Below are 57,671 nucleotides of genomic sequence, written 5' to 3'. Positions count from 1 at the left end.
AACAGGAAGCCAGTTTACTGAATGCTCATAAAGCCAATTTTCAAAAACACAATCAGACAGCTACAGTTTTTGTAAAAGATATTCCCTGGAAGGCAGGAGATCTTTTAGTACAAAAAGAACTGGCCGAAACTTTAAAATTAATTCAGAAATCCGGGGCAAAAGGATTTTATGAAGGAAAAACTGCAGAACTTCTCGTTTCTGAAATGAAAAGAGGCAACGGAATAATTACAGCCGAAGATCTGAAGAATTATAAAGTTGCAGAAAGAAAAGCATTGGAGTTTGAGTATAAAGGTAATACCATCGTATCTATGCCATTACCTTCAAGCAGCGGAATTTTACTGGCTCAAATGCTGAAAATGTCAGGCTTTGAAAATCTCGAAAAATATCAGCAAAATTCCACACAGGCTGTTCAGATCATGACAGAAGCAGAAAGAAGAGCTTTTGCTGACAGAGCTGAATATATGGGTGATCCGGATTTTATTCAGGATAAAACCTCTTATTTAATTTCTGATGAATATCTAAAAAACAGATGGAAAAGTTTCAGCTTCAATAAAGCGACACCAAGCTCTGAAGTAGGAAAAATCATAAAACAACCCAAAGAATCTACGGAAACCACACATATTTCTGTTATTGACAAAGAAGGAAACACAGCTGCTGTTACCACTACTCTGAACGGTTTATACGGAAGCAAAGTCGTAGTTTCGGGAGCAGGATTTTTCCTGAATAATGAAATGGACGATTTTTCCATAAAACCCGGTGTTCCCAATATGTTCGGTGCGGTAGGCGGAGAAGCCAATGCTATCCAGCCGAACAAAAGAATGCTTTCTTCCATGACTCCAACGATTATCCTTAAAAATGGAAAACCTTACATGGTTGTCGGAACTCCAGGCGGAACGACCATTCCAACTTCTGTTTTTCAGTCGATTGTTAATGTTATTGATTTTAAATTAAATGCCAATATTTCAGTAAATGCTCCGAAATTTCATCATCAGTGGCTTCCTGAAACAGTGGCTTTTGAAAAAAACTTTCCTGAAACTACTATTAAAGACCTGGAAAAATTAGGTTACAAAACCGAAAAATGGAACCAGATCGGAAGAACGGAAATAATCCTGATTGATGAGAACGGAAATATTCATGCAGTTGCGGACGGTCGTGGTGATGATTCTGTAGGAGTTGAATAATTGATTTTCCAATCATTCTTATTTATTCAAAATTTCTACAAAATTGGATTAATACATTAGCAGCATGAAAATTTTAATTATTGAAGACGAGATAGAATTATCAAAAAGTATTGCTGAATATCTTTCTGAGAAAAGTTATTTGTGTGAGTTTGCGTCTACATTTCATGAAGCGATAAGCAAAATAGAGGCTTTTGATTATGCCTGTATCGTCCTGGATATTATGCTTCCCGACGGAAATGGTCTTGCTATTCTGGAAGCTTTAAAGAAAGAAAACAAGCAAGACGGGGTAATTATTGTTTCTGCTAAAAATGCATTGGATGATAAGATAACTGGCCTACAGATGGGAGCCGATGATTACCTCACCAAACCTTTTCATCTTTCTGAATTAATGGCAAGAATCTACTCTATTATCCGCAGAAAGCAGTTTAACAATTCTAATATTATCATTCAGAACGAGTTACAAATTGATCTTTTAGCTAAAAGTGTTTCTATCAATCATCAGCATATTGATCTTACCAAAAAAGAATTTGATCTTCTCATTTACTTCATCGGAAATAAAAATAAGGTCATTTCAAAAAGTACTTTGGCTGAACATTTATCGGGCGACTTTGCTGATATGCTGGATAATCATGATTTTGTGTATGCTCATATAAAAAATCTAAAGAAAAAACTTTATGATGCGGGCTGCAACCATTACCTGAAAACAGTGTATGGAACCGGTTACAAATGGACCACATAAGCAACATTAAAAATATTTTCCAAATAATTGTAACTTATACCTATTGTGAAACCTTTATTAAGCAAAGCAACAAAACCTTTTATTATTTATGTCCTTATCGTTCTCACGATAAGTATTCCGATTTATTATCTGGTAATCAATACCGTTTGGGAAAATGAACTTGATGAGCATAATAGAACTGTCGCCGAAAAAACCGCTTATGAATTTAATCTTCTAAAGCTTTCTGACACTGAATTATATGAAAACATCAGGCTTTGGAATCGTATTCAACCAGAAACGAATATAGAAAGTATTCCTGTGGGTATTTCGCATAAAGATTTATATTTCACAATAGAAAAGCATAAAAACTTTGCGGGTAAAAACGAAATAGAAAATTACAGATGTTTAAAAAAAACAGTCTATATTAATAATAAGCCATTTCTGTTTACAGTACATACCAATATTGAAGAATCTCAGGAAACCATTGGCGTGATTGCACTGACTACTGTTTTCTTCTTTCTCGTTATTGCTTCCGGTTTATTATTTTTAAACCGAAGATTGTCTTTCATTATCTGGAAACCATTCAGAAATACTTTAGAAAAACTCAAAAAATTCAATTTAAATAATCAAAATCAAATTGAGTTTGAAAAAACAGACACTGTAGAATTTGAAGAGCTTCATGAGTCACTGAATAGACTGATTGAACATAATGTTTCTGTATACCAGGCTCAAAAAGAGTTTACAGAAAATGCTTCCCATGAACTGCAGACACCTTTAACGATCATCAAGCATAAAATAGATATTCTGCTTCAAAATAAAAACTTAACGGAAGAACAATATCTGATTGCAGAAGATATCAATAAAGCGTTAACACGAAGTTCAAGAATCAATAAAAATCTGTTGCTTCTTGCCAAAATAGGCAACAGTCAATTTAACAATTCAGAGAAGATTGAATTTGATGTTTTGGTAAAACAGAGTCTGGAAATATTTGAAGAACATTTTGATCAAAAGAATCTTTCAGTACACTCATCCGTTCATACCCAAATTGAAGTCCTTGGAAATAGCGTATTGTGTGAAATTCTCATTAATAATTTACTGATTAATGCCATCCGTCATACTCTCCAGAATGGGTCAGTTTCTGTAGTTTTAACTGAATCCTTTTTTGAAATTTCGAATTCGGGAACTGAAAAACTCAATACAGAATCATTATTTAAAAGATTTTCAAAATCTTCTTCTCATTATAACGGAAGTGGTTTAGGATTGGCTATCATCAGCGAAATTTGCAGGTTTCACAAGTGGGAAATCGGCTATAAATTTGAAAATAATCATCATATTTTTTCTGTAAAGTTCTAAAATTCAAAGTTTCTTCCAAATTGGGTTGCAATTTTGTGCTAATAATTCATCTTAAAGACATACATCCAATGAAAGGTTTATTATCAGATATACTCATCGTTCTTATATGCTTTCAGAACGTTTATGCACAAGACAGCTTGGAAATCAAGAGTACTCAAGATACTGTCATATCAAAATTTAATTCAGAAGATACCACCCATCAGTTAAGCTATAAAAAACTAATTGTACCTACAGCTTTAATCTCTTATGGGATAGCAAGTCTGAGTATAAAAGATTTGAAACAGCTTAATTTTTCCACTCAATATGAGATCAGCGAACATAAACCCGACCATATAAGACTTGATAATTATACCCAATATGCTCCGGGAGTCTTGGTGTATGGTTTAAATGCCTTAGGAGTAAAAGGAAAGCATAATTTTAAAGACAGAACTATTATTTATGGTACCTCTTTAATGATTACCACTGCGTTCATTCTTCCTCTTAAGCATACCGTAAAAGAGGAAAGACCCGATTTTTCCAATAATTTATCTTTTCCATCCGGTCATACTGCCATGGCTTTTGCTTCTGCTCAGTTCATGTTCAGAGAATATAAGGACACCAATTTTATATTAGGAATTTCCGGATATTCTCTTGCCGTTTTTACTGGAATATACAGAATGCTGAATAACAAACATTGGTTTGGTGACGTTGTTGGAGGCGCCGGTTTCGGTATTCTATCTACAGAATTAGCTTATTGGCTGCATCCGAAAATCAATAATCTTTTAGGCGGAAAAAAGGAGAAAAGCCAGACGATGATTATGCCTTACTATCAGAAAGGAAATGCAGGAATTGGATTTGTAAAGAATTTTTAATTTTTTTTGAAATGACTTTAAATATCATCCTTCTGTTTTTAGGAACAATAATAGCTTTTTGGATAAGCGCAATCTGTGGTGGCGGAGCGAGCCTGATTTTAATTCCTATTCTCAATTTTACTTTTACCAAGTTCAGTCGTTCCTTTCTCATTAACCATAGGTAGCTTCACAAGTTCTGTATCAAGAATTTCTGTTTTTAAAAAACATATCAAGTGGCAAATTTTCTTTTGGTTTGTGCCTTTTTCAATTCCGGCTGTTTTATTAGGAGCATATCTTATTAAATATATTAATCCCAATTACCTTCAATTAATTGTTGCTTTTTTCCTTATTGCCAATCTGCCGGAATTATTTAAAACAAATAAAATAAAACAGGAAAATCAAAAACCATATTCTAAGTTCTTATTAGCTGCTATAGGTTTTTTTGCGGGGTTTATCTCGGGTATTACAGGTGCAATCGGTTTGTTATTCAATCGTTTTTATTTGAGATTCGGGCTTAAAAAAGAAGAAATTGTTGCGACAAGAGCAGCAAATGAGGTTTTTCTCCATTTAATTAAACTGATTATTTATATTTCTCTTGGTCTATATTCATCAACTGCCTTATGGCTGGGAATGACAATAGCCGCAGCAACCATTCTATCATCTTATACCGTAAAATATATTCTGCCCTATTTAAGTGAATTTTTGTTCAAAAAAATAGGATACGGAGCCATGGTATTCTCGGGTATTCTCTTATTCATAGGAACCTCTGATAAAATAATTCAACAGGATAAAATTTCTTTATCTAGCAGCCATAAAACGTCTGAATCAGAATCTGTCATTTCCTGGAGAAATACCGATTTTATTATAGAATTTGCCTTTGATGACGGTTTTGAAGTGGAGCGACCGATACAATCTGATGAGCTGCCCAACATTCTCAAAGAAAAATACAACAGTCTGAAAAACCAGTATGACGCAATACATATCGAAAAAGTTTTCTCATTTGGCCAGCAACCAACCTATGAATTTTACTGCTATAGGAAGAATCTGATGATTAGAAAGCTGGAAATATAATACTTTTTAAGATTAAATAAAGTCTTATTCTTTAGAACTTAATACTTTCGGCGGGGCTTCCAGCCCCGCCGAAACTTTTCATGACTTTTGTCATATTTACAAATAAAAATCCTTAATTTTCGCCCTTCAAAATACAAAAACAGCCCTCTTGAAAGCAAAAAAAATCTATCAGCAGCTTTATTTTCAAGTTATTATAGCCATTGTTGCAGGAATTCTTTTAGGGAAATTTTATCCAGAATTGGGTGAAAAAATGAAGCCTTTAGGAGATGGCTTTATCAAATTGGTAAAAATGATCATTGCTCCCGTAATTTTCATTACCCTTACTCTGGGAATCGCCCATATGACTGATCTGAAAAAAGTGGGGAGAATTGCTGTGAAAGCTATGATTTATTTTGTTACTTTTTCAACATTAGCATTAATTATTGGACTCATTGTAGGAAATATTTTACAGCCTGGCCATGGTTTAAACATTGATCCTTCTACCCTTTCAGGTGATGTTTCACAATATCAGCAAAAAGCTCATGAAACTACATTGACAGGATTTATCATGAATATTATCCCAGAAACATTATTTAGTCCATTGGTAGGAGATAATATTTTACAAGTACTTCTGGTTGCTATTTTAATGGGAGTTGCCCTGGTTCTGACAAAAGAAAAGAGCCAGAAAGTAACTGATTTTTTACAAGATCTTTCCACTCCGGTTTTCAAAATTGTTCATATGCTGATGAAGCTGGCTCCTATCGGAGCTTTTGGGGCAATGGCTTTTACCATAGGAAAATACGGACTTCATTCGGTACTGAACTTACTATTTTTAGTAGGCACATTTTATATTACCTCCGTTCTTTTTATTGTGCTCGTTTTAGGTTCCGTTGCGTGGTATAATGGCTTTAATATTTTTAAACTGATGTATTATTTAAAAGAAGAACTTCTATTGGTATTGGGAACAAGTTCTTCCGAATCTGCACTTCCGGGAATTATGGAAAAACTGGAAAAAGCAGGCTGTTCAAGAGCTATCGTGGGACTGGTAGTTCCTACCGGATATTCCTTTAATCTCGACGGAACCAATATTTATATGACATTAGCTTCATTATTTATTGCCCAAGCTTTAAATATTCATCTTCCTATCGAAAAACAAATCATGCTGCTTTTGGTGGCAATGCTAAGTTCTAAAGGAGCAGCAGGAGTAACCGGAGCCGGCTTTGTAACATTAGCGGCCACATTAGCCGTAGTTCCTGAAATCCCGATTGCAGGAATGACTTTGATTTTAGGAATTGACAAATTTATGAGCGAATGTCGGGCTTTGACGAATGTGATCGGAAATTCGGTAGCGACTGTAGTTGTTGCCAACTGGGAAAAGCAATTAGATAAAGAACAATTGCATCTTGCCTTAGATCATCCAAGTGAAGTCGAAAAAAAGCTTGAAATTTAACCTTCACTAAAAAATCACATTTTTAAATTTTAATGATTTCAAATTATTTTTTTTGAATTTTACAACATTACACCATAAAGTTTATTAATTTTACCTTTGTACCTCATCATGATTATCAATATAATGATACCTGAAGACCTTTAGAGTCAGGTTACTTCATCATTAATTGAAAGGAGCTGCAAATTGCCAATAGATTTAGCGATTCAACTTAATTACCAAAGTAAAACTTTCGGAAAGTATTCTTTTATATAAAGCTGGAAATTTTCTCCTTGAAGTTGTATGCTGAAGACTTAAAAAAACAAACATCATCACTTTTAAATATATAATAACCACATGAAAAAAATCTTTACCTTTTTATTATCATTAACCCCTGGAACAGCTGTGTTTGCGCAATTAACAGTGATCCATGACTGGGCTGTCTTAACTTATTTTGATAAACCTACCGAAATGGCTATTGATACTTCAGGTAATCTGTATACAGCTAATTATGGCAGCTCTACTGTAAGTAAAATAGATCCAAATGGCACCGTAACGCAGGTTACTTTGGGGAATAATTCAATTCCCCGCGATATCGTCATAGATGCATCAGGAAATGTTTATACGGCAAATTTCGGAAATGATACTGTAAGTAAAATCACTCCGGCAGGCAGCGTTACTCAAGCCTGGATTACTCTACCAAGCGGCACTACCCCTTTCGCTATTGCCTTAGATGCCGCAAACAATATTTATACCGCAAACAATAATAAGACAGTCAGTAAGATATTGGCAAATGGTACAGCAATTACACAAGATTGGGCCTATTTAGCAACTGATGCGTATCCCAAGGATATTATTGTAGACAATTCAGGGAATGTCTATACCATTAATCAAAATAATACTGTTAGTAAAATAACACCAACAGGTATCGTAACAAATGCATGGGTTACTTTAGCAAATAATGCCAACCCACAAAACATTGTAATGGATACATCTGGTAATCTTTATGTAGCTAACCTTGGCAATAATACGGTTAGTAAAATAACTCCGGCCGGCAACGTGACTCATGCTTGGACTACATTAACGAATAATCCGGGACCTCTTTGTCTGAGCATAGATGCATCGGGTAATCTCTACACAGGTAATAACAACAGTACAGTGAGCAAAATATCTCCGACAGGTATTGTAACACAGGCTTGGGCTACTTTAGCCAGTGGTGGAACATACCCGCAAGGTATTGTAAAAAATGAAATAACAGGAGATGTTTATACCTGCAATTTTGGGGTGAGTACAATCAGTAAGATCACAGCTTCTCTGGCTACAAGTGAAATCAGCACCAACAGCAAAAATCTGATAATCTATCCAAATCCTGTAAAATCTATTCTTTACTTTTCGGAAGAGCTTTCGGAAATCAGCCTATTGGATATGAGCGGAAGAAAAATTTTGGAGAAAAGTGAAAAAACAGGAAAAATTGCTGTAGAAAATCTTCCAAAAGGTAATTATTTACTCACAGGTAAAGATAAAAACGGAAAAGAATATTCGGAAAAGCTGATAAAAGAATAATAGATTTAAAATTTTAAAACAAAAAAGCTACAAGAGACTTCTGTCTAATGTGGCTTTTTTTATTTAAAAGCCTATACCAGAATATTCAGACTTGAAGGCTGAACTTTGATATGAATAGGAGATTTTATTTTATTAAATTCTCCATCAAGGTGCCAATTCTTAGTATTTACCTTAAATTCAATTTCTGAAACAGGAAGATACGTTACATAATCATCGTCTTTCAGTTTTTTCGTAAACATTCTGTACGCAAATAATGCAGAATAGGTTAAAGGAAACTTTTTCACCAAAACAATATCGACTAAACCATCACTTTTACTGGCTTTTGGCGCGATGTAAGCGTTGTTTCCGAATTGACGGGTGTTGGCAATATTCAGCATCAGATATTTTCCGTTATATTGCTGATACTGCTCATCAAAAAACTTAACCTTAATCGGCTTATAATTAAAAAACGTTTTCAACGAAACTTTAATATAATTTTTAAATCCGCGGCTGGTTTTCTCAAACTCTTTTACCACCTTTCCGTCAAAACCGGTTCCAGAAACGTTTATTGACAGTTTATCATTAACGGTGAACGTATCTATTTTCCTGGATTTTTTGGCCTTAATTTTTTCCAAAAGCTCATCCAGATTTTTTCTGAAGTTGGTTTCATTGGAAAACCCATTTCCTGAACCTGCCGGAAAAATAGCTAAAATCTTTGGGGTATTAATAAGGTTTCTGGCAATGGTAGAAATTGTACCGTCTCCTCCTATGGCTACAAAAATATCTATATTCTGAAAGTTATCCTGAATAAAATCATCGGTTCCCTGAATAGATTCCGAAATATAATATAAAGGGTTCTCCACCTTTTTCTTTAGCTCTTCAAGAAAAGGCTGATAGTTTTTTTTTGCAGAAAAAGGGTTAATAATAAATGCTACACTTTCCATTGAAGCAAAAATAAAAAAATGCTTCCTTATAGAGAAGCATTTTAAAATTATTTAATTTTCATTCGTTCTTTAAACTGTGGAGTCAGTGTTCCGGCCAGCTCCTGCCAGGAAACAGGAATCGTAATATCGCCGGCTGCAAAAGCCGTTATTTCGTAAGGACTATAATGGAAATACAGATTTTTATCATCAAAATAAAAGTTTTCAGTAGCTGGAATGACTTCAACCAACAGCATATCAGAATTATTGATTTCACCCTTATCATCGGAAGCACCTCCATTCATTTTATTAACATTTTTCATCAGCAAAGCTTCCAGTTTATCTTTAGGCATTGAAGTGATATCTTTTAATTCTACTTTTTTATTATTCTTTACATCAAAAACTCTTTCGGAAAAACCATAATTATCGTGAGCACCTCCTTCATAAGAAGCCCAGCTATACTGTATATGAAGATAATCATTACTATTTGATTTCAGATCCATTCCAAGATCTGAATACCATTCCTGCGCAAATTTCATATCGGAGATCCACTCTTTTGAGTCTTTTTTAATACTGTTAAAATATTCATTCTTATTTTTTTCCAAAAGTGACTGAATTCCATTCTTAGAAAAATCCTGAACATTTTTATCTCCAAAATAAATACTATCTAAGAATTTTTTATCCTTAATACTCGGAAAAACCAACATTTTGGAAGAATATTTTATGGTCAGTGAGTCATTAAGCTTGATAGAATCATTCACCTTAACTGAATCGACAGAAAATTGTTCAGTTTGTGCTTCCTCGTTTGTTGTCAGGTTTGTCGTTTCAGATTTCTTACAGGCAGAAAAAGTGAAAAAGGCAGAAAGTGCCAAAACAGCAATTGTGTTTTTCATAGTTTTGATTTTGAATTTGATTTTCCTTTTTGCATGCAAAAACCATTCAAAAGATGAATGGTTTTAGAATTATTTTGAAAATTTCACTGTTTTTTATTTTTTCACAAGACTAATCACCTGATTTTCCTGTTTGGAAGCCACTCCCCAAATCTGCCTAAAAGCCGGATAATACTCTTTCGGATAATCTGCACTTGCCACTTTGGTCGTGGAAACAATTTCTAACTTATTTCCTTTTTGTTCTATGATGTAGTTGTATTCTATTTCTTTATCCTCAGTTACAATTTTTTTACTCTTTGGCATTTCTTCAATTGCATATCCTTCTGGGATTTCCAATACGACTTTTTTCACCCTTGTGTATGGAGAAATAAAATCAATAGGATATTTACGTTCTTCTGTCTGATCAAATTCATTGGACGTTTTATTCAAAAAAAGCATTGGATTGATAATGATTTTTTTACCTACTTTATCAATCATATTCTCAGAAGAAAATTTCATCGTGCTTTCAAAATCTCCATTTTCAAGAACTTTTGAATCGATATTGGTAAAATCTACAGAAAAATTCTCTTTATATTGTTTTTTATACTTATCGGCATTATCATCATAACTTTCTTTAGCAAACATGGCATAGGCACCTGTATCTTTATCTGAATAACTTCCTGAAACGCTCCCATCATCATTAATTTTAGCGTCTACGGTCAAATAAGTGAAACTTGGTTTTGCATTTACCATAGTTAATTGTTGAACTTTTTCCTTTGCCATCAGAATCCCGAACTGATTCCAGTCTCTTGGTGGCAACTGATCTATTGAAGACTGTTTTGATGTTGCATCATATAGATGGAAGCCATCTTTTGTCTGAATTGCAGCAATTACAAAGTTCATGTTTGAAACATTGGGTGAAGCAATATTGATTAAACCATGATTTATTGTAGAAATTGTCAATGGATCCGCTTTAATTCCGGCTTCACGAAGCATCATCACCAAAAAAAGATTAATTTCTGCTGCATTTCCCGTTTTAGTTTCAAGCATTTTTTTGATTCCATCTTCTACATAAATTCCCCTGTCCTGATTCCATGTAAAAGTATTTTTCACATAATCGAAAACAGCATTTGCTTTTTCTAATTCATTAGAAATTCCTGCAATATTGGTTGGCATATTTTCCTTTGCCAACTTTGTTTTTTTTAATTCCCCTCCAAAATCTTCATTTTCATAAAGCCTTTGCTTGATCTGCTCCCAGGATGAGGAAAACAATTTTAACTCTCTAAAATTCGTGGAATGAATTTCTGCACTTACTTTTGTTCTGTAATTTCTATCATTACTTACAAATTTTTCAGTTTTAAAACCTTTTACATTTTCATAACCAAATCTATAAGTTCTGTAGTTGGTACCGTATAATGTTCTTTCATCGACTTCTCTGTATTTTGGACTTAAAAACCCTGTATAATTTACATTATACGAAATATTTGAAGGACTATCCAGAACATATTCTGTATATAAAGATGGAGTATCTGTCTCAATTAGAATTTCCGGAATACTAAATAGGAACGGTGAAGTAACCTCATATTGATATTCAATAACAGAACCGTTTTTTACATTTGGAAATGCAAATTTTGTAATAGAAACATTTTTACTCTCTTTGCTTTTATATTTTGAGCTTTTGTCAACTTTCGTTGCAACCGAACTTCCATTTTCAAGATTATAGGTAAAAGCTTTCATTTTAGTAAGTGTTTCCTGATCACTTCCATTTTGATAAAGAGGAATCTCTAAATTCAGCCAATCTTCAGCTTTGTCTTTGTCATAGATTTTAACTCTATAAAAAGTTCTTTTAATCAGATTACCAGTAGTATTATCTATACTGAAATGTACTGATTTATATAATATTTCTGCAGGTGCATTCTCATCCAAAGTCGATTTCTGTTTAGACAGGTCTGCATCATTAAATTTAGGAGAATTAAGGAATTCATGCTTTTGTGCCTCAATGAAAATAAAATTCATTGAGCAAATAGCTATCATTATAATTTTTTTCATGCTTAGATTTTAGATATTAAAATTTTAGAGTTGTCCAGGTTAAGTGTTTTTTTTCTGAAATTAATATAATCGTTATATTTTTCTTTAGGATAAAGTCCTTTGTTGATTCTGATTGTTCTGTTTACCTTTAATTCATCACCGTTTTTGACAAAATTTAATTTGTAGGTTCCAAATTCAGAATTAACAGTTACATTTTCGGGAATTTCATCAAGCTTGTAATTTTTAGGAACTATGAAATTGATTTCGTATTCATCTTCAAACGACTGTCTCAGTTCAAAAGGTAATTCCCGGTTTTCATCAGTTTTATAAACTGTATTGGAATAAATAGGTACTGCTCTGAAAATGATACTGCTGCCTGCATTTTTTGAATAATTATGGGCCTTAAAATCAAGATCAAACTTTGCAATCGCATTATCTTTATCATTAAGAAAATTTTTCATTTCAATTTTTTCAAAATTCAAGATATCTAATGAATTTTTCATCACTTCATTTCTTTCTTTCGGATTCAAATTGGTAAGCACCAAATTATTATCATATTGAATTCCAGTATAAGAGAAATTTCCTTCGCCAACAATACTGTTGTCTTCATTTAACTTAATTTTCAAAAACTGTTTTTCTTTATTTTGTTCAGCAGGATAGGAAGGAGTGTCAATTATTTCAATTCCTTCTTGTTTAACAGCAAGAACATTTCTATCTGTTGTAGTATAACTTAGATGATTAAAAGCAATTTGCTGAGATGTATTTTCCAACCAAATATTTCCTTTTTCTGTAGGAACCATTAAAATAATATGATTTCCCCCCATTTTTGGAAAATCCTTATCAAATGAAATAGGTGAAGAGTCAGAATTAATTTTACAATAATAAGAAGGAATTCCTGCCTCATCTAACAAAGTTTTCATGTACGTTGATAATCCTTTACAATCACCATATCCTTTTTTCTGAACCTCATCCGGAAGCATCGGTTGCCAACCTCCAATTCCCAACGCCACAAAAATATACCTTGTTTTACTCTGCATATATTGGTAGATCTTTCGTACTTTCTCCTCCTTCGTCCCTTGCAAATTCAAGGAAGCAACTTCGGCTTTAATGGCCGGAGTAGATACAAAAACAGGTTCTAAAATATTCTTGTAATACCAAGATCCAAAATCTTTCCAGTTATTAATCGTCCCTTGCTTTCCTTCCAAATTAAATTTCGTAAGAGCAAAACTAACTTTTGGCAAAATTTTTATCGGTTGTGGCAACAAAAACGCATCATCTATCGCCGGAACATTTTTATAAGTATATATTTTTTCACCTGCATTATCGCTTTCTACAACCGACGTATAATTATATTGTGAAGGATAGGTTTTTGACTTAAGTTCAATCCCGGATTTGTTGATGATTTTCATTTGAGCCTCCTCCAAAGAGACATTTGTGGATCTAAAAGGAACAAAGTCAGGTAAGAAAACCGTATTTTCTTCACCAATCTGATATGAAAATTCAACCGTATAAGGATATTGAGTCGGAGTATATGATAAAGCTAACACCCTGCTATTAGAATAAAAAGTACCCTGATTGTTATTGGCAAAATCACCAAAATCAGACTTGGAATATGATTTTATCTTCTTTCCGGCATCATCATAAATATTAACCTTAACATCTGAAATATTATCCCCTTTTTCATAAGGAATCGCAATCACAGCTTTTTCATCACCATCCTTGTTTAAAACAGTGGTTACGTTTGTATATTGATATTTAATATCATTAATAGAGTTAATTTGAATTGTTGTAAGATCCTTCCTGATAACAGCATTTGCATTTTTCTTTAAATTTTCAGGAATCGTAGAAGCGGGAAAATTTTGAGCGTAATAAAAAGAAGCCATCGAAAGTGCTCCAATACAAAATATTTTCATCATGGTTATTAAAAATAAGGCAAAAATAGTGAAATCTAATAACTGTTGAAAATATTTTTTTGTACTAAAAAGTTTTTAATAGTTGTAAAATAAAAAAGACTTCATTGCTGAAGTCTTCTTATTTATAATTGTAAGAATTTATTATGCATCAATTTTTGCATATTTAGCATTCTTTTCGATAAATTCCCTTCTTGGCGGAACTTCATCTCCCATCAACATAGAGAAAACACTGTCAGCTTCTACTGCATTATCAATAGTAACCTGCTTTAAAATTCTGTGTTCCGGGTTTAGAGTAGTTTCCCAAAGCTGCTCAGGATTCATCTCCCCAAGACCTTTGTAACGCTGAACTTCAACACCTTTCCCATCCGGAGACATTTCTAAAGTGAACTCTTCACGCTCTTTTTCATTATAAGCATATTGCTTTTTATTACCTTTTTTCAATAGATATAAAGGCGGTTGAGCGATATAGATATATCCATTCTCAATTAATTCTTTCATATATCTGAAGAAGAATGTCAAGATCAAGGTAGAAATGTGAGAACCATCAATATCGGCATCGGTCATGATTACGATTTTGTGATATCTCAGTTTCGACATATTCAATGCCTTACTGTCCTCTTCTGTTCCTACAGAAACTCCAAGCGCAGTATAAATATTCTTAATTTCTTCGTTATCATATACTTTATGAAGCATTGATTTCTCAACGTTCAAAATTTTACCTCTTAACGGAAGAATCGCCTGGAAAAATCTGTCACGACCTTGTTTTGCCGTTCCACCCGCGGAATCTCCCTCCACTAAGAAGATCTCAGATTCTTCAGGGTTTTTAGATGAACAGTCAGATAATTTACCCGGAAGTCCGGAACCTCCCATCGGAGATTTTCTCTGAACCATTTCACGGGCTTTTTTCGCAGCCTGTCTAGCTTTTGCAGCTAAAACAACTTTTTGTACGATCTGTTTCGCTTCCGTTGGGTTTTCTTCCAGGAAATTGGTAAGCATTTCCCCTACAATTTTATCTACAGCACCGGAAACTTCGGAGTTACCTAATTTCGTTTTGGTCTGTCCTTCAAACTGAGGTTCCATCACTTTTACAGAAACTACCGCCGTAAGACCCTCACGGAAGTCATCCCCGGTAATTTCAACTTTTTCTTTCTGAGGAATTCCTAAGTCATCCGCATATTTCTTCAAAGTTCTCGTTAACGCACGTCTGAAACCTGCCAAGTGAGTTCCTCCTTCATGGGTATTGATATTATTTACATAAGAGTGAAGGTTCTCGTTAAATGAAGTATTATAACGCATCGCAACCTCAACAGGAATATCATCTCTTTCCCCCTCCATGAAAATTACATTTTCCATGATCGATTCACGGTTTCCATCGATGTATGCTACGAATTCCTTCAGACCGCCTTCTGAATGGAAGACTTCAGTTCTGAAAGAACCATCATCCAGCTTTTCTCTTTCGTCTGTAAGGGTAATTGTGATTCCTTTATTAAGGTAAGAAAGCTCCCTTAAACGGCTTGCTAATGTATCATAGTTATATACTAATTCTGTAAAAATAGTATCATCCGGCTGGAAGAACTGTTTTGTTCCTCTTTTTTCGCTGTGCCCTATTTCTTCAACACCTGTCTGAGCTTTTCCTCTTGAATATATCTGCTGATAAATATTTCCGTCTCTGTAAACAGTAGTGATCATTTCATTGGAAAGTGCATTCACACACGATACCCCAACCCCGTGAAGACCACCCGAAACCTTGTAAGAATCTTTATCGAACTTACCTCCGGCTCCGATTTTTGTCATTACAACTTCAAGAGCAGATTTTTGTTCTTTTTCGTGGAAGTCAACGGGAATACCTCTACCGTTATCGCTAACCTCGATTCCGTTTCCTTCTTTAATGCTGACAAAGATAGTATCGCAGTACCCTGCCAATGCTTCGTCAATAGAGTTATCTACTACTTCATAAACCAAATGATGGAGACCTCTTACTCCCACATCACCAATGTACATTGAAGGACGCATACGCACGTGCTCCATTCCTTCCAATGCCTGAATACTACTAGCTGTATATTGTTTCTGACTCATATCAAATTTTAAAAACTTTGCTCAATGCAAAGACTCACAAATATCGTGATTTTTTTCGAGGTATGAAAGTTAAAATATGTCAAAAAAAGAGAGACTTTTCAACAAAAAAATTGGTGATTTATTTTAAAAAATATCAAAGTTAAAACCTATTCTTTAAACGAATACTGTTGTAAATCATACCGAGCATCAATAATTTATGCTTAAATTTATTTACTCAAAAAGTTGATTTTATGGATGATTTTCTGGCTGCCCGTTCGCAGATGGCAATGTCACTCGGTTTTCATATCATATTTTCCTGTGTAGGTATGGTAATGCCTTTTTTGATGGCATTTGCCCACTGGAAATATTTAAAGACAAATAACGAAGTTTATAAAGGCCTTACCAAAGCCTGGAGCAAAGGGGTGGCCATCCTTTTTGCTACAGGAGCCGTTTCCGGAACCATGCTTTCTTTTGAACTAGGATTGCTTTGGCCCCAATTCATGAAACACGCCGGACCTATTTTCGGAATGCCTTTTTCATTGGAAGGAACCGCATTCTTTATTGAAGCTATTGCCATTGGTTTTTTCCTGTACGGATGGGACAGGTTTAATAAATGGTTTCACTGGTTCTGCGGATTTTTGGTTGGATTAAGCGGTCTGGCTTCCGGAATTTTAGTGGTTGCAGCCAATGCATGGATGAATTCTCCTGCCGGATTTGATTATGTAGACGGACAATATTTAAATATAGATCCTATTAAAGCTATGTTTAATGAAGCTTGGTTTCCTCAGGCTCTGCATATGACAGTTGCAGCATTTTGTGCGACAGGATTTGCGGTTGCCGGTGTTCATGCTTATTTAATTATGAGAAAAAAGAATGTGGAATTTCATACCAAAGCATTCAGTATTGCTGCAGGATTCGCATTAATCGGAGCATTTGGAGCACCTTTAAGCGGTGATGTTGCCGCTAAATCTGTTGCCAAGAGACAACCTATCAAATTAGCTGCAATGGAAGCTCATTTTGAAACTGAAAAAGGAGCATCTTTTGTAATTGGAGGAATTCCTGACGAGAAAAAAGAAGAAATAAAATATGCTGTAAAAATTCCGAAAGTCCTAAGTTTTCTGGTTGCCAATGACTTTAATGCTGAAGTAAAGGGTTTAAAAGATTTTCCAAAAGACGAATGGCCTCCGGTTGCGGTTGTACACTACGCCTTTCAGATTATGATATTCTTTGGAGTTGTGATGATTATTATTGGAGTGGTTTATTTATATGCTTTCTTTTTCAAAAAAGAATGGCTTAATAAAAAATGGCTATTAAAAACCTTTTTATATGCTACCCCCTTCGGATATATTGCTTTGGAAGCAGGCTGGACAGTAACCGAAGTTGGAAGACAGCCCTGGATTATCTATGGGATCATGAGAACAGTTGAAGCGGTAACTCCGATGCCGGGAATTCAGTATTCGTTTTACTTTTTCACAGCAATTTTCGTTTCGTTATCATTGATTATTGTGTTCCTTTTGAGACGACAAATACAAATGGTTCCGAGATTATATGATCCTACAGATGCTCAGTTTAATCCTAAAAACAAGAAATTATGATTTACGTCGTTATAGGTTTTCTTTGGCTATCAATTTGCCTGTATGTGATTTTGGGAGGAGCTGATTTCGGAGCCGGAATTGTAGAGTTTTTTACAAAGAAAAGAGCCCGTGATAAAACAAAAGAGATCATGTATGAATCTATTGCACCGGTTTGGGAAGCGAATCATATGTGGCTGATTATTGCCATTGTAATTTTGTTTGTAGGTTTTCCTGAAATTTACACCACACTTTCCACTTATCTTCATATTCCATTAGTATTAATGCTAGTCGGAATCATTGCGAGAGGAACTGCATTCACCTTTAGACATTATGATGCTGTAAAAGATGATTGGCAGGATGTTTATACTCAAATCTTTTATTTTTCAAGCTTATTAACTCCATTTTTCTTAGGATTAATTGCCGCTGCAACGGTTTCTCATTCTATCAATCCTAATGCAACAAACTTTTTAGATTTATATATTTTCAGCTGGCTGAATTGGTTCGGTATTACTGTAGGATTGTTTACCGTTTCCATTTGTGCTTATCTGGCTTCGGTTTTTGCGTTAAGAGAAACCAATGACCGATTAGAATTAGGTTTAATGATCAAAAAGTCCAAGCAGACTATGGTCTTTGTAGTGATCACAGGTATTTTAGTATTTTTCACTGCTTATATTTCCGATATCCCATTAGTCATGTGGGTATTTTCTAAACCTTTGGGAATAATGGCTGTTTCATTTGCTACGATTTGTTTAGTTCTTATTCTTCGTGCCATGAACAGACAGAAGCTTCTCCCTGTAAGAGCTTTAGCAGGATTTCAGGTAGTTATGATTCTGGTTGCGGCCACGTATCAACACAACCCCAATATTATCCTTTTTGCTAATGGAGAGCACCTTTCTTTACTGGAGCAAGCTGCTGCACCGAAAACAATTTCCGCACTGGGTTGGGCATTGATGTTGGGCTCTTTATTTATTCTGCCATTTTTATTTTATCTGATGGCTTCATTTAGTAAGTTGAGAAAATAAGAATTGACAAAAAAGGTTTCGGCGGCAGCGAAGCTGCCGCCGAAACCCTTTTTTATTTATTTTTTTAGCAAAACAATTTCAACCCGTCTGTTCTTAGTCCGATCCGATTCTGTTTGTTCAGGGTATACAACAGGATTAAGATGCCCCGCACCTTCTATTTTTATACGTTTAGCATCAATTCCCATCGCCAATAAGAAATCTTTGATCGACTGTGCCCGTGTAAAAGAAAGATTAAATGTTCCCAGATCCTGATCTTCACCATCAAAATTTTCATAATCACAGCAAATATGCCCCAGAAGCTCAACCTCAAGGGTCGGATTTTCGTTTAAAATTTTATACAGCTGATATAATTTCGGTTTTGCCTGCGGAAGCCAGACATGACGACCGCCAATAAAATTGACATCCGGTAAAGAAAAAGTATCTTTTACTTTCATTGCCGCAACCTTCATATCAAAAAAGCTAGGATAAACTTTTCTTGAAATTTTCTCCCCTTTCTCAAAATACCGTTCAATAAAAATATCAACACGACGATTTTTCGCCAATAAATTTTCTGAACTGTTATCGTTAATCTGTTTAGAGATTCCTAACCCTTCAGAACTGCCCAAATGAATATTTTTACCGATTTTAGTTTTTAAATAATCACTTACTGTTTTCGCTCTGTTTTCAGACAATGTTTTATTTAGCGCTTCATTTCCTAAAGGATTTGCATTGCCAAAGATTCTAAAAATAAGCTTTGTATCAAGTTTCGCCAAGCTATCCAGTTTTCGTTTTGATTCATTACTCAACTCATAACTGTTATTTTTAAAATAAATAGAAGTAAGCGTCTGCGAATACACAACTGTAGAGAAGAAAAGTAAAAACAAAAAGGCTTTCATCAGGATTGTTTTCTTACAAACGCAAAATAACAGAAAATAGTTCAAGTTTCAGGTATTTTAGAAAAAAGTTCCGGCGGAAGCTTCACTTCCGCCGGAACTAAATTTATTTCGAATTAATTTAAACCAATTTCATCAAAAGGCTTTCCTCAATTTTTTCCACTTTTACCAAATTCGCTTTGGTCAGAGTTTTCGAGGCTTTGTCCCATTTTTTTCCTGAAAGTTTAGATTGTTCTTTTACTTCAGCTAAAGCAATCTGCTCTCCTGATTTCAGAATTTCAAGGATTATTTTTTCATCGTCTCCCAATTCAATTTGAGGAATTGCTTTCTCCGGTCTCATCTGAGGGAAGAACAATACTTCCTGAATAGATGCATTATTCGTTAAGAACATGATCAATCTGTCCATTCCGATTCCTAATCCTGAAGTTGGTGGCATACCGTATTCAAGGGCTCTTAAGAAGTCTTCATCGATAAATTGTCCTGCTTCATCATCTCCTTTCTCAGACAATCTCAACTGATCTTCAAAACGTTCTCTCTGATCGATCGGATCATTCAACTCAGAATAGGCATTGGCAATTTCTTTTCCGCACACCATTAATTCGAAACGCTCTGTAAGACCTTCTTTGCTTCGGTGTTTCTTGGTAAGCGGTGACATTTCGATCGGATAATCCGTAATGAAAGTCGGTTGGATGAAGTTTCCTTCACATTTTTCACCGAAAATCTCATCAATTAATTTTCCTTTCCCCATCGTTTCGTTAACATCGATTCCGATAGATTTAGCAAAATCAAACAATTCCTGCTCAGTTTTTCCCGTGATATCATAACCTGTGAATTTCAGGATAGCATCTGTCATTGAAATCCTTTGATAAGGCGCTTTGAAATCAACCTCGTGTTCACCGAATGTAGCTTTTGTCGTTCCGTTTACCTGAATGGCACAGAATTCCAATAGTTTTTCTGTGAAATCCATCATCCAGTTGTAATCTTTATAGGCTACATAGATTTCCATAGCCGTAAATTCAGGGTTATGCGTTCTGTCCATTCCTTCATTTCTGAAGTTTTTAGAGAATTCATAAACTCCGTCGAATCCACCAACGATCAATCTTTTCAGATACAATTCATTTGCAATTCTTAAATATAATGAAATATCTAAAGCGTTGTGATGGGTAATAAAAGGTCTTGCAGCAGCTCCACCAGGAATTGACTGTAAGATTGGAGTTTCAACCTCAAAATATCCTGCATCATTAAAGAAAGTTCTCATGGCATTGAACAGTTTCGTTCTTTTCACGAAAATTTCTTTCACCTGAGGATTTACCGTTAAGTCAACATAACGTTGTCTGTATCTCATTTCAGGATCGTTAAATCCATCATGAACTACTCCATTTTCGTCAGTTCTTGGTTGTGGAAGTGGACGTAAAGATTTCGTTAAAAGTGTAAAGTTTTTAACCAAAACTGTTTTTTCCCCTACCTGAGTCGTGAACAATTCCCCTTCTACCCCAATAATATCTCCTATATCTAAAAGGTGCTTGTAAACTTCATTATATAATGTTTTATCCTCACCTGTACAGATTTCGTCTCTGTTAAAATATACCTGAATTTTACCTGTAGAATCCTGTAGTTCCGCAAAAGATGCTTTCCCCTGAATTCTTCGGGACATCAATCTTCCTGCAATCTTCACCTGTTTACTTTCAGAAAAATTCTGTTTTATAGATTCCGTAGTATCTGTAATTACATATTCATCTGCCGGGAATGCGTTGATTCCCATTTCAACAAGCTTATTCAGCTTTTCTCTTCTAATGATTTCCTGTTCTGATAATTGCATTTTTTATTTTTTCTAAAAGCGTACAAATTTAGTGATTTTTCCATAAAAAAAGACAGCAGAATTCTGCCGTCTCTAAAATATTTTTAAATGGATGTTATTTCTTTTTGAGTGATAAAATATAACTTACCATTTTTTTCGCATCTTCTTTAGACACCTGAGAATGAGGTTGCATAGGCACACTTCCCCAAACTCCGCTCCCTCCTTCTATGATTTTTGCAGCCAAAGCATCAATATCTTTTTCAGAATACTTATCTGCTATTTCCTGATACGACGGGCCAATCATTCTTTCACTTACCGAGTGACAACCGGAACAATCTAATGTTTCAATAATCTGGTCTCCGGAAAGATGAGCATTGGTTGCCTCTACTGGTTGTGCAGATGTTTCAGAAACTGAAGCCTGTTCTTTTTTAGTACAGGAAAATATCAGCATACCCAAACATCCTGCCAATACTAATTTCTTCATTATTTTTTCGTAAGAGTATCTGCTTTTGCTTCATTTGCAGGAACTGATACAGCAGCATTTACATCTACTGATTCAGTTTTTTTGGCAGTAGAATCTACTACAGTTGGTGCATCCGGCTCCGGCAACATCGTGTTGCTGTCTTGTAAGTCATGATTAGGCTTTTTTGAACAACTAACTGCCAATAAACCTCCGATAAACGCGATTGCTAATACTTTTTTCATTATTTTTCCTATAAAATTTAGACAAAAATATAAAAAATATTGCTTGTGTAGCGTATAAAATACTTTTTAATCATTGTAATCAGAAATTGTATTTTTGTGTAAACCTGAAAATTATGATTATCATTTCAAAAATCTTATTTTTCTTAAGTCATCACGGCTTTTATGCAGTGATTATCTTTATTTTGTTCTTCGGAATTATTGCTTATTTAACTAAAAAAGCATGGTGGCTCATTGTAATCCTTCCGTTTTCAATCATTAACGGAATTGGAGGTCAATTTATCAATGCCTGGTTTTTAAATCAATATGGTGTAGAAAGCACTGCCATTATTACATCCGATATAGAGACCAGTTCGACACTTAATGATCAGTATATTCATGATTACGAAGCTATTGTAAAAAAGCAGGACGGAAAATATGTAGATACTTATTTTTCAACAACTTCAGCTGCCATATATCCTATTGAAAATGCAATAAGAATTCCGAGAACGGAACAAGAATTTCCTGTTAAATACATTCCCGGATATGAAAAAAACATTGTTATCCTTTATCAGAAATCCAATGAAGGAAAACAGCTGAAGGAATACGAAAAAATAAGACCCATCAACACTGCCAGAATAAAGTATGAAGCAGATCCTACCAATAAAGATTTTATCCGGGAATACCTCAATGCTCTGGAAGATTATCTCACAACATATGACAATCAGGAATACAAAAACAAAGCTAACCAACTGAAAAAAGAACTGAATTCTATGAAATAAGAATAAATGCCATGCAATAAAAGAGAATTCATACTGCTTGCTTTTTTTAAGTATCAAACATGACAAAAAGAATATTCTGGAGTATTTATTAAACCATGAAGTGGATCTTAACAAAGAATGTGGTAATCAGACTCCACTAATGGTTGCTGCGAGATATGGTAAATTGGATTTTGCAAAACTTCTTCTGAAAAAAGCTAATAGAAATGCAAAGAACGAAAAAGGAGAAACAGCAAAAGAGTTTGCGGTTCAGTATAACCACCCCGAAATGACTTCAATTTTAAAATAATAAAAAAACTTCCGTAAAGGAAGTTTTTTTATTTCAGCCTTTGTACATTGCAATAAAATTTTATCAATTTTTATTTTTCATTTCAAAAAATTATCTACATTTGCATCATGATTAATTCAAACAACAAATTTTGGTGGTGGCATTCAAACTCCTCGTCGGGTCTGAAGCTATACTCTTGTTGTTAATTGACAGCCGGAATATTATAGAAAATATACAGAGACTTTGACGATTTCGTTAAAGTCTTTTTTTATTGCTAAAAATTAAAACACTACCCATGTTCAAACAAAAAATCAACATAAAAACCACCTCAAAAAAAATGCTGGGAGATCTGCAGACTCCCATGAACATCTATCTGAAAATAAGAGATCAGTTTCGTGATACGATTCTTTTGGAAAGCTCGGATGCTAAAAATATGGATCATAATTTCTCATTCATTGCCATTAATGCGATTGCAGGCATAGAAATTAAGAACCTTAAAGAGTTTGAGGTCAAATTCCCGGGTGAGAACCCTGAGAAACATCTTTTAGCAGATTATTCTGTTCCGGATCTCTTAAATCAATTTTCAAAGTCTTTTATTTGCAGCGGCACTAAGGATTCTATAGAAGAAACCGCCCAGAGCCTTTTTGGATATACCAGTTTTGAAGCCGTACAATTTTTCGAAAACCTTACATTTAAAGCCCAAAGTAAGGAAGTAGAAATTCCGATTCTGCGTTACAGACTTTATCAATATGTTATTGCAATCAATCATTACAACGATGAAATGCACATTATTGAAAATCAAATCAAAAATTTAAAATCTGAGCTATATCTCTTAGAAAGTCTGATCAAAAATCAGAATTCGGTTATTTATCCTTTTGAAAAAACAGCAGAAGAAACTTCGAATATTACCAATGAAGAATATATCGAATTGGTAAAAACAGCCCAGAAACACTGTATGAGAGGAGATGTTTTCCAATTGGTTCTAAGCAGAAGATTCGAACAAAAATTCAAAGGAGATGAATTCAATGTATATCGAGCGCTACGAAATATTAATCCCTCTCCTTACCTATTCTTTTTTGATTATGGAGATTATAAACTCTTCGGATCAAGCCCGGAAAGTCAGCTCATTATTAAAGATAATAAAGCCATCATTCATCCAATTGCCGGAACTTTTAAAAGAACAGGGCATTTTGAGACCGATCTACAGTCTATTGAAACACTAAAAAACGATCCGAAAGAAAATGCAGAACATACCATGTTGGTAGATTTAGCAAGAAATGATTTAGGAAAACTAGGAAAAAATATAACCGTTACCAAACTCAAAGAAATACAGCTTTTTTCTCATGTTATTCACATGGTAAGCGAGGTGACGGCAGAATTGGAGAAAAACACTAATCCTTATGAAATGGTTGCTGCCACTTTTCCTCAGGGCACTTTAAGCGGAGCACCTAAACATAAAGCTCTTCAGCTAATAAATACCTACGAAAAAGATTCGAGAGGTTATTACGGAGGCTGCATCGGAATGGTTGGCTTAAACGGAAGCTGTAATCAGGCTATCATGATCCGTACTTTTTTAAGCAAAAACAACACGTTATATTACCAGGCTGGAGCCGGAATAGTAGCCAAATCCAATGCTGAAAGTGAGCTCCAGGAAGTGAACAACAAACTTAACGCTCTGAAAAAGGCCATCGAAAAGGCAGAAAAAATATAACATCCATCCATTATAAATAATCCATAATGAAAATATTAGTCTTCGACAATTACGACAGCTTCACTTATAATTTAGTTCAAATGATCGAAAGAATTTTGAATACAAAAGTTGATGTGGTAAGAAATGATGAAATTAAGCTGGAAGAAATTGAAAAATATGATAAGATTATTCTTTCGCCCGGTCCGGGAATTCCTGAAGAAGCCGGAATTTTACTGGATGTCATTAAAGAATATGCTCCCACAAAGAGTATTTTAGGCGTTTGTCTTGGTCAACAGGCAATTGCAGAAGCTTTTGGAGGAACCTTAATTAATCTTAGCGAAATTTATCACGGTGTTGCTACAGAAGCCATCCAAACCAGTGAACATAAACTTTTTAATGATTTGCCACAGACTCTGGAAGTCGGAAGATATCACAGTTGGGCAGTTAATCCCGAAAATTTCCCCGAAGAGCTGGAAATTACCAGTACAGACAGTAAAGGAATGATTATGAGTTTACAACACAGAACCTATGATGTTCACGGTGTTCAGTATCACCCTGAAAGTATTTTAACACCGGATGGAGAAACCATCATTAAAAACTTTCTTTTGAATTAAATAATATGAAAGAAATTCTGCAATATCTTTTCAATCACCATACTTTGTCCAAATCTGAGGCAAAGGCCATCATGATTGAGATTGCCCAAAATAAGTTCAACGCAACAGAAGTTACTGCCTTTATAAGTATTTTCCTGATGCGAAACATCACATTACCGGAGCTGGAAGGCTTTAGGGAAGCATTATTACAAATGGCTGTTCCTGTAGATCTGGATGCAAGTGACGCCATTGATGTTGTTGGGACCGGCGGCGACGGAAAAAATACGATCAATATTTCTACGTTGGCAAGTTTCGTGATTGCAGGAACAGGACAAAAAGTAATTAAACACGGAAATTATGGAGCTTCAACAATTACCGGAGCTTCTAATCTTTTAGAAGAGCTGGGATACCAGTTCAAAATTAGTTCAGAAGAACTAAATGACGATCTGCAAAAAACCAATATTTGCTTTTTACATGCTCCTTATTTTCATCCCGCTTTAAAATCTGTGGTAAGCTTGAGAAAATCTTTAGGACTGAGAACATTTTTCAACTTATTAGGTCCTTTAGTAAATCCTGCAAAACCCAAATATTCCATGATTGGAACGTACAATCTGGAAATTGCAAGAATATATCAGTATCTGCTGCAAAAAGATGAAAAAGATTTCGTTTTGGTTCACGGAATGGATGGTTATGACGAAATAAGCTTAACACAGGACAGCAAGATTATTACAAAAGAAGGAGAAAAAATCTATTCACCGGAAGAACTTGGTTTTGAAGCCGTTACTCCTCAAAGTATAGAAGCCGGCAAGAACACGCAGGAAACCGCAAAAATTTTCAGAAATATTTTGGAAGGAAAAGGTGCAGAATCGCAAAATGCGGTTGTTTTGGCCAATGCTGCAGTTGCATTGCATCATACCAATAAGTTTGGAAACTATGAGAATTGTTTGAATTTGGCGAAAGAAAGTTTGTTTAGTGGTAAAGCATTGAACAGCTTGGACTCTTTGATAAACTAATAATAATGAACTTTAATTGTCATTCAGAACGGAACGCAGTAAAGTGAAAAATCTAACACAAACAAATGAAAAATTTTGGAACTCATAACTATTACGTTTACATCTTGACAAATTATAATAAAACCGTTCTCTATGTCGGAGTTACTAACGATTTGAAAATTAGACTTCATCAGCATAATAATCCTAAACAAGGAGATAAATTACATTTTACAACAAAATACAAATGCTTTTATCCGATTTATTATGAGCATTTTCAAGATATAGAACAGGCAATTGCAAGAGAAAAACAAATTAAAGGTTATTCCAGAATAAAAAAAGATAAATTAGTAAATACTTTTAATCAGAATTGGGATTTTTTAAATGATTCGATTGAATAATCACAAGCTAAAAATTATATCTCTATCGTTCCAATGAAGGACTAAGTAAGCTAAGAATATATTTCTCACTTCATTTCATTGCGTTCGAAATGACAGATTGAAAATTAAAACATAATGACAATTCTTGACAAAATAATAGAAAGAAAAAAACAGGAAATTTCGGATTCAAAATCAAAAATTTCTTTGCAACAGCTGAAAGATTCAGAATTTTTCGGAAGAGAAACCTATTCTTTAAAAGAAACCATAAAATCAAAATCCGGAATTATTGCCGAATTTAAAAGACAATCTCCTTCCAAAGGAATAATTAATGATAAAGTTTCGCCATTAGAAGTTGTTTCTGCGTACGAAAAGTTAGGGGCAAGCGGAATTTCAATCTTAACGGATAAAGACTTTTTTGGGGGAAGCTTTGAAGATATTTTAAATGTGAGAAATCACATCCATATTCCCATTCTGCGAAAAGATTTTATGATTGATGAGTATCAGTTTTATGAAGCAAAAAATATGGGAGCCGATGCCGTATTGCTTATTGCAGCTTGCCTTTCACCACAACAGATATTGGAATTTACCGAGCTCTCTCATGAATTGGGGCTGGAAGTATTGTTGGAAATCCATACGGAAAATGAACTAAAACATTATAACCCGAATATAGAGATGGTGGGAATTAACAACCGGAACTTAAAAGATTTTAAAGTTGATCTGCAACATTCAGTTCAATTGAAAAATCTGCTTCCCGAAAACGTCTTATCTGTAGCAGAAAGTGGTATTTACAACATTCAGGATTATCTTTATTTAAAAGAAAAAGGATTTGATGGCTTTTTAATGGGTGAATATTTTATGAAAAATACAAATCCTGCTCAAGCATTTGAAGAATTTATTTCCAATATAAGAATTGAATAATGGCTAAAATTAAAGTTTGCGGCTTGACGAGATTAGATCAGGTTCAGGAATTGATTTCTTTGAACACAGACTTTCTGGGCTTTATTTTCTATGAAAAATCCCCGCGATATGTTTTGGATCATCTGGATTTAGAAGAAATTTCAAAGATTCGGCATCATGGAAAGGTTGGTGTATTTGTCAATGAAACTGTCGAAAGAATTATTGAAATATCCGAAAAAGCAGATTTAAATTTCATCCAGCTTCACGGAGATGAAAGTGAGGACTTTATTGTTAAACTAAAACAAAAAATCAACCCAGAGATTAAAATAATTCAAGTAATCAGAATAGGAAATCAACCTCCAAATGAATTGCAGAAATCTATCAATCAGAACCTATCAATCATCAACTATTTCTTATTTGATACAGACAGCAAAGCATTTGGCGGAACTGGAAAACAGTTTGACTGGAATATTTTAAACACAATGGAAATCCCACTTCCCTATTTGCTGAGCGGTGGTATTTCAGAAAAAAATATAGAAAACATTAAGCATCTCAAGCAGAAACCATTTGCCCTGGATATCAATTCAAGATTTGAAACAGAACCTGGCAATAAAGACATCAGCAAAATAAAAAGATTTATATCTTAACATAAAGAATTCTCCTAAACAGGAGCTACACAAAAACACCCCAAAAAGCAAAAAATATTTATTAATATGAAGTATGAAGTAAAACAGATCACTGAATTAACTGAAACGGAAATTGAGCATATTCTTCAGCTTTGGGATATTTCATCCTGGAACTCAATGAAATCTGATTATTTTCGCACATTTTTCAAAAATTCAGCATTTCACATTCTCTTGGATGCTGATAAAAATATCCTGTCTCTCATTCGTGTTAATTACGATTTCGTATTGGAAATTTCAGGAACACAGCTGCCATTTGCAGAAGCTGTCGGGCTTGTCGCAGCTCAGAAGAAAAAAGGATATGGAGCTAAGCTTGTTGAGTATTTCAGGGACTATGTGATCAAAAATAATATAGAGACTATTGGGTTCTGTCATCAGGAACTTCGTCCGTTTTATGAAAAATGTAATGTTGAAATATTATATGATAAAGCCAAAACAATAAAAGAAAATATAGGAACTGAATGGATAAATTCGGAGGACGATGATATTTTGATTTTTAATGTTTCAGCAAAAAGAAAAGAACAGCTCAGCCAGCTGAGCGATAAGAATAATGCTTATTTAATCACTAAAGAATAAAGAAATGAATTATAAAAACCCCGATGAAAACGGATATTATGGAGAATTTGGCGGAGCTTTCATCCCGGAAATGCTTTATCCTAATGTGGAAGAATTACAGAAAAACTATCTTAAAATCATTGAATCGGAAGATTTTCAAAAGGAATATCAGGATTTATTAAAAAACTATGTCGGGCGGGCTACTCCTTTATATTTCGCTAAAAATTTAAGTCAGAAATACCATGCTCAGATTTACTTAAAAAGAGAAGATCTGAATCACACCGGAGCTCACAAGATCAATAACGCCTTGGGACAGGTTTTACTGGCAAAACGTCTGGGTAAAAACAGAATCATCGCGGAAACCGGAGCCGGGCAACATGGAGTGGCTACTGCTACAGCCTGTGCTTTGTTAGGCCTTGAATGTATTGTGTATATGGGAGAAATCGACATTCAGAGACAGGCCCCGAATGTGGCAAGAATGAAAATGTTGGGAGCTGAAGTAATAGCCGCAACGTCAGGTTCAAAAACATTAAAAGATGCTGTAAATGAAGCCTTAAGAGACTGGATCAATAATCCGTCAACAACACATTATGTGATTGGAAGTGTGGTCGGTCCACACCCTTTTCCCGATTTGGTTGCCCGTTTTCAGAGTATTATTTCAAAAGAAATTAAAGAGCAGCTCTTCGAACATATCGGAAGACAAAACCCTGATTATATCATTGCCTGTGTTGGTGGCGGAAGTAATGCAGCAGGGACTTTCTATCATTTTGTAGAGGAAGAAAATGTAAAAATCATTGCCGCGGAAGCAGGTGGTTTTGGAATTGATTCAGGAAAATCAGCGGCAACAACTTTTTTAGGGACTTTGGGTGTTTTACACGGAAGTAAAAGTTTGGTGATGCAAACGGAAGACGGGCAGGTTATTGAACCCCACTCTATTTCAGCAGGTTTGGATTATCCCGGAATTGGACCTTTTCACGCCCATTTATTTAAAGAAAAAAGAGCCGAGTTTTTTAGTATTAATGATGATGAAGCCTTACAATCTGCATTTGAACTGACAAAACTGGAAGGTATTATTCCCGCACTGGAAAGTGCTCATGCTTTGGCGGTTTTAGAAAAGAAAGAATTTAAGAAAAATGATGTGGTCGTGATTTGTTTGAGTGGTCGAGGCGATAAAGATATGGAAACGTATTTAAAGCAAATGAGAAGGTAAATAACCTTAAACCAATATTCATTCTTCTCACTGCTGACTTCTAACTTCTAACTTCTAACTTCTAACTTCTAAAAAATGAAAAAACTCAACATATACTTCACCGCAGGCATTCCACAGTTGGAAGACACTGCTGATATTATAAAAACTATTCAGGATTCCGGAGCAGATATGATCGAAATCGGGATGCCTTATTCAGATCCTGTTGCAGATGGACCTGTTATTCAACAGGCTCATGAACGGGCGTTGGAAAACGGAATGAATATTGAAAAACTATTTTCACAGTTAAAATCCATTAAAGGCGAAATAAAAATTCCGGTTATTTTAATGGGATATATCAATCCTGTTTTAAGTTTCGGATTTGAAAAATTTTGTCGGGAATGTGCTGAAAGTGGAGTTTCAGGGCTAATTATTCCTGACTTGCCTCCTATTGAATTTGAGAAAAATTATCAAGAAATTTTAGAAAGACACCATCTCAATTTCACATTTCTGGTGACCCCGGAAACTTCAGACGAAAGAATTCTCTATCTGGATTCTTTAAGTTCCGGATTTTTATATGCCGTAAGCTCTTCCTCAACCACCGGAAATGAAAATACCATTTTGAGTAATGAAGAATATCTTTCGCGACTGGCTTCTCTCCCCTTAAAAAATCCTGTCATGATCGGTTTTGGAATTAAATCAAAAAAAGATTTTGAAAGCGTAACCGAAAAAGCAGACGGAGGAATCATCGGAACAGCTTTTGTGAAAATCCTTTTAGAAAATCAACATTGGAAAGACAAAGCGCAGAGCTTCATCAAAAATATAAAGAACTAAAAAAAAGCAGTCTTATTCCCTGAGAAATAAGACTGTTTATCTTTTAAAAGAAATACTTTTCTAATTCCTCAAAAAAGCTTTTCTCGGAAGGTTTCCAACCCAGTTTTTCCTGGGTTTGCAAACTTGTTGCCGGACAATTTTCCTGTACAAAATATGTCATCCAGGTAAAATATTGTGAGGCTTCTTCTTTAGAAAAAGATTGTACCGGAATATTTAGCTTTTCACCTATATATTCTGCAAATTCTTTCATGGATAACTGCTTATCATTGTTAACAGCATTGTATCTTGCTCCTTTTTCTCCTTTCTCGAGCGCTAAACGAAACAATTTCGCAGCATCCAGACGATGAATTGCAGGCCAAACATTGCTTCCATCTTCTATATATGCTGCTGTTCCTTTAGTTTTTGCCAGTTCTGCCAGTATCACGCCGAAACCTCCTTTGAAACCATGTTCAGAATTCCCATAAACACTTGGAGAAAGACGTACAATAGATGCATTAACACCTGCTTCCGTCAAACTCACAAAAGCTTTTTCAGAAAACCGGACCGATTCCGCAGGTGCTTTGCTTTCTTCAGTGATTTTTCCATTAATAAGCGGTAACCCCAGTGTTCCTCCTGTAACAACAATAGGTTTATCCGTTCCTTTGAGGACTTCTCCCATAGCTTCAATAGCTTTTTCATCTTTAAGCGCGTTACTTTGATAATCCGAAAAATCATGAATAAAAGCAGTGTGAATAGCCCCGTCTGCTTCTCTCGCTCCTTTCTGTAGAATATCAAAATTTTCCAAATCTCCCATCAGAACTTCAGCTCCGGCTTCTGAAATAGATTTCGCAGATTCCTCTGAGCGGGCCAATCCTGTTACCTGATGTCCGTTTGCTATTAATTCTTTTACGACTGCAGAGCCTACAAATCCTGAAGCTCCTGTTACAAAAACTTTCATATTATATGTATTGTGTTAAAAATTTCTAGTACAAATGTAGCTTTACTGTATTCTTAAAAATAGGTCATTTGACACAATTTCACCACAGTTTCATTAAAAAGGAGTAATTTTAAACATAATTTCTATTTAAAAATGTCAGAAATCTTTAAAAAATATTTCCAGAAGGTTCTTCCTGATTTAACGGATGAAAAGTTTAATTTAATTGTAGAAAAAAGTAAATTAATCACGCTTCCACGTAAGGAAATGATTTGCAGGCAGGGAGATATCTGTAACTTAAAAATTTTTGTTGCCAAAGGACTTCTCCGGAATTATTCTATCTCCGAAGATGGAAGTGAGCATATTCTGCAGTTTGTAAATGAAATGTCTTGGACTACAGATCCTGAAAGTTTCTATACTAATATGCCTTCAAAACTGAATATTGAAGCATTGGAGCCTTCAGAAGTTTTTGTATTCAATCTTGAGGATTTCCATCAGCTTCGGGAAGAAATTCCTACCCTCAGTATCTTTATTGAGGAGCTTTTAACAAAAAAAACAATGGAAATCAATAACAGGCTGCTGGTGAATATCAGCAGTACTCCCGAAGATAAATATTTACATTTTATTAAAAATCATCCTGATTTGCTCAACAGAGTTCCTCTGCATATGATTGCCTCTTATCTTGGGATGTCGAGAGAAACGTTGTCAAGAGTAAGAAGGCAAATCCTGAAAACTGTCTGATTAAACTTTACAAAATAGAGATTCAAGAATAAATACTATAGATTTTGTCCATTCCATACAAGCATAAAAATCACTAAATTTGTGTATTCAAAAAATGGTATGAACACAATTCAGAATAAAGTAGTAGAATTCGAAGATTTAGGCATAAAAGAATATCAACCCGCTTGGGATTATCAGGAAAAACTGATGAAAGATATTATTGATACGAAAATAAAGAATCGCAACTTACCTGCAGAAGAACATAGCACAACTCCCAACCATTTTCTTTTAGTTGAACATCCACATGTCTATACATTGGGAAAAAGCGGACATGAAGAAAATATGCTGGCCGGAATGGATCAGTTAAAGGAAATCGATGCCACTTTCGTAAAAGTAAACCGTGGCGGAGATATTACGTATCACGGGTACGGGCAAATTGTGGGCTACCCTATTTTAGATCTTGAAAATTTCTTTACGGATATTCATAAATACATGCGAAATCTTGAAGAAGTGATTATCAGAACCATTGCAGAATACGGTTTAAAAGGAGAACGCTCTCCAGGAGAAACGGGAGTCTGGCTGGATGTAGGAAAACCTTACGCCCGAAAAATATGTGCGATGGGTGTAAAAGCTTCACGCTGGGTAACTTTACATGGTTTTGCCTTGAATGTGAATACGGATATGCGTTATTTTGAATACATCATTCCTTGTGGAATCAAAGATAAGCAAGTCACTTCTTTAAAAAGAGAGCTTGAAAGAGATTTGACTCCCGAAGAAATGGAAGATATTAAAGCTAAAATCAGAAAACATTTTACGGATGTTTTTGAGGCAGAATTGGTGAATAAATAATGAATACTATTACGGTCAAAAATAAAACAAACTGGTTTGTAACAATCTTTTTCGGATTCGGACTGTTACTTACCAGTTTTATTATATTTATTCTTCTTCAGCTTTCAGCTTTTCAGGAAGATTCAGTTTGGCTTTCATTATTTTCTTATGCCAGTATTTCGGTCCCTTTTGGGGCATTTTTCCTACTCTTTTTGTATTTCTGGCTTTGGAATACGTTCGGAAAGACAGTTTTAGGATATGATTCTAGAAAGATTGTTGTTACTAAAAAATATAAATTATTCTGTAAACCTAAAACCTATTACAGAACCGAGGTTCAAAAAATAGATATTGAAGACTTTAGAATAGAAAGAACAAAATATAATGTTCGTTATCATTTCTCATGGTCGGATTCTACTTTTTCAATTATATTTATTCACAATAATTTACCGATAAGAATCATTGACTGGATAACTGATGAAAAGGCTAAAGAAGTACTTAATGCCATACAATAATCGGTTTCAGAATATTGAATAGATAAATACACTTATCTTATTACAGAAATCCCAGCATCCACTTTCAGTTCTGCGCCATGAATATAAGAAGCCTCTTCCGATGCCAGGAAAAGTACCGCATTTGCAATTTCTGATGCTTCTCCTTGTCTTTTAAAAGGTATAGTAGGAATAATATTTTTGACCGCCTCTTCAATTTGTTCTGAATTTAGACCGGTATTGTTAAAAATATTCGTTTTGATGTGACCTGCGCTTATTCCATTTACCCGGATTCCTCTTTCTGTCAATTCCGTTGCAAATGTTTTGATAAAAGACTGTACCGCTGATTTTGCCGCAGAATAAACTGAAAAATTGGGCATCGCAATTTCAGTAGCAACGGAGGTATTGAAAATCACAGAACTTCCTTTTTTCATCAACGGTAACATCTGCTGAACCGTGAAAAAAGAACCTTTCACCAACATATTAAACAATTCATCAAAATGATTTTCGTCCACATTTTCGATCGGTGAAAATCTTCCGTAACCTGCATTGGCAAACACCAAATCAATATTCTCCGTGTATTTTTTGACTTCATTTCGGAGATTCATTAAGTCACTTATATTTCCGACATCGGAAACAATTCCGAAAGCATTTTTCCCTAATTCTTTTAATGCCTTGTTAACGGTTTCCTCGCTCCTTCCTGTAATAATCGCCGTTCCGCCTTCCCTGATCAATTGTTGTGCCGTTGCGAATCCCATCCCGTTTGTTCCGCCTGTGATTAAGGCAGATTTGTTTGTAAATCTTTGCATTGTTTATCGTTTAAAAAATACTAATGCAAAGTTTCAAAAACAGCGGTTCTCAAAAAATCCGATTCTTGCGGAATTCAGTTTTTTTATTAAGTATCTTTGAAAAAAACATTCGAATGAAAATTTTAAAATTTCTCCTCTCATCAACAGCTCTTTTTTTATATTCATGTGTAGGTTCTGATCTCACTTCTCTGCCCAGTACAATTGAAGAGGCAAAAAATGATAAATTATTAATTCATATTTACAGGCCTTCTCAAAGATATGTAATCATCAATAATTCAAAATATTACCTAGAAGATGCTTTTACAACCTTTAAGTTTAATTCTAAAAGAGATCTGACAATCAATAAAAACTTTTTTTCCTTTATTATAAAACTGAAAAATATAAAAACTGGAGAAAAAATGCTGGCTATGGAGGATGACTATGGTCAATTTATCAATTTTCATGCGGACAACGGAGGAATTCACGACTCTAATTTGAGTCTTAATTATGATGACATTAACCAGAGAGATAAACTGGACACGATATCAATAGGGTTTAAAGATCATCAAAAAAAAGAAACAACAGTAAAGTTTATTAAAATAAAATAATCATATCCTTTATTTTAATTTTACCAAACCCTTTTTTATTAATCACCCTATTTTCAAATTTCTTTGCTCAGAAAGTTTACCAACTGTATCAAACTGATACAGTTTTTTTTTATTTATAATTTTAAAATCAATAAGTTAAATTTTCATTAATAATTATTATAGATTTTTTCAAATGTTAAATTTTACTAAATTAAATTGCGCACAATTTAATTGGCTATATATTTGCATAGACAATATCAGTAAAAAATAATTTTAAAATAAAAACAATATGTCATTACTACAAGATTTAGAATGGAGACATGCCGTAAAAGCATACGATCCGACTAAAAAAGTTTCAGAAAAAGATTTACATACTATTTTAGAGGCAGCAAGATTAGCTCCTACTTCATCCGGTTTACAGCCGTTCCGTGTTATTGTAGTGGAAAATCAGGAATTAAAAGAAAAAATGGTTCAGGGCGCTTTGAATCCTGAAGTCATGAGAGATTCTTCCCATGTTTTGGTATTTGCAGCCTGGGACAGTTATTCTGATGAAAAAATCGACAAAGTTTATGATTATCATACCGATGTAAGAGAATTGCCAAGAGGACGTTTTGGAAGCTATACGGATAAAATAAAAGAAATATATGGGGCACAGACACCTGAAGAACATTTTGCCCACACCGCAAGACAGACTTATATTGCATTAGGTTTTGCTCTGGCTCAGGCAGCAGAACTGAAAATCGACAGTACTCCTGCAGAAGGTTTCAGCAATGAGATCGTTGATGAAATTCTGGGCTTAAAAGAATTAGGGTTAAAAAGTGTAAGTTTGCTTTATCTTGGTTACAGAGACGAAGAGAAAGACTGGCTGGCTTCTATGAAGAAAGTTCGTATTCCGATGGAGGAATTCATCATTAAAAAATAAACAATCATCAATTTTCATTTTTCTATCGTATGGAAAATTCAGAATCTTTACAATTAAAAAATCAAATTTGCTTCCCGCTTTATGTAATCGCGAAGGAGATTACAGGACTTTACCGTCCGTTTCTTGATGAGCTCGACATTACCTATCCTCAATATCTTGTCATGATGGTGTTGTGGGAAAATGATGGTCTTGCTGTGAACAGCATTGGAGAAAAACTGTATTTAGACAGCGGTACATTGACTCCTCTTTTAAAAAGATTGGAAGCCAAAGGATTTATCCAGCGAAAAAGGAAAAAAGAAGATGAAAGAGTGGTTGAAGTATTCATCACAGAATCAGGGAAGGCTCTTCAGCAAAAGGCATGTGAGATTCCCGAAAAGATTCACAGCAAAATAGATGTCACGAAAGAAGACTGGATAGCGCTGAAAGAAAGTGTCCAAAAAATATTAAACAAAATAGAAAAATAAATGAAAACCTTATATACAACAAAAGTTACCGCAAAAGGAGGCAGAAACGGCCAGGTAAAAAGTGAAAACGGAATTCTTGATTTAGAAGTAAGAATGCCAAAAGCTTTAGGTGGTGCAAACGATGATTTTACCAATCCTGAAATGCTTTTTGCAGCAGGATATTCAGCGTGTTTCGACAGTGCTTTGAACAGAGTCATTAGCTTATCAAAAACAAAAACCGGAGAAACAACCGTTACAGCATTAGTAAGCATCGGACAATTAGAAAACGGAGGTTTCGGATTAGCCGTTGAACTGGATGTGAATATTCCCGGAGTTTCGATTGAAGAAGCACAGGCTTTAACGGAAAAAGCCCACGAAATATGCCCTTATTCGAATGCCACAAGAAATAATATTGAAGTGAAGTTATCGGTAACAAACAATTAGGATCAATTTTTTAATTATACAAAATCTGTTTCTTTGGAAGCGGATTTTTTTGTTTTTTAAGAGCTCTTCTGAAGAAAACAATTAATTTTATAGAATCATCAAACAACATTAAAACATCAGATAATGAAAGAAGAAAAATTTGCAAAATACAGTGATCAGGAATTATTAGACAAAAGGAAAAATTTAAAAACACAACTTATTATCAATGCAGTACTTATCGGGTTTTTAATTGGAATTTCAATATACGGAGCTGTAAAAAATGGCTTTACGTTTTTCACTCTTTTTCCATTAGTCTTTGTATTTTTTTTAATCAAAAATAAAACCGACAGCAGAGAGCTGGAAAATGAAATTAAATCAAGAGATTTGAAATAACTTCCACATCCTTTTTTAACTTTGATACATACTTTTCTACTAAATTGAAAAAAATCCTTACCTTAACCATTACCATTTGTGGCTGGTTATATTTCTATTCCCAAAACACCTACGCATTTTTTGGTTCGTTCAACCGCGATAAAGATACAGAAGGAATTTATGTATATGAACTAGATACCATCAGCGGAAAACTATTGAAACTCACTTCTTATACAGGAATTTTAAACCCTTCCTTTCTTACTTTGTCTCCGGATGGAAAATACATTTTTGCCTGCACCGAAAGCAAAACAAAAAACGGCGGAAGTGTAAGTAGTTTTGAATTCAACAGAGAAAATAAAACAATAACTTTCATCAACAAGGAAAAAAGCGGAGGTGAAAATCCTGTGTATCTGACTGTTCATAAAAACGGAAAGTGGCTGGTCAACGGAAATTATACGGAAGGCAGCGTGTCTGTTTACCCCATTTCAGAAAACGGAAAAATAGAACCTTATGTTCAAAATTTTCAATTTTTGGAAGGAAGTATAGATCCTGGCCGACAAGAACGGGCACATATTCATGCTACTATTTTTTCTCCTGAATTTGATTATCTGTTTCTTCCTGATTTGGGAGCTGATAAAATCAGAACCTATCAGTTTAACAGTGATAGTAATGAGCCTTTAAAAGCTGCTAAAGTTCCATTCACAAAAACCACTTTAGGAAGTGGACCGCGACATTTTGCTTTTCACCCGAACGGAAAGTTTGCGTATTGTATTGAAGAAATGGGCGGGGCAGTAAGTGCTTATTCTTACGAAAACGCGAAACTGAATCCCATCCAAAGAATCAATACTCACTCCGAAAAATATAAAGAGGACTTTGAAAGCTCGGATGTTCATATTTCTCCCGACGGAAAATTTTTATATGCATCCAATAGAGGTATTGAAAACAATATTGCCATATTTTCTATCCAGAAGAACGGGATTTTGAAAACAGTCGGTTATCAGTCAATAAAAGGAAAACACCCGAGAGTATTTGGACTTGATCCCAGTGGAAAATTTCTGGTAGCTACCAATGCAGGAACTGGAACTGTAGTTGTTTTTAAGAGAAACCCTGAGAACGGGTTATTGAAAAAAGTAGGTAGAAAGATTAAAATAAAAAGTGTTTCCTGTGTCCAAATCAGGAGATATTAATGCTTCAACACCGAAATAATTTAATATTTTTGGATTTCAAACAACACCAATATCATGAAACAAATCTTCAGTCTAATTTTAGTTGTAAGTACAATTTTTTCTTATGCCCAAAAGTATGCTTTTGCCACAGAGTTTACCGATGGAAAGATAACACTCAAGGATCAGTCCGAACTCAGCGGGCAGATCAAATGGTACCCGAGTCAGAATGATAAATTAAGTTTCAGAACAGCCGAAAAAGAAAAACCTGTAAAGTATACACCTTATGATATTGTAAGCTTTTCTTCGGAAAACATGAAATTTGTCCCTTTATACAATTTCTCTGCCTATGCCGAAAATTATGCTTTAGTTGGAAGTCCGACAAAAATTACGGAAACCTTTGGAGAAGTCATTTCTGAAGGAAAATTCAATATTTATTTTACTTCTATAAGAGGTTATAATGCGATCGCAAGAGTCGCAGAAGATTATCCGAATTTTGTTTTTCAGGATTCCAGTGATCCTGATAAAAAGTTATATGCTTACCCTTATATGATAAGAATGAAAGAAAAGAAATATGAAAAGGCAAAAGAAAATCTCTATATTCTGTTCAAAGATTACCCTGAAGTTATTGAAAAGATAAAAGCTTTTAAAAAAGAAGATGACTTCCTAGAAATTATTAAAATGGTTAAAGATATTAATAATAAACAGAAGAATAATCTAAACTAAATCTATCTTGTCACAGAATCACTTTTCTTGAAGGCATCCACTTTTTTATAAGAATCGTTTTTCTCTTTTTCTTTTTTATCTGAAATTAAAATTCCGAAAAGATGGTCGATTTCGTGCTGGAAGATGACCGCAGTAAAGCCTTCTACAATTTCTGAATATTTTTGACCTTTTAAATCAACATATTCCAATTGAATCACTTTGCTTCTGTAAAACTGGTCTCTGAAATCAGGAATCGATAGATCTCCTTCCGGACCGAGATTCTGTAATTCTGATCTCCAGACAATTACAGGATTGATGAAATACTCCAAAGGTTCGCCCTTTTTATCAAAACGCTGAACCCAGATAATTTTTCTATTGATCCCAACTTGAGGTGCTGCTATTCCTACTCCGCCGTCGGTTGACAGCAAAGATTCTTTCATTCTTTTAACCAAAACTGCTGTGTTTTTATCCAGCGGATCGATTTCTGTGGAAAGATTTAGTAACGTTTTATGCTGATGTTCATCCGTTGTTTGATATATTGGTAATGCTGCATTAATATCACCGTGATTGATGATTGAAATCTCGTTGGAAGTCAGTTTCTGAGCATGGAATAAGCCGATGAAAAGTATGAGAAGAAAAGATAGTTTTTTCATTTTTTAAAGGATGTTATACAAAGATAGCTAATGTCTGTTAAAAATGATGATTGTCATTCTGAACAAAGTGAAGAGTCTACCTAGTTCTAAAGATTCTTCACTTCGCGTTGCTTCACTCAGAATGACAAACCTTACGCATATAAAAACGGGCTAAAGCCCGTTCCTATTGATAATTTTACGATTAAATGATTTCTCTGCTTTTCAAACTTGGTTCTTTTTACTTTTTACCTGGCTCTTTCTTAATACGTTTTCGTCATATCACTCGGAATAACCAGATTGAAATCCGTTGGAATATAATCTTTTTCAGGAACTTTTAATTCAGGATTTTCAGATTCAAAGACAGAGATCACGGCCATTTTCAGGTTCGGATTTTTCTGTTTGATGTACCAATAAATTCCGCCAAATTCTTTGCTGTGGTAATTTCCATTGTAATGGATGAATGTTTTTCCTGGTTGAATATTTTTCAGAATAGATTCCGCCATTGTAGCGTCTTTTATAGCCTGAGCAGAAATAAAATTCATTACTTTTGTTCCGTCGACATGATCTCCCATCATCGATTTCATTTCAGGATAACCGGGTGTGTCCAACGTTACTTTTATTGGTAATTGTGCAATGTATGTTTTTTCTTTTTCGGATAAATTATTCAAAGATTCCAGTCCTTCTTTTGACGTTTGAGAGGCATATCTTCTAGGGATATTTGTTGCAATAAAGCTCAGCTTTTTCTCTTTCGCAAAATCAACCAAAGGTTTGTAATCTGTTGTGAAATTATTCCATAAACGTGCGGAATCTTTTAAGGTTTTAGCATCAAAATTCCCGTTTAGATATTTGTCTAACTGAGATTGATTATCTCTTTCAAACATTTCTGCTCCCAAAATCAACTGACCGTTTTTCTGAGCATACAAAGCTTCCGTAATTTTGAGCTGAAGCCAATGATTGATCGAATTATTATGATTTTCACCAAAGAAAACCACATCATAATCAGCTAACTTTTTCACTAATTTTTCAACCTCGATCTCTTTTCCTTTTTTATCATAAAACTGATATGGTTTGAAATTTTGGGCACTCCATAAACCAAAAACAACAAGCAATACAGCGATGAAAATATTTCTCATTTTTATTTTTTATAGTTTTAAATTAAATATTTAAACAGCAATTGGACGGCTGATTGTCATTCTGACGAAGGAAGAATCTATTCATTATAAAAATAAAAAAAGATTCTTCATTTCACTCCGTTCCATTCAGAATGACAGAGGGAGATTCTAACAAATTTATAAGTTAACCTTTTTACTTAATAAAAAAGCCGCCCTGCAATAACAAAACGGCCTTATTATAAAAATTATCTAACTATTTATTTTTCCAAGTCTGCCACAAGGTCTTTCCACTCTTGCAATTCGGGAATTCCTGGTTTTCTTTTCCCAAAGAACTGAACGATAAAGTCTCCTTCTTTATTAAATACTTCAATAGCCGTTACTTCTCCATCTTCCGTTGGTTTCTTTACAATCCACGCTTCAGCAATTTTTGTAACGTCAAGGTGTAAATTGAAATCAGGATCCATTACATTGAACCACTGTTGGTGCCAAAGTGTTTTCTTAACCGTTCCCGTATGGATTTGGATGATTCCTCTGTTTCCTACAAATACCATGATTGGCAATTGTTTTTCCGAAGCATCTTCAAGCACATTTACCACTTTTGCATTGTCGATTTTTTTAGCAAATCCTTCTGGCGCCAATCTTAACGCCTGAGTTCTGCTTACTCCGAATTTTCTTGTCATCATGAAGAAATCGTGGGTATCTTTCAACTCTGTCCAGGCTTTTTGAAAACCTTCTATATCAATCTCAGCATCTGCTTTTTCTTCAGCTTTTGGAGCCACCGTTTCAAATTCGAATGTTGAAGTTTGATCTTCTGCTTTAAATTTTGCAACAATAGCATCAAAAGCTCCTTCATTACTGTCTTTTGTCAAATAAATCTTGTGTAAAGCCAATCCGTCTTTACCAAAGAATTGTAGACTTTTTCGGTCTCCTTCCACCACTGCGAAAGCCAATTTCCAATGGTTTAAGAAGATTCTCAAATCAATATCCTCCCCCACAAAAAGTTGTGCATGCGGGCTGCTGAAATCTCCATTCAGATAAGTGCCTTTTCTCTCGTGAACGCACTCTTCATTACGGGTAAGAGCCATCACTTTTCCTAATTGCTCAGCCTCGGTCAGAATTTCTTTAAATTCCGGTCTCAAAACCGTTACTCCTTCTCCTACATTGGTTACCAATAATTCAGCTTCACTTACTCCAAGTTCTGCAGCTGCATTTCTGATTCTTATATGTGGATTTTCAGCTTTTAATGCTTCCCATTTTTCCTTAAGATCATTTACTAATGTGCTCATTATTTTATTTTTTTATGGTTAAAACTGTATAATTTCTTGTGATTGTTTCGTTTCCTGTCTTGCTTTTTACCTCTTCTTTCTTTTCGGAGATTTTCATTCTTTTGAAATGGCTTTTAGAAACGGTTTCTTCCATTTCGTCCGTATTGTATAATGTAAAATTAAATTGAGTAAAAGGCAGCTCCTCCATGAAATCTCTTTGTCCGAAAGTCAAAACAAATGTTCCGCTGTCTTTCAGTACTCTGTAGATTTCATTTAAATATTCAATGGGTTTCTTCCAGAAATAAACCGTGTTTACTGTAAATATTTTATCAAAAACTCTGTCTTCAAAAGGTAATTTTTCACCTTCATACAGTACAAAGTCTGCCTGATTTTTATATTCTTCATTCAGTCTTTTGGCCTCATGATGCATGGTTTCAGAAATATCAATACCTGTATATTTTACATTCCGGGCTTTGTTTAAAATACTTTTAACGTGGGCTGCGTTGCCATGGCCGATTTCAAGAATGGCTTCCTCGTCTTCGATTAAAAGCGTTTTGATGCTTTCCAGCGTCATTCCTATGTTCGTAGCATTCATCATCTCACCGATTTCAATTCCTTTTTCTCCTTCGGGATTGGCAAGATGCTGAGCTAATATTTTTAAGTCTTCTTTTTCCATATTATCCAAAAATAATCATGGGGTTATTTGTGATTGGATGGTCGCAAATGGTACAGGGAAAGTTATAGGCTTTGCTGATATTCTCAGCGGTAAAAACCTCCGATGGTGTTCCATACGCGGAAACTTTCCCAGATTTCATCAATAAAATTTTATCTGCAAACTGTGCCGCCAGATTCAGATCATGGAGAACGACAATTGCAGAATTAGCTTTTTTAGTAAAATTTTTAATGATTTCTAAAGCCTTGTATTGATGTTTTATATCTAAATTATTTAATGGTTCATCAAGAAACATGAGTTTGTGGGCAATATCGTTCTGTAATTGTGCCATTACCCGGGAAAGGTGAACACGCTGTTTCTCGCCTCCTGATAATGTATTGTAATCCCTGTCTTTTAGGTGATATACATCGGTTTCGTACATCATATGGTTCATCGCTTCATGATCTTCCTGTTTCGGCTGAGCATCAAAATACGGATACCGTCCCATCATCACGACATCTTTTACTTCAAGCGGAATATCGTTGCTGTTGTGTTGAGAAAATTTCGCTTTATGTTTTGAAAGTTCTCCCACCTGCCAATCACTGATATTTTTATCTTTAAATAAAATTTGATGCTTAGACTTTACTTCATTCGCCAAAACACTTAACAAACTTGATTTCCCGGCTCCGTTCGGACCTACAATGGCCAAAAATTCACCGTATTCCAAATGAACATCAACAGCATCCAGAATATGGAATTCCTTATGTTTGTAGCTTATCTGATGTGCCTTTATCATTACAGTGACTTTTTGAATTTAATTAAAATAGCAATAAAAATAGGGCCTCCCATTAAGGCTGTCAAAATGCCGATCGGTAATTCTGAAGGTTCTACAATACTTCTGCTGAACGTATCTGCCGTCAACAGCAAAATGCTTCCGCAAACTGCCGATAATGGTAAAATAAAGGAATAGTTCGATTTAAATAAAAGTCTCAGAATATAGGGCACAATGAGACCTACAAAACCAATCGTCCCTGAAAATGCAACACTGCTTCCTACCATTAATGCAGTGATAATGATAATCTGTTTTTTTAATCGTTCAACATTAACTCCTAAATGCTGTGCATCTTTTTCACCTAACATCATCGCGTTCAGTGCTTTTCCTTTAGGCAATAAAATGATATAGGAAATAACTAAAACTACTGTCAGAATCAGATTCTTCGTCCAGGTTGCAGCAGCTAAGCTTCCCAAATTCCAAAATGTTAAATCTCTCAACTGGTCGTCTTTTGAAATATAGATCAAAAAACCTGTAATGGAAAAACCGATAGCCGTAATGGCAACTCCGGTTAGCAACATCATGACCACATTTGTTTTTCCTCCGCTCGTGGAAATTCTGTATACCAGCAACATTGATAAAAAAGACCCGATGAAAGCGGCAATACCTACCAATGAAAATTGTACGGCTTCAGGAAGATACTGCTTAAAATACCCTCCTAAAACAATGGTAATGGCGGCAAGTAATGTTGCTCCTGATGTCAATCCTATTAAATCTCCTGTTGCCAGAGGATTTTTAAATAATCCCTGTAATCCTGTTCCGGAAACGGCAAGCATACTTCCAATGAGAATCGCCATGATAATTCTGGCAGCTCTTACGTCCCAAACTATATATTTATCACTGAGCGATACCCCCGGATCTCCATTCATTACTTTTCCCAACACTTCAAACGCAGATTTACCTCCAAAGTCGTAAACCCCGGTATTAAGTGACCATACTGCGATAATAACAAGCAGTATGGCACTTATTGTAATGTAAAAGTATAGTTTACTTTGTGTTTTCAATTAAAAGTTTGTTTAATCCAACAGCAGCTTCCCCTAATCTTGGTCCGAAGCTTGAAACCAAGCCACCGTCCATTGCAATAATTTTTTTATTTTTTCCTGCATTGGTCTGAGACACACCGGGCATTTTAAGAGCGCCTTCATTTCCTCCTGCTCCCTGTAGTCCACTTGTAAAGAAGAATAATACATCTGGATTTGCTTTTACAACTGCTTCGGGAGTCAATGGCTTGAAATCTTCAAAGTCATTCACGGCATTTTCTCCACCTGCAAGTCCGATCAATGCAGCCATGGGTGTATTTTTACCTGAAACCATCAGCATATTTCCTCTTGCATAGATGAATAAAACTTTCGGCTTTTTAGCAATAGGCTGAACCTGTTTTAAATCGGCATCGATTTTATCATTAAGCTTCTGATAGTCTGTGTTTCCAACAGCTTTTGCAACCTCAGCAATTAATTTTTTAGTTCCGTCAACTGTAAATTCTTGCTTGAACACCTCAGTTTTGATTCCTGAAGACTTAATTTTTCCCATTAATTCAGGGTTGATATCTTTATCAGAAGCTAAAATCAGTGTCGGGGAAACCGCCATGATCGGCTCAATGGTCATTGATCTCATGTGACCTAAATCTTTAGCCTTAGCTTTCAAAGATTCCGGATAGGTACTCGTAACGTCTGTTCCTACAATTTCTTTTTCATGACCTAAAGCAGCTACAATTTCTGTAATTCCACCGTTGAGCGTTACAATTTTATTATTTGATTTTGGAGCTTCAGAAGAAACTTCTGTAGTATTTTCAGTTGGCTTCTGGGTTTCTTTTTTACAAGAATATACTGCAACAAGAACAGATGCTGCCAAAATGAATTTTTTCATGATATACTATTATTTGATTATTTTTATAAAGGCTTATATTCGAAAGAAGGGAAACCTCTCTCACCCGCAACTCCCTGATCGTCTGTATTTGCTTTGGTAAGTCTGGTAAATCGTAACTTAAAGTAATATCCGTCTGAATCTTTAATTACATAAAAACGATCACCATACACTTCCAGAGCACTAGCCGTTCCTCTCCAGTTAGATCCGATTACTCGATGGTCATTGTAAACAAATTTAGTCGGGTCAATATCTGAAGCTTTAAAATTATTATAAGCATTAACTCCAGTTTCAGGAGCCGTTACTTTTACTTCGTAAGCACCTACTCCACCTACATTATTATTGTTGATGAAATCTGCATAAACATAGCTTCCCGCTCCTGTAATTGTGTTTGTAAATACTGTGAAACACAGATCCCATTTCTTTTTCTCAGGCTGAATAAAAACTTCTTTATTATTTTTGAGGCTTACAAAATTATAATTGTAAGAAGTATTTTTTGTAACGGTAATTTCCTTGTGCGAAGTATCATCAAGTGCCGCATACTTTATTTTATACCCTTCTCCTGATCTCGTAACCTGAATTTTCATCCAGCCTCTTGCATCCCCACTATACGTGACAGATCCTACAGCTACATTCCCCTGATAGATATCTTTACCCATATTGAGAAGGTAAATTCCATTATCCGTATCCAAAGCTTTTACTTCTCCTATTGCTGTATATCCTGAAGGGAAGTTTCCTTTCACATCATCAATATAAATTTCATTGGAAGGATTAAAATTAGCCACCTGAACTTCTGTTTGCAGAGAAGCCACACTTGCTGCAGTAACCGCATCAATATTAGTAGCATTTGGAATTTTCGCCGCCGCCATCTGGATAGAAGAGTTCATTATAACTTTAAATTCATTTCCTGAATAGAAAGCAAGATCCCAGTCCGTTCTTTTAGTCAAGACTCTTTTATTTTCACTAAGGTCAAACCAAACCTGATTAGGTTGTGTTGCCCCACCTACACTCACATTTACTAAAGCCCCATCTATGGGTGAAACTGCAATTGGATCTTCATTATCGCTGATACATGACTGAGAAATCAAAGCTGTCCCCAACAATAATCCCATTAATATTTTTTTCATTTTCAGTATTTTAAAAATTATAATTAAGTCTGGCAAAATAGCTTCTGCCGTAGAAAAGGTTTTGATCTCCTGCAGCAGCGGTATGTGCATTCCCCTGAATTACAGTATTTCTAATTGTTCCAACATTAAAAATGTTTTTAATACCTGCAGCTACTTCAAAATGATTGTTAAAGAAAGGCTGAGAAATTGTGAAGTTTAACATATTGAAACTTCCTACTTCACCAAGAATATAAACCGGTTCTGCTGCTACATTTCCGTTTTCTTTCAAAGTAAACTGCTTACTTTTTCCAGTGTATTTATAATATAACGCAAATAAGGTATTGGTTTTAGGAAGTGTATAGTTCACTCCTAAATTAGCTTCTGCATAAAAGTTATAATCATCCGGCGAGGTCACATTACCCGAAATAAGCTCCTGAGAAATCCCCATCACAGAAACCCCGGCATTTAAAGAAAAATTATTTCGTTTTGCTGTAAAACCTCCCCCAAATAATAAAGAGTTATATTTATTGATATTTAAATAGGTGTATTTTAAAGGACTGTTGCTGACAACTACATTCTCTATCCTGTCCTGTACATCAAGATACATTCCTGAAAGACTTACATCAAATTTCCAAGCATTAGCATTGGCCAGTTTGTAATCCCAGAATAAACCTAATGAATACCCTGTTTCAGGTTTTAGATTTTCATTTCCTCTGATATCATGATTAGCATCTACCACATAAGTGTACAATTCTTCATAAGTAGGAAATCTATTGGATGAACCAAAAACAGCACGTAAATCTGATTTTTCAGAAGTACTATACCTTGCTGTTAGCGAATAATTCATTTGAGAATCAAATCTGTCACTTAAAGCAAGACGATACCCCGGTCTTAATGATAAATCATCCGTTACTTTCCATTCTGCCGAAATAAAATTGGCATAACTGAAAATGGCTCTATTAACATTGTTGATTTCCTGAGGATTATAAGCAACCGTAGAACCTGTTGCAAAACCACTTGTTCTGTCTAGCTCATATCCTAATTGAAAATTGAACTTTTCGCTGTTTAAGAAATTACTAAACATCCCTCTCGAATACAAAACCTTAGAATCGTAATACGTATTTTTAGAGGCTCTTGAAATTTCAGTTCTATTGGGAACATCATATCTATAATCCTGACTTTCTCTTTTTTGTGTCTGATAAGAAAAATCTCCCATGTAGTTGATTCTTCCCAATTTTGTCTGAATATTAAATTGATGAATCCATCTATTCGTAAAATAATCTTTATCGTTGGCAATATAAGTTCTCTCACCTCCTCCTAAAGGAAAATCCTGTACAACTTGATTACGGTAATTAATATCTTCTTTCAAATAATTAATTTTATAAAACAAAGTCGTATTGTTTTTAGCATATCTTATCGCTGCATTCGTTGTAAGCAGATCTTTCGGAAGCCATTCGTAACCTCTCAAACCGTCATTTGATTCGGTAAAATATTTATACCCGTTATACTTCCCTTTATACCCCTGAAAATCATTATGATTAATATCCGCAGTTACAGACCAGTTATCATTAATTCTATACCCCAGATTTAAATTTTGAACATGTCTTCCGTTTCCTTTTTTGAACCAATCATAGTCTTTACCTACCGTTTCTTCCTGAAGAGAAAGATTGGCTGTTACCTTTTTAGTATAATTCTTTTTGGTAATAATATTAATTACCCCAGTCACAGCATTATTCCCGTATTCAACCCCCATTGCTCCCTTTACAACTTCAATACGTTCAATATTATTGACATTAATCTTGCTAAGATCTGTCTGATTCCCGCTTCCTCGGTCATTCACAACAGGAATGTTATCGATAAGGATTTTGGTGTAAGCTCCATTAAGCCCCATAATACTCACACTGGAGTTGCCATCTCCTGAGTCAGGCACAATTTGAATGTTAAGATTCTGATTTAAAACTTCAGCAGCCGTAGTAACAGCCATATTTTTGATCTGCTCTGCGTTAATTACCTCAACTTTATAAATCGATTTATTAATTGATTGCTGAGTATATTGCCCGGTAATGACAACCTCTTCAATTTTTTTCTGATGTAAAGAATCTTTTTCCTGCGCATGTACCCAAACCAATGCGGATAATGATACTATTGAAAGTATTTTCTTCTCCATGAAAGCTAAAAATTTTTGACAAATATAATATTTTATTTAGAATAGTTAAAAATAATTATATACTTTTGTGGAATAATTCTAAATAAAAATAACATCATGAAATTAAAACTACTTTTAGGAGCTTTAGCTTTTACTGCTATTAACGTTCATGCTCAAGTAGCAACAATTAATGAAAACTTTGATAACTTTACTAGCGGGAACACTACTTTTCCACAAAATGGATGGTCCGTTCAATTGGCAACCAATCCGCTTCCTTATCCTCCGGCTCCAATGATGATTGTGACTGCAGATACCAACAAAGCGGTTCAGTCTTATGCAGGTAATAACGGAACTGCTCCATCTTATCTGATAACGCCTCAAATCGTAGCTCCAACGGGAGATAAAACGTTAACATTTTCTTCAGGATTGGTAAGTACTTCCCCAGGAACTTCAACAATTCAAATTGGACTGGCATCGAACCCGGCAGATATGACAACATTTACTGCAGTTGGAAATCCAATTTCAATTTCTAGTGTGACCGCACAAAATTATACAGTAAATATACCTGCGTCTACATCTTCATATATTGTTTTTAAAATTACTCCTACGGCTGCCCATACCGCAACATTGATTGACAATGTAGTATATGATATTCCTGCAGTAGGAACCATCAACGAAAATTTTAATGCATTTACTTCAGGAACTTCTGCAATTCCTCAAATGGGCTGGAATAAAGTAATTGCAACCGTACCATATAATGTATACATCGCAACAAATAACGGAAGTAGTGCTATTCAGTTTTATGCAGCCAATACAGCAGGTACAACTTCATATCTTATCGCTCCCAAAATCGTAGCGCCGGATGGGAGTAAAAAATTACGATATACAACTGGTGTATCTACAAGTGCCAATGGAAATTCTACTCTTGAAGTTGGCTTAGTTTCTAACCCTACAGATATGTCTACTTTCACTTCATTAGGAGCTCCGATCACCATAACAACTTCAAATACAACCCCACAAACATTTACCTTGGACGTTCCTGCTTCTGCTAAACAGTATATTGCATGGAAATTTACAGGAGCAGCAAATCATTCTGCGGTATATGTAGATGATGTTATCTATGATGTAATGTCTGTTTTGGGAACATCCGAAACAAAATCAAACAATAATAGTTCAAATTTTGCTATCAATACAGATAATGAATTACAATTTGTAGGAAAATCAGACGTAAAATCTATCAAAGTTTACTCTGCATCAGGGAATCTTGTCGTTCAAGGAGCTGTTAACAACAACAGATTTAATATTTCTAATTTAGCAACAGGCGTTTATATCTTTGTTTCAGAAGATAATAAAGGAGGTCTTACTCAATCGAAATTCATTAAAAAATAATACTTTCTATTTTTTCTAATAAAAGGCTGCTCACTTCGGTGAACAGCCTTTTAAATTTTGTATCAGTCGGATATTTGAAATTAATTTATCAATTTACAACTCTTATTTTGGGACTCTGAATTTATAGAATCTTAAATCCTTTATAAACCTGTGTAGAGCTTTCCAACATTTTTGAAGAATCTCTTCGGAAATCCAGCAGGTGGTCCTGTCCGTTGTGACGGTTATGATGTTCTACGCTTTCCCATAATTCAACCAGGAAGAAAGTGCCTTTGTTGTCTTTATCCTCAATAAGATCATATTGAAGGCATCCTTCTTCTTTTCTTGTTTCTTTCACTAAGGTCTGAAACAATTCAACCGCTTCCATCAGATAGTTTTCATTAAACCTGAAAAGCGCAACGATATGTAAGTTCATGCTTTGTTTTTTATTACTGTAAATGTAAAATATTTTCAAAGTCATCCCTCTTTTCGCTTCATTTATTTTTCCACAATGAAACGAATTTTATTAAAAAACAGATTTATAGATCGTTATTGAGCTCATAATGATAACCAGCAATCCGATTACTACAAACATACCTTTCACAGGAAGCTTAGCGGTAAGCATGGCAGAAAAAGGAGCCGTTACAATTCCTCCGAGCAAAAGTCCTGCAATGATGCTCCAGTGTTGGATTCCCAACGTAAAAAAGAAGGTAACTGCCGCAGTTAATGTTAAAATAAATTTTGCTACCGTAGAGCTTCCTACAGCAAATCTAGGAGTAAAGGAATTTTTGATTAAAGTTCCGGTTACTAAAGGTCCCCATCCTCCGCCAGCAAAAGAATCGATGAAACCTCCAATTAAGCCAAGCCGGGTAAGATTGGTTTTTCTTTTCAGCGCTTTGCTTTGTTTTTTCTTGAAAGCATTAGATAAAATCTGGAATCCCAGATATAACGTATAAAATGCAATGAGGGTTTTGGTAATTTTAGCATAATATTCACCAAGGTACGTCAGGCAAAGTGCTCCGATAACCGCTCCGATCACAGCCGGAATCGCCAGCTTTTTAACCAGGCTTTTACTTACATTCTTTAATTTGACATGACTTATACTTCCGGCCGCAGTCGTAAAACTTTCCGCCGAATGAATACTTGCACTTACAATATGTGGCGGAATATTCAGAAAGAGTAATGTTGTTGTACATATCACACCATATCCCATTCCCATGGATCCCGCTACAATTTCGGCTAAAAAGCCAATAAGCATCATCCAGTAAAAAATATAATTATCTTCTGCCAAAACAGTGAGAAGCTCATCCAAATATCCCAGTTCATACATTGAAAGAATCACGATCAACACTATTGCAACCGTTACAAAAAATACATTAAGCCTGAGCTGAACTTTTCTTGAAATCACCATTTATGTCTGTGTTTATCGGATTATTATAAAATCATTACTGCTCCCACTGTAGAATTGCTCGTTTCGTCAATCAGAATGGCACTTCCTGTATTATTATTTTCACTAAAACTATCAAAAACCAACGGAGAAGAAGTTTTCAGTTTCACTTTAACAACTTCATTCAGCTTAATTCCTGAATAAACAGGTGTATTCTCCAGTGTATTGACATCAATTTTATATTCAACTTCTTTTACGATCGTTTTTAGTACTTTACTTTTATGCTGAATAAAATATTTGTTGCCCTCGTTTAATTCCTTTTTATCAAGCCAGCATACAATAGCTTCTACCTCATTTTCTACTTTCGGAAGCTGCTCCGTTTTCACTAAAAAGTCACCTCTGCTGATATCAATATCATCTTCAATATGCAAAACGGCAGGTTGATTGGTAAATACCGCGTCTACTTCCTTCCCTCCAGTTTCAATTTTTGAAATAACCGTTTCGATATTCTGTGGCAGAACGGTTATTTTATCTCCTTTTTTATACGTTCCTGAAATCACTTCTCCGGAATACCCTCTGTAATCATGGAGTTCTTCAGTCTGGGGACGAATTACATATTGCACCTGAAATCTGCTGTTAACGGTATTTTCAGAGTTTTTTACTTCTACCGTTTCAAGAAAATCAAGTAAAGTAGATCCCGTATACCAAGGAGTTTTCTCAGATTTTTCAACAATGTTGTCTCCGTAAAATGCAGAAATCGGGAAATATTGTACGTTTTCCAATCCTAATTTTTGTGCAACCAAATGATACTGAGCTTTTATGTTATTAAAAACATCCTCCGCATAATCTACCAGATCCATTTTGTTGATGGCCACGACTACATTTTTAATTTTTAATAGAGAAGCAATGATGGAATGTCTTCTGGTCTGCTCAATAACGCCCTGTCTTGCATCAATTAAAATCACAATCAGCTGAGAATTGGAAGCTCCAGTAATCATATTCCGGGTATACTGAATATGTCCCGGAGCATCTGCAATAATGAATTTTCTCTTAGGTGTAGAGAAATATCTGTAGGCTACATCTATGGTAATTCCCTGTTCCCGTTCCGCTCTTAATCCGTCGGTAAGAATCGCCAGATCTATCCCGTTTTCATTTTTATTTTTTGACTGCTTTTCCAATGCTTCAAGCTGATCAATCAAAATGTTTTTGCTATCATATAGAAGTCTCCCGATAAGGGTACTTTTCCCGTCGTCTACACTTCCGGCAGTTATAAATCTTAGTATATCCATAAGTTTAGTTATTAATGATAATTGATGAATGATTGTTGCTCAATTATCACTCATCATTTATTAAAAATATCCTCCTTTTTTTCTGTCTTCCATAGCTGCTTCCGTCACTTTATCATCAATTCTTGTTTCACCGCGTTCGGAAATTTTGGAAGCTATAATTTCATTGATTACACTTTCTAAAGTTTCAGCATCACTTTCAACCGCTGCTGTACAGGTCATATCTCCTACAGTTCTGTAACGTACTTTTTTAGTGATCACCTTATCATTTTCATCAATTTGAATAAAATCTGAGGTGGCAATTAATTGACCATCATATTCGATCACTTCCCTGTCATGGGCAAAATAAATGGAAGGAAGCTGGATATTTTCTTTTCTGATATAATTCCATACATCAAGTTCTGTCCAGTTTGAAATTGGAAAAACCCTTACATTTTCTCCTTTATTGATTCTTCCGTTGTAAATATTCCACAGTTCCGGACGCTGTAATTTCGGATCCCATTGTCCGAACTCATCCCGAACCGAGAAAAAACGTTCTTTAGCTCTGGCTTTCTCTTCATCTCTTCTCGCTCCGCCAATGCACGCATCAAACTGAAATTCTTCAATAGTATCCAATAAAGTATGGGTTTGCAGCCAGTTTCTGGAAGCAAATTTCCCCTTAGGTTCGGTTAATTTTTTAGTTTTAATGGTATCTTCCACTTTTCTTACTATCAATTCAGCACCTATATGTTCTGCCAGATAATCTCTGAATTGTAGGGCTTCAGGAAAATTATGTCCCGTATCGATATGTACCAAAGGAAACGGAATTTTCATCGGAGCAAAAGCTTTTTTTGCCAAATGCACCAATGTAATGGAATCTTTTCCACCACTGAAAAGTAAAGCCGGCTTTTCAAACTGTGCCGCTACTTCCCTCATAATATAAATACTCTCAGCTTCCAGCTGTTCCAGATAATCTAATGTATATGTACTCATTTTTTTCTTTAAAATTTTGAATTAATGGGTATGCAGACCGCATTCCTTATGGGAATTTTCCCACCACCAACGACCGGCACGGGGATTTTCACCCGGATCAATGGCTCTTGTACATGGTTGACAGCCAACGCTGATGAATCCTTTTCTATGTAAAGACAGTTCCTGAACTTTATTTTTCTCAAGATATTCAAGAACTTCCTGATAATTCCAATGGATCAAAGGATTGTATTTGTATAACTTTCTTTCATCATCCCACTCAATGATCGGCATATGTTCGCGGTTTTCTGATTGTTCGGAGCGTAACCCCGTAATCCAGACGGTTGCATTTTCCAACGCACGGTTTAGAGGTTTTACTTTTCTTATGAAGCAGCATTCTTTTCTGTTTTCAATCGAATGATAGAAAGCATTTATTCCTTTTTCATTCACGTATTTTTCAACATCGGAGCTTTCCGGAAAATAAACTTCCGTTTTTATTTTATACCTTGAATTGTTCTGTGAAAGTAGTTCGTAATGCTCATAGAAAAGTCTTCCTGTATCCAGTGTGAAAACTTTAATGGGCAGCTGATTCTTAAATATCATATCGGTAATCACCTGGTCTTCCTGTCCAAGTGAAGTTGAGAAAACAATGCCTTCTGAGAATTTAGCTGAGATCCATTTCAATCCCTCTTCTGCTGAAAGCTGTTTCAGACTATCTGCATCTTCTTTTGAAATCATATTTTGTCATTTGAAGTCATGCAAATATCAGATAAAATAATTATCCTACCAAACAAGTAGACTAATTATTCAAAAAAAAGGATTAGAATCAGTCGATCAAATCCATTAAAGTTTTACTTTCCAGAATACGTAAGGAAGCATCCCGCACTTCGATTAAAACATCATGCAGGCCGCAGTGATCTTCATTACAGTCCTCACATTTTTCATAAAAATTAAGACTTACGCAAGGCAGCATGGCAATAGGTCCATTCACCAGCCGTATAATTTTTGCCAGCTTTACATTTTCAGGATTTTCTCTGAAAAAATATCCTCCTCCTTTTCCCTTTTTACTGTCAAGAATATCCGCTTTTTTCAATTCCAGTAAAATATTTTCTAAAAACTTCAGGGGAATTTTCTTATGTTCTGCAATTTCAGAAATAAGTACAGGGCCGTCATTCCTTTTTTCAACAAGGTATGCAAGCGCCTTAAAAGCATATTGAGATTTTTTTGACAACATTATAGCAAAAATAAGAAAATTGTTTAATTTTTGCAAAACCTACAAATCATGAATTGTCAAACCATTAAACAGATTTAGCCATCTTCATTTTTGCAATTTCATCTATTAATCATTAAGTTTGTTCTATGTTCAGCAAACAAGAAGCACAGCAATTAAAAAAAGAGTTTTGGACGGCTTTCGGAAAGTCTTTCCCCAGAAAATGGATTTTGTATGACACCAAAATAAAGGATATGTCATTCAAATTTTATGCAGATAATAAAAAGGCGGAAGTTTCTCTGGATATCGAAATGAAAGACGAAGTTTTCAGAGATGCCTATTATAATAAAATATGGTCGCTGGAAGATATTCTGAAAGATTTTATTGGAGATTTCAATAAGGAAGAATTTTACACTTTGGAAAGCGGAAAAGTCATCAGCAGGATTTGGGTAGAAAAACACGGAGTTTCTATTTTCAATAAAAATACATGGCAGGAGATATTTGAGTTTTTTGTTGAGAGAATGGACGGTTTTGAACGATTTTATTATGAGTATGAGGATTTTATAAAGGATGTTTAGGTTCTCTTTAAGTTTATACTTCATCGAAATAAAAATTTAAATTCTTCCACAAAATTCAAACTCCTGTTTAAATATTTTTGTACTTTAGTCAGACCAAAAAATATCAGTACTTGTTTATTCATAATGCTCTTCAGCAAAACATTTCTGATATTTCTTTAACACTAAATCACAAAAATTTTAAATAATGGAAGTAAACACATTCCTTTTTACTGACGGTGCAGATCCCAAAATGTTGGAAGCTTATAAAAAGGCACAGGAAACTTTTAAATATTTCTGGAGAGAACAATATTGGGAAAACCTAAGAATAGTTCCCGCCCTCAATCTTTCTTGCGTGAAAGTTGCTTTTTCTGAAAAGGATCCCGAAACCGGAAAAAATATTGTAGAGCATATGTGGATCAACGAGATTGACTTTGACGGCGATTATGTAAAAGGATACCTAATTAATGAACCGAATAATCTCACAACAATCAAGGCAGGCGACTATTTTGAAATCCCTCTGAATGAAATTAGCGACTGGCTTTTTGCGATTACACCTAGTGTAAAAAAGAAAGGACTTGCAAAATTATTTTCATCTTCAAAAGATCCAATTCCAAAAGCATATGGAGGATTTACCATTCAGAAAATGCGTGCTGATATGTCGGAAACAGAAAGAAAAGAGCATGATGGATTCTGGGATCTTGATTTTGGAGATTATAATGATATTGAAGTTGTACATGAACAAAAAGAAAAACCGGAAAACCTTATTGAGCACCCTATGAGCAAAAATATGAAGGATAAATTGGTGGAATTTTTACACGATTATCCTGATGAGCTCACCAATCTGGATGAAAACGGATTATCTCTCATTCACAGGGAAACTATTGCCGGAAACTTAAGTTCTGTAGAAATCATTTTAAATTCAGGAGGTGATAAAAATTTGAAAACAAGCAAAGGAAAAACAGCCCTGGATTTTGCAAAACAATTAAACTGGGAGCATTTGATTCCTATTTTAGAAAATTAATCATACAGAGAAACTTTCGGGTTTCTCTTTTTTTTTTTGCCAAATGACAAATGCTGTACAATTTTCTTTACTTAAATTGCATTTATGAAAGAATTATTTGATTTTATCTTAAGATTCGGGAACCTGAATCAGCAGCAAATGGATTTCATTGCAAGTAAAGCTACGGAACTGGATCTTTCTAAGGAGGAATACTTTTCAGAGGCTGGAAAAATTGCAAAACAGGTCGGATTCGTTGTTGACGGAATTCTTCGTGTTTGCTATTACAACAACAAAAGTGAAGAAATTACAAAATATTTTATTGAAGAAGACAATCTGGTTGTAGATCTTGAAAGCTTTGACAATCAAATCTGTTCCAGTGCTTATGTGCAGGCAGTGACAGATTGTAAAATGATCATATTTCAGCGAAAAGACTGGCTGGAACTTTTACAGACCATTGTAGGTTTTGATGCAATCGTTCACAAGATTATTTCAAGAGCATTGATTCAAAAAGTGGAGAGAAGAAGTCCGCTTGTTTCGGAAGATGCTACAACCCGTTATCTGAAATTTCTGGAAATCTACCCTACTGTTGTCAACAGAATTCCGCTTTCTTATGTGGCTTCCTATTTGGGAGTTACCCAATCTTCTTTAAGCAGAATCAGGAAGAATATAAAATAATTAAGGTAATTATATAAAGTTTTACATTAATTCTGTTATCTTAATTATTATAATGCTGTCATTCTGAATGTAACGAAGTGAAATGAAGAATCTAAGCTGTCATAAGATTCTTCCTTCGTCAGAATGACAATGGTGTAAAATTGTATATAGCCGCATAATTAAATTCTCATTTTATTTAAACTTTTAAGTTTCAATTCCTTTTTTGTCAAATGGCAAATGCCACCTTATTTAATTGACGGAATTTTACATCATCAATTAAAAACAAAAAAAATGCAGACAGTATTAATTACAGGAGCCAACAGAAGTATTGGCCTTGAAACAGCAAAACAGCTTTCAGCAAAAGGATTATTCGTTTATTTAGGAAGCCGAAATCTTGAAAATGGTGAAAAAGCAGTTGAAACACTTAAAGAACAGGGATTTCAAAATATCAAAGCCATTGAAATTGATGTTACCAATCCTGAATCTATTTTAAAAGCCAAAAATATGGTAGAAAATGAGCAGGGAAAACTGGATATCCTGATCAACAATGCAGGAATTTTAGGAAATACACCTCAACAGGCTTCAGATTTTTCCATTCAGGAAATTCAGACCATTTTT

61 protein-coding genes (2 of these 61 cut by a window edge) are annotated in these 57,671 nt (G+C 34.8%); 35 read left to right on the top strand and 26 right to left on the bottom strand.

Going from position 1 to position 57,671, the window contains the following annotated elements; translation table 11 throughout:
- From ggt to MKS83_RS22020, 7 genes are all read left to right on the top strand, one after another.
- Positions 1 to 1,181: the 3' portion of a gamma-glutamyltransferase gene (ggt, locus tag MKS83_RS22050; protein WP_240581381.1), read on the top strand. It extends 505 nt beyond the left edge of the window; only the last 1,181 of its 1,686 coding nucleotides appear in the window; the start codon falls outside the window, past its left edge; the stop codon is at positions 1,179 to 1,181.
- A gap of 64 nt (positions 1,182 to 1,245) precedes the next feature.
- Positions 1,246 to 1,920 (top strand): response regulator transcription factor, encoded by a 675-nt coding sequence (locus MKS83_RS22045; protein WP_240581380.1) that lies wholly within the window; start codon positions 1,246 to 1,248, stop codon positions 1,918 to 1,920.
- A 45-nt stretch (positions 1,921 to 1,965) separates the two neighbouring features.
- Positions 1,966 to 3,252 (top strand): sensor histidine kinase, encoded by a 1,287-nt coding sequence (locus tag MKS83_RS22040; protein WP_240581379.1) that lies wholly within the window; start codon positions 1,966 to 1,968, stop codon positions 3,250 to 3,252.
- 68 nt (positions 3,253 to 3,320) lie between these two features.
- On the top strand, positions 3,321 to 4,103 hold the full coding sequence (locus tag MKS83_RS22035; RefSeq protein WP_240581378.1) for a phosphatase PAP2 family protein: 783 nt from the start codon (positions 3,321 to 3,323) through the stop codon (positions 4,101 to 4,103).
- 114 nt (positions 4,104 to 4,217) lie between these two features.
- Positions 4,218 to 5,153 carry a sulfite exporter TauE/SafE family protein gene (locus MKS83_RS22030; RefSeq protein WP_317224491.1) on the top strand — a complete coding sequence of 312 codons (936 nt, stop codon included), beginning with the start codon at positions 4,218 to 4,220 and terminating at the stop codon, positions 5,151 to 5,153.
- Positions 5,154 to 5,301: 148 nt separating this feature from the next.
- Complete coding sequence (locus MKS83_RS22025; protein WP_240581377.1) at positions 5,302 to 6,582, top strand: dicarboxylate/amino acid:cation symporter; 1,281 nt, start codon at positions 5,302 to 5,304, stop codon at positions 6,580 to 6,582.
- Positions 6,583 to 6,915: 333 nt separating this feature from the next.
- The gene (locus MKS83_RS22020; protein ID WP_240581376.1) at positions 6,916 to 8,121 is read left to right on the top strand and encodes a T9SS type A sorting domain-containing protein; all 1,206 of its coding nucleotides are present in this window, start codon (positions 6,916 to 6,918) and stop codon (positions 8,119 to 8,121) included.
- 71 nt (positions 8,122 to 8,192) lie between these two features.
- Here the strand turns inward: MKS83_RS22020 and MKS83_RS22015 are convergent, their stop codons facing one another.
- From MKS83_RS22015 to gyrB, 5 genes are all read right to left on the bottom strand, one after another.
- Positions 8,193 to 9,044, bottom strand: coding sequence for a diacylglycerol/lipid kinase family protein (locus tag MKS83_RS22015; protein ID WP_240581375.1), 852 nt, complete (start codon positions 9,042 to 9,044; stop codon positions 8,193 to 8,195).
- 47 nt (positions 9,045 to 9,091) lie between these two features.
- The gene (locus MKS83_RS22010) at positions 9,092 to 9,913 is read right to left on the bottom strand and encodes an RsiV family protein (protein WP_240581374.1); all 822 of its coding nucleotides are present in this window, start codon (positions 9,911 to 9,913) and stop codon (positions 9,092 to 9,094) included.
- A 93-nt stretch (positions 9,914 to 10,006) separates the two neighbouring features.
- Positions 10,007 to 11,938 carry a transglutaminase-like domain-containing protein gene (locus MKS83_RS22005; protein ID WP_240581373.1) on the bottom strand — a complete coding sequence of 644 codons (1,932 nt, stop codon included), beginning with the start codon at positions 11,936 to 11,938 and terminating at the stop codon, positions 10,007 to 10,009.
- A gap of 2 nt (positions 11,939 to 11,940) precedes the next feature.
- Positions 11,941 to 13,833, bottom strand: coding sequence for a DUF3857 domain-containing protein (locus tag MKS83_RS22000; protein ID WP_240581372.1), 1,893 nt, complete (start codon positions 13,831 to 13,833; stop codon positions 11,941 to 11,943).
- A 138-nt stretch (positions 13,834 to 13,971) separates the two neighbouring features.
- Positions 13,972 to 15,906 (bottom strand): DNA topoisomerase (ATP-hydrolyzing) subunit B, encoded by a 1,935-nt coding sequence (gene gyrB, locus MKS83_RS21995; protein ID WP_240581371.1) that lies wholly within the window; start codon positions 15,904 to 15,906, stop codon positions 13,972 to 13,974.
- 230 nt (positions 15,907 to 16,136) lie between these two features.
- Between gyrB and MKS83_RS21990 the strand changes: the two genes are divergently transcribed.
- Together MKS83_RS21990 and MKS83_RS21985 are read left to right on the top strand one after the other, a co-directional pair.
- On the top strand, positions 16,137 to 17,480 hold the full coding sequence (locus MKS83_RS21990; RefSeq protein ID WP_240581370.1) for a cytochrome ubiquinol oxidase subunit I: 1,344 nt from the start codon (positions 16,137 to 16,139) through the stop codon (positions 17,478 to 17,480).
- Positions 17,477 to 18,481, top strand: coding sequence for a cytochrome d ubiquinol oxidase subunit II (locus MKS83_RS21985; protein WP_240581369.1), 1,005 nt, complete (start codon positions 17,477 to 17,479; stop codon positions 18,479 to 18,481). Before MKS83_RS21990 ends, MKS83_RS21985 begins: the two co-directional genes overlap by 4 nt.
- Before the next feature lie 56 nt (positions 18,482 to 18,537).
- On the opposite strand, the gene MKS83_RS21980 is transcribed toward MKS83_RS21985, so the two are convergent.
- From MKS83_RS21980 to MKS83_RS21965, 4 genes are all read right to left on the bottom strand, one after another.
- Positions 18,538 to 19,356 (bottom strand): OmpA family protein, encoded by an 819-nt coding sequence (locus tag MKS83_RS21980; RefSeq protein WP_240581368.1) that lies wholly within the window; start codon positions 19,354 to 19,356, stop codon positions 18,538 to 18,540.
- A gap of 118 nt (positions 19,357 to 19,474) precedes the next feature.
- Positions 19,475 to 21,172, bottom strand: a complete 1,698-nt coding sequence (lysS, locus tag MKS83_RS21975) for a lysine--tRNA ligase (RefSeq protein ID WP_240581367.1) — start codon at positions 21,170 to 21,172, stop codon at positions 19,475 to 19,477.
- Between the two features lie 94 nt (positions 21,173 to 21,266).
- Positions 21,267 to 21,635 (bottom strand): c-type cytochrome, encoded by a 369-nt coding sequence (locus MKS83_RS21970; protein WP_240581366.1) that lies wholly within the window; start codon positions 21,633 to 21,635, stop codon positions 21,267 to 21,269.
- A complete protein-coding gene (locus MKS83_RS21965) occupies positions 21,635 to 21,856 on the bottom strand; it encodes a hypothetical protein (RefSeq protein ID WP_100375019.1) in 222 nt (73 codons plus the stop codon). The genes MKS83_RS21970 and MKS83_RS21965 overlap by 1 nt, the downstream gene beginning before the upstream one ends.
- 113 nt (positions 21,857 to 21,969) lie before the next feature.
- Between MKS83_RS21965 and MKS83_RS21960 the strand changes: the two genes are divergently transcribed.
- From MKS83_RS21960 to trpA, 11 genes are all read left to right on the top strand, one after another.
- Entirely contained in the window at positions 21,970 to 22,614 is a 645-nt protein-coding gene (locus tag MKS83_RS21960; protein WP_240581365.1) for a hypothetical protein, read from the top strand.
- Between the two features lie 16 nt (positions 22,615 to 22,630).
- The gene (locus MKS83_RS21955; RefSeq protein ID WP_410679629.1) at positions 22,631 to 22,900 is read left to right on the top strand and encodes an ankyrin repeat domain-containing protein; all 270 of its coding nucleotides are present in this window, start codon (positions 22,631 to 22,633) and stop codon (positions 22,898 to 22,900) included.
- Positions 22,901 to 23,174: 274 nt separating this feature from the next.
- Positions 23,175 to 24,590: an anthranilate synthase component I family protein gene (locus MKS83_RS21950; RefSeq protein ID WP_240581363.1), complete on the top strand. Its 1,416-nt coding sequence runs from the start codon at positions 23,175 to 23,177 to the stop codon at positions 24,588 to 24,590.
- 26 nt (positions 24,591 to 24,616) lie between these two features.
- A complete protein-coding gene (locus MKS83_RS21945) occupies positions 24,617 to 25,183 on the top strand; it encodes an anthranilate synthase component II (protein ID WP_240581362.1) in 567 nt (188 codons plus the stop codon).
- 5 nt (positions 25,184 to 25,188) lie between these two features.
- Complete coding sequence (gene trpD, locus MKS83_RS21940) at positions 25,189 to 26,175, top strand: anthranilate phosphoribosyltransferase (protein ID WP_240581361.1); 987 nt, start codon at positions 25,189 to 25,191, stop codon at positions 26,173 to 26,175.
- 65 nt (positions 26,176 to 26,240) lie between these two features.
- Positions 26,241 to 26,552, top strand: coding sequence for a GIY-YIG nuclease family protein (locus MKS83_RS21935; protein WP_240581360.1), 312 nt, complete (start codon positions 26,241 to 26,243; stop codon positions 26,550 to 26,552).
- 114 nt (positions 26,553 to 26,666) lie between these two features.
- Positions 26,667 to 27,449 (top strand): indole-3-glycerol phosphate synthase TrpC, encoded by a 783-nt coding sequence (gene trpC, locus MKS83_RS21930; RefSeq protein WP_240581359.1) that lies wholly within the window; start codon positions 26,667 to 26,669, stop codon positions 27,447 to 27,449.
- Positions 27,449 to 28,075, top strand: coding sequence for a phosphoribosylanthranilate isomerase (locus MKS83_RS21925; RefSeq protein WP_240581358.1), 627 nt, complete (start codon positions 27,449 to 27,451; stop codon positions 28,073 to 28,075). Before trpC ends, MKS83_RS21925 begins: the two co-directional genes overlap by 1 nt.
- Positions 28,076 to 28,141: 66 nt before the next feature.
- Positions 28,142 to 28,687, top strand: a complete 546-nt coding sequence (locus MKS83_RS21920) for a hypothetical protein (protein ID WP_240581357.1) — start codon at positions 28,142 to 28,144, stop codon at positions 28,685 to 28,687.
- 4 nt (positions 28,688 to 28,691) lie between these two features.
- Entirely contained in the window at positions 28,692 to 29,876 is a 1,185-nt protein-coding gene (gene trpB, locus MKS83_RS21915; RefSeq protein WP_240581356.1) for a tryptophan synthase subunit beta, read from the top strand.
- 75 nt (positions 29,877 to 29,951) lie between these two features.
- On the top strand, positions 29,952 to 30,686 hold the full coding sequence (gene trpA / locus MKS83_RS21910) for a tryptophan synthase subunit alpha (protein ID WP_240581355.1): 735 nt from the start codon (positions 29,952 to 29,954) through the stop codon (positions 30,684 to 30,686).
- A 43-nt stretch (positions 30,687 to 30,729) separates the two neighbouring features.
- On the opposite strand, the gene MKS83_RS21905 is transcribed toward trpA, so the two are convergent.
- On the bottom strand, positions 30,730 to 31,623 hold the full coding sequence (locus tag MKS83_RS21905) for an SDR family oxidoreductase (RefSeq protein ID WP_240581354.1): 894 nt from the start codon (positions 31,621 to 31,623) through the stop codon (positions 30,730 to 30,732).
- Positions 31,624 to 31,755: 132 nt separating this feature from the next.
- Between MKS83_RS21905 and MKS83_RS21900 the strand changes: the two genes are divergently transcribed.
- The 3 genes from MKS83_RS21900 (at position 31,756) to MKS83_RS21890 (ending at position 33,659) form a co-directional block, all read left to right on the top strand.
- Entirely contained in the window at positions 31,756 to 32,340 is a 585-nt protein-coding gene (locus MKS83_RS21900) for a Crp/Fnr family transcriptional regulator (protein WP_240581353.1), read from the top strand.
- 99 nt (positions 32,341 to 32,439) lie between these two features.
- The gene (gene lipB / locus MKS83_RS21895) at positions 32,440 to 33,168 is read left to right on the top strand and encodes a lipoyl(octanoyl) transferase LipB (protein ID WP_240581352.1); all 729 of its coding nucleotides are present in this window, start codon (positions 32,440 to 32,442) and stop codon (positions 33,166 to 33,168) included.
- Positions 33,168 to 33,659 carry a hypothetical protein gene (locus tag MKS83_RS21890; protein WP_240581351.1) on the top strand — a complete coding sequence of 164 codons (492 nt, stop codon included), beginning with the start codon at positions 33,168 to 33,170 and terminating at the stop codon, positions 33,657 to 33,659. Before lipB ends, MKS83_RS21890 begins: the two co-directional genes overlap by 1 nt.
- A 32-nt stretch (positions 33,660 to 33,691) precedes the next feature.
- Here the strand turns inward: MKS83_RS21890 and MKS83_RS21885 are convergent, their stop codons facing one another.
- Complete coding sequence (locus MKS83_RS21885; protein ID WP_100375005.1) at positions 33,692 to 34,444, bottom strand: SDR family oxidoreductase; 753 nt, start codon at positions 34,442 to 34,444, stop codon at positions 33,692 to 33,694.
- A gap of 113 nt (positions 34,445 to 34,557) precedes the next feature.
- Here MKS83_RS21885 and MKS83_RS21880 point away from each other — a divergent pair, with 113 nt between their 5' ends.
- The 7 genes from MKS83_RS21880 to MKS83_RS21850 all read left to right on the top strand — a co-directional run bounded on the left by MKS83_RS21880 (position 34,558) and on the right by MKS83_RS21850 (position 39,059).
- Positions 34,558 to 35,031 (top strand): hypothetical protein, encoded by a 474-nt coding sequence (locus tag MKS83_RS21880; protein ID WP_240581350.1) that lies wholly within the window; start codon positions 34,558 to 34,560, stop codon positions 35,029 to 35,031.
- A gap of 268 nt (positions 35,032 to 35,299) precedes the next feature.
- The gene (locus tag MKS83_RS21875; RefSeq protein WP_240581349.1) at positions 35,300 to 35,932 is read left to right on the top strand and encodes an NAD(P)H-dependent oxidoreductase; all 633 of its coding nucleotides are present in this window, start codon (positions 35,300 to 35,302) and stop codon (positions 35,930 to 35,932) included.
- Between the two features lie 29 nt (positions 35,933 to 35,961).
- Positions 35,962 to 36,396 (top strand): MarR family winged helix-turn-helix transcriptional regulator, encoded by a 435-nt coding sequence (locus MKS83_RS21870; protein ID WP_240581348.1) that lies wholly within the window; start codon positions 35,962 to 35,964, stop codon positions 36,394 to 36,396.
- Positions 36,397 to 36,819, top strand: coding sequence for an organic hydroperoxide resistance protein (locus MKS83_RS21865; RefSeq protein WP_240581347.1), 423 nt, complete (start codon positions 36,397 to 36,399; stop codon positions 36,817 to 36,819). It begins immediately after the preceding gene.
- 123 nt (positions 36,820 to 36,942) lie between these two features.
- Positions 36,943 to 37,191: a hypothetical protein gene (locus MKS83_RS21860; protein ID WP_240581346.1), complete on the top strand. Its 249-nt coding sequence runs from the start codon at positions 36,943 to 36,945 to the stop codon at positions 37,189 to 37,191.
- Between the two features lie 44 nt (positions 37,192 to 37,235).
- Entirely contained in the window at positions 37,236 to 38,357 is a 1,122-nt protein-coding gene (locus tag MKS83_RS21855) for a lactonase family protein (RefSeq protein ID WP_240581345.1), read from the top strand.
- Positions 38,358 to 38,411: 54 nt separating this feature from the next.
- Entirely contained in the window at positions 38,412 to 39,059 is a 648-nt protein-coding gene (locus MKS83_RS21850) for a hypothetical protein (protein WP_240581344.1), read from the top strand.
- Positions 39,060 to 39,061: 2 nt separating this feature from the next.
- Here MKS83_RS21850 and def read toward each other — a convergent pair whose 3' ends face one another.
- From def to MKS83_RS21805, 9 genes are all read right to left on the bottom strand, one after another.
- Positions 39,062 to 39,691, bottom strand: a complete 630-nt coding sequence (def, locus tag MKS83_RS21845) for a peptide deformylase (protein ID WP_240581343.1) — start codon at positions 39,689 to 39,691, stop codon at positions 39,062 to 39,064.
- A gap of 239 nt (positions 39,692 to 39,930) precedes the next feature.
- Entirely contained in the window at positions 39,931 to 40,803 is an 873-nt protein-coding gene (locus MKS83_RS21840) for a ChaN family lipoprotein (RefSeq protein ID WP_240581342.1), read from the bottom strand.
- 236 nt (positions 40,804 to 41,039) lie between these two features.
- Positions 41,040 to 42,068, bottom strand: a complete 1,029-nt coding sequence (locus tag MKS83_RS21835; protein ID WP_240581341.1) for a hemin-degrading factor — start codon at positions 42,066 to 42,068, stop codon at positions 41,040 to 41,042.
- Between the two features lie 4 nt (positions 42,069 to 42,072).
- Entirely contained in the window at positions 42,073 to 42,723 is a 651-nt protein-coding gene (locus tag MKS83_RS21830) for a class I SAM-dependent methyltransferase (protein ID WP_240581340.1), read from the bottom strand.
- 1 nt (position 42,724) lies between these two features.
- Positions 42,725 to 43,495, bottom strand: a complete 771-nt coding sequence (locus MKS83_RS21825; protein WP_240581339.1) for a heme ABC transporter ATP-binding protein — start codon at positions 43,493 to 43,495, stop codon at positions 42,725 to 42,727.
- Positions 43,495 to 44,535 (bottom strand): FecCD family ABC transporter permease, encoded by a 1,041-nt coding sequence (locus MKS83_RS21820; protein ID WP_240581338.1) that lies wholly within the window; start codon positions 44,533 to 44,535, stop codon positions 43,495 to 43,497. Before MKS83_RS21820 ends, MKS83_RS21825 begins: the two co-directional genes overlap by 1 nt.
- Positions 44,519 to 45,397, bottom strand: coding sequence for a hemin ABC transporter substrate-binding protein (locus MKS83_RS21815; RefSeq protein WP_240581337.1), 879 nt, complete (start codon positions 45,395 to 45,397; stop codon positions 44,519 to 44,521). Before MKS83_RS21815 ends, MKS83_RS21820 begins: the two co-directional genes overlap by 17 nt.
- 23 nt (positions 45,398 to 45,420) lie before the next feature.
- Complete coding sequence (locus MKS83_RS21810; RefSeq protein ID WP_240581336.1) at positions 45,421 to 46,521, bottom strand: HmuY family protein; 1,101 nt, start codon at positions 46,519 to 46,521, stop codon at positions 45,421 to 45,423.
- Between the two features lie 10 nt (positions 46,522 to 46,531).
- Entirely contained in the window at positions 46,532 to 48,667 is a 2,136-nt protein-coding gene (locus MKS83_RS21805; protein WP_240581335.1) for a TonB-dependent receptor plug domain-containing protein, read from the bottom strand.
- A 96-nt stretch (positions 48,668 to 48,763) separates the two neighbouring features.
- On the opposite strand from MKS83_RS21805, the gene MKS83_RS21800 reads away from it, so the two are divergent.
- A complete protein-coding gene (locus tag MKS83_RS21800) occupies positions 48,764 to 50,035 on the top strand; it encodes a T9SS-dependent choice-of-anchor J family protein (RefSeq protein ID WP_240581334.1) in 1,272 nt (423 codons plus the stop codon).
- A 121-nt stretch (positions 50,036 to 50,156) separates the two neighbouring features.
- On the opposite strand, the gene MKS83_RS21795 is transcribed toward MKS83_RS21800, so the two are convergent.
- The 6 genes from MKS83_RS21795 to MKS83_RS21770 form a co-directional block, all read right to left on the bottom strand.
- Complete coding sequence (locus tag MKS83_RS21795; protein ID WP_100374988.1) at positions 50,157 to 50,447, bottom strand: putative quinol monooxygenase; 291 nt, start codon at positions 50,445 to 50,447, stop codon at positions 50,157 to 50,159.
- Between the two features lie 90 nt (positions 50,448 to 50,537).
- Positions 50,538 to 51,422: a sulfite exporter TauE/SafE family protein gene (locus MKS83_RS21790; protein ID WP_240581333.1), complete on the bottom strand. Its 885-nt coding sequence runs from the start codon at positions 51,420 to 51,422 to the stop codon at positions 50,538 to 50,540.
- A 23-nt stretch (positions 51,423 to 51,445) separates the two neighbouring features.
- A complete protein-coding gene (locus MKS83_RS21785) occupies positions 51,446 to 52,687 on the bottom strand; it encodes a sulfate adenylyltransferase subunit 1 (RefSeq protein WP_240581332.1) in 1,242 nt (413 codons plus the stop codon).
- A gap of 60 nt (positions 52,688 to 52,747) precedes the next feature.
- On the bottom strand, positions 52,748 to 53,656 hold the full coding sequence (gene cysD / locus MKS83_RS21780) for a sulfate adenylyltransferase subunit CysD (RefSeq protein ID WP_240581331.1): 909 nt from the start codon (positions 53,654 to 53,656) through the stop codon (positions 52,748 to 52,750).
- 21 nt (positions 53,657 to 53,677) lie between these two features.
- The gene (locus MKS83_RS21775) at positions 53,678 to 54,370 is read right to left on the bottom strand and encodes a phosphoadenylyl-sulfate reductase (RefSeq protein WP_240581330.1); all 693 of its coding nucleotides are present in this window, start codon (positions 54,368 to 54,370) and stop codon (positions 53,678 to 53,680) included.
- 88 nt (positions 54,371 to 54,458) lie between these two features.
- A complete protein-coding gene (locus MKS83_RS21770) occupies positions 54,459 to 54,866 on the bottom strand; it encodes an RrF2 family transcriptional regulator (RefSeq protein WP_240581329.1) in 408 nt (135 codons plus the stop codon).
- A 125-nt stretch (positions 54,867 to 54,991) separates the two neighbouring features.
- On the opposite strand from MKS83_RS21770, the gene MKS83_RS21765 reads away from it, so the two are divergent.
- The 4 genes from MKS83_RS21765 to MKS83_RS21750 all read left to right on the top strand — a co-directional run.
- Positions 54,992 to 55,420, top strand: coding sequence for a DUF4268 domain-containing protein (locus MKS83_RS21765; RefSeq protein WP_240581328.1), 429 nt, complete (start codon positions 54,992 to 54,994; stop codon positions 55,418 to 55,420).
- Positions 55,421 to 55,604: 184 nt separating this feature from the next.
- Complete coding sequence (locus tag MKS83_RS21760) at positions 55,605 to 56,420, top strand: DUF2314 domain-containing protein (RefSeq protein WP_240581327.1); 816 nt, start codon at positions 55,605 to 55,607, stop codon at positions 56,418 to 56,420.
- A gap of 84 nt (positions 56,421 to 56,504) precedes the next feature.
- Positions 56,505 to 57,074: a Crp/Fnr family transcriptional regulator gene (locus tag MKS83_RS21755; RefSeq protein WP_240581326.1), complete on the top strand. Its 570-nt coding sequence runs from the start codon at positions 56,505 to 56,507 to the stop codon at positions 57,072 to 57,074.
- A gap of 270 nt (positions 57,075 to 57,344) precedes the next feature.
- Positions 57,345 to 57,671: the beginning of an SDR family oxidoreductase gene (locus tag MKS83_RS21750; RefSeq protein WP_240581325.1), read on the top strand. 411 nt of this gene lie beyond the right edge of the window; the window shows 327 of its 738 coding nt (coding positions 1–327); its start codon is at positions 57,345 to 57,347; its stop codon lies beyond the right edge, outside the window.

The organism is Chryseobacterium sp. Y16C, assembly GCF_022488405.1.
Classification (GTDB): domain Bacteria; phylum Bacteroidota; class Bacteroidia; order Flavobacteriales; family Weeksellaceae; genus Chryseobacterium; species Chryseobacterium geocarposphaerae.
The sequence above is the reverse complement of the archived record's forward strand: the minus strand, read 5'-3'. Positions and strand labels throughout refer to the sequence as shown.

What these genes read in the sequence shown, in the direction of transcription:
- MKS83_RS21900 (WP_240581353.1), top strand. Translation starts at nt 31,756, where the DNA reads ATGTCAGAAATCTTTAAAAAATATTTCCAGAAGGTTCTTCCTGATTTA.
- cysD (WP_240581331.1), bottom strand. Translation starts at nt 53,656, where the DNA reads ATGAGTACATATACATTAGATTATCTGGAACAGCTGGAAGCTGAGAGT.
- MKS83_RS22005 (WP_240581373.1), bottom strand. Translation starts at nt 11,938, where the DNA reads ATGAAAAAAATTATAATGATAGCTATTTGCTCAATGAATTTTATTTTC.
- MKS83_RS21830 (WP_240581340.1), bottom strand. Translation starts at nt 42,723, where the DNA reads ATGGAAAAAGAAGACTTAAAAATATTAGCTCAGCATCTTGCCAATCCC.
- MKS83_RS21980 (WP_240581368.1), bottom strand. Translation starts at nt 19,356, where the DNA reads ATGAAAGCCTTTTTGTTTTTACTTTTCTTCTCTACAGTTGTGTATTCG.
- MKS83_RS21850 (WP_240581344.1), top strand. Translation starts at nt 38,412, where the DNA reads ATGAAACAAATCTTCAGTCTAATTTTAGTTGTAAGTACAATTTTTTCT.
- lysS (WP_240581367.1), bottom strand. Translation starts at nt 21,172, where the DNA reads ATGCAATTATCAGAACAGGAAATCATTAGAAGAGAAAAGCTGAATAAG.
- MKS83_RS21755 (WP_240581326.1), top strand. Translation starts at nt 56,505, where the DNA reads ATGAAAGAATTATTTGATTTTATCTTAAGATTCGGGAACCTGAATCAG.
- gyrB (WP_240581371.1), bottom strand. Translation starts at nt 15,906, where the DNA reads ATGAGTCAGAAACAATATACAGCTAGTAGTATTCAGGCATTGGAAGGA.
- MKS83_RS22000 (WP_240581372.1), bottom strand. Translation starts at nt 13,833, where the DNA reads ATGATGAAAATATTTTGTATTGGAGCACTTTCGATGGCTTCTTTTTAT.
- MKS83_RS21825 (WP_240581339.1), bottom strand. Translation starts at nt 43,495, where the DNA reads ATGATAAAGGCACATCAGATAAGCTACAAACATAAGGAATTCCATATT.
- MKS83_RS21970 (WP_240581366.1), bottom strand. Translation starts at nt 21,635, where the DNA reads ATGAAGAAATTAGTATTGGCAGGATGTTTGGGTATGCTGATATTTTCC.
- MKS83_RS22015 (WP_240581375.1), bottom strand. Translation starts at nt 9,044, where the DNA reads ATGGAAAGTGTAGCATTTATTATTAACCCTTTTTCTGCAAAAAAAAAC.
- MKS83_RS21760 (WP_240581327.1), top strand. Translation starts at nt 55,605, where the DNA reads ATGGAAGTAAACACATTCCTTTTTACTGACGGTGCAGATCCCAAAATG.
- MKS83_RS21965 (WP_100375019.1), bottom strand. Translation starts at nt 21,856, where the DNA reads ATGAAAAAAGTATTAGCAATCGCGTTTATCGGAGGTTTATTGGCAGTT.
- MKS83_RS21770 (WP_240581329.1), bottom strand. Translation starts at nt 54,866, where the DNA reads ATGTTGTCAAAAAAATCTCAATATGCTTTTAAGGCGCTTGCATACCTT.
- MKS83_RS21875 (WP_240581349.1), top strand. Translation starts at nt 35,300, where the DNA reads ATGTCATTACTACAAGATTTAGAATGGAGACATGCCGTAAAAGCATAC.
- MKS83_RS21840 (WP_240581342.1), bottom strand. Translation starts at nt 40,803, where the DNA reads ATGAGAAATATTTTCATCGCTGTATTGCTTGTTGTTTTTGGTTTATGG.
- lipB (WP_240581352.1), top strand. Translation starts at nt 32,440, where the DNA reads ATGAACACAATTCAGAATAAAGTAGTAGAATTCGAAGATTTAGGCATA.
- trpD (WP_240581361.1), top strand. Translation starts at nt 25,189, where the DNA reads ATGAAAGAAATTCTGCAATATCTTTTCAATCACCATACTTTGTCCAAA.
- MKS83_RS21905 (WP_240581354.1), bottom strand. Translation starts at nt 31,623, where the DNA reads ATGAAAGTTTTTGTAACAGGAGCTTCAGGATTTGTAGGCTCTGCAGTC.
- MKS83_RS22010 (WP_240581374.1), bottom strand. Translation starts at nt 9,913, where the DNA reads ATGAAAAACACAATTGCTGTTTTGGCACTTTCTGCCTTTTTCACTTTT.
- MKS83_RS21960 (WP_240581365.1), top strand. Translation starts at nt 21,970, where the DNA reads ATGATTATCATTTCAAAAATCTTATTTTTCTTAAGTCATCACGGCTTT.
- MKS83_RS21800 (WP_240581334.1), top strand. Translation starts at nt 48,764, where the DNA reads ATGAAATTAAAACTACTTTTAGGAGCTTTAGCTTTTACTGCTATTAAC.
- MKS83_RS21835 (WP_240581341.1), bottom strand. Translation starts at nt 42,068, where the DNA reads ATGAGCACATTAGTAAATGATCTTAAGGAAAAATGGGAAGCATTAAAA.
- MKS83_RS21860 (WP_240581346.1), top strand. Translation starts at nt 36,943, where the DNA reads ATGAAAGAAGAAAAATTTGCAAAATACAGTGATCAGGAATTATTAGAC.
- MKS83_RS21880 (WP_240581350.1), top strand. Translation starts at nt 34,558, where the DNA reads ATGAAAATTTTAAAATTTCTCCTCTCATCAACAGCTCTTTTTTTATAT.
- MKS83_RS21885 (WP_100375005.1), bottom strand. Translation starts at nt 34,444, where the DNA reads ATGCAAAGATTTACAAACAAATCTGCCTTAATCACAGGCGGAACAAAC.
- MKS83_RS22020 (WP_240581376.1), top strand. Translation starts at nt 6,916, where the DNA reads ATGAAAAAAATCTTTACCTTTTTATTATCATTAACCCCTGGAACAGCT.
- MKS83_RS21990 (WP_240581370.1), top strand. Translation starts at nt 16,137, where the DNA reads ATGGATGATTTTCTGGCTGCCCGTTCGCAGATGGCAATGTCACTCGGT.
- MKS83_RS21775 (WP_240581330.1), bottom strand. Translation starts at nt 54,370, where the DNA reads ATGATTTCAAAAGAAGATGCAGATAGTCTGAAACAGCTTTCAGCAGAA.
- MKS83_RS21805 (WP_240581335.1), bottom strand. Translation starts at nt 48,667, where the DNA reads ATGGAGAAGAAAATACTTTCAATAGTATCATTATCCGCATTGGTTTGG.
- MKS83_RS21945 (WP_240581362.1), top strand. Translation starts at nt 24,617, where the DNA reads ATGAAAATATTAGTCTTCGACAATTACGACAGCTTCACTTATAATTTA.
- MKS83_RS21765 (WP_240581328.1), top strand. Translation starts at nt 54,992, where the DNA reads ATGTTCAGCAAACAAGAAGCACAGCAATTAAAAAAAGAGTTTTGGACG.
- MKS83_RS21795 (WP_100374988.1), bottom strand. Translation starts at nt 50,447, where the DNA reads ATGAACTTACATATCGTTGCGCTTTTCAGGTTTAATGAAAACTATCTG.
- MKS83_RS21890 (WP_240581351.1), top strand. Translation starts at nt 33,168, where the DNA reads ATGAATACTATTACGGTCAAAAATAAAACAAACTGGTTTGTAACAATC.
- MKS83_RS21925 (WP_240581358.1), top strand. Translation starts at nt 27,449, where the DNA reads ATGGCTAAAATTAAAGTTTGCGGCTTGACGAGATTAGATCAGGTTCAG.
- MKS83_RS21920 (WP_240581357.1), top strand. Translation starts at nt 28,142, where the DNA reads ATGAAGTATGAAGTAAAACAGATCACTGAATTAACTGAAACGGAAATT.
- trpA (WP_240581355.1), top strand. Translation starts at nt 29,952, where the DNA reads ATGAAAAAACTCAACATATACTTCACCGCAGGCATTCCACAGTTGGAA.
- MKS83_RS21870 (WP_240581348.1), top strand. Translation starts at nt 35,962, where the DNA reads ATGGAAAATTCAGAATCTTTACAATTAAAAAATCAAATTTGCTTCCCG.
- MKS83_RS21950 (WP_240581363.1), top strand. Translation starts at nt 23,175, where the DNA reads ATGTTCAAACAAAAAATCAACATAAAAACCACCTCAAAAAAAATGCTG.
- def (WP_240581343.1), bottom strand. Translation starts at nt 39,691, where the DNA reads ATGAAAAAACTATCTTTTCTTCTCATACTTTTCATCGGCTTATTCCAT.
- MKS83_RS21815 (WP_240581337.1), bottom strand. Translation starts at nt 45,397, where the DNA reads ATGAAAAAATTCATTTTGGCAGCATCTGTTCTTGTTGCAGTATATTCT.
- MKS83_RS22045 (WP_240581380.1), top strand. Translation starts at nt 1,246, where the DNA reads ATGAAAATTTTAATTATTGAAGACGAGATAGAATTATCAAAAAGTATT.
- MKS83_RS21790 (WP_240581333.1), bottom strand. Translation starts at nt 51,422, where the DNA reads ATGGTGATTTCAAGAAAAGTTCAGCTCAGGCTTAATGTATTTTTTGTA.
- MKS83_RS21935 (WP_240581360.1), top strand. Translation starts at nt 26,241, where the DNA reads ATGAAAAATTTTGGAACTCATAACTATTACGTTTACATCTTGACAAAT.
- trpB (WP_240581356.1), top strand. Translation starts at nt 28,692, where the DNA reads ATGAATTATAAAAACCCCGATGAAAACGGATATTATGGAGAATTTGGC.
- MKS83_RS22035 (WP_240581378.1), top strand. Translation starts at nt 3,321, where the DNA reads ATGAAAGGTTTATTATCAGATATACTCATCGTTCTTATATGCTTTCAG.
- MKS83_RS21865 (WP_240581347.1), top strand. Translation starts at nt 36,397, where the DNA reads ATGAAAACCTTATATACAACAAAAGTTACCGCAAAAGGAGGCAGAAAC.
- MKS83_RS21810 (WP_240581336.1), bottom strand. Translation starts at nt 46,521, where the DNA reads ATGAAAAAAATATTAATGGGATTATTGTTGGGGACAGCTTTGATTTCT.
- MKS83_RS21785 (WP_240581332.1), bottom strand. Translation starts at nt 52,687, where the DNA reads ATGGATATACTAAGATTTATAACTGCCGGAAGTGTAGACGACGGGAAA.
- trpC (WP_240581359.1), top strand. Translation starts at nt 26,667, where the DNA reads ATGACAATTCTTGACAAAATAATAGAAAGAAAAAAACAGGAAATTTCG.
- MKS83_RS21985 (WP_240581369.1), top strand. Translation starts at nt 17,477, where the DNA reads ATGATTTACGTCGTTATAGGTTTTCTTTGGCTATCAATTTGCCTGTAT.